The sequence below is a fragment of the Tessaracoccus luoxuelianae genome (assembly GCF_054483915.1).
Map to the genome: position 1 here is coordinate 343,534 of NZ_CM137013.1, position 57,671 is coordinate 401,204.

General features: G+C 69.9%; 48 protein-coding genes and 1 tRNA gene (2 of these 49 only partly in view). 24 read left to right on the forward strand and 25 right to left on the reverse strand.

The features are described from left to right. The 8 genes from ACX1D1_RS01290 to ACX1D1_RS01325 form a co-directional block, all read left to right on the forward strand. On the forward strand, positions 1-1,982 hold the 3' portion of the coding sequence (locus ACX1D1_RS01290; protein ID WP_459055606.1) for an AAA family ATPase. The gene continues 40 nt to the left of window position 1, outside the view; the window shows 1,982 of its 2,022 coding nt (coding positions 41-2,022); the start codon falls outside the window, past its left edge; its stop codon occupies positions 1,980-1,982. Further along, entirely contained in the window at positions 1,982-2,830 is an 849-nt protein-coding gene (locus ACX1D1_RS01295; RefSeq protein WP_182781179.1) for an HNH endonuclease family protein, read from the forward strand. Before ACX1D1_RS01290 ends, ACX1D1_RS01295 begins: the two co-directional genes overlap by 1 nt. Before the next feature lie 2 nt (positions 2,831-2,832). Then, a complete protein-coding gene (locus ACX1D1_RS01300; protein WP_459055607.1) occupies positions 2,833-4,716 on the forward strand; it encodes a hypothetical protein in 1,884 nt (627 codons plus the stop codon). Between the two features lie 274 nt (positions 4,717-4,990). Further along, positions 4,991-5,533 carry a hypothetical protein gene (locus tag ACX1D1_RS01305; RefSeq protein ID WP_459055608.1) on the forward strand — a complete coding sequence of 181 codons (543 nt, stop codon included), beginning with the start codon at positions 4,991-4,993 and terminating at the stop codon, positions 5,531-5,533. A 149-nt stretch (positions 5,534-5,682) separates the two neighbouring features. Beyond that, a complete protein-coding gene (locus ACX1D1_RS01310) occupies positions 5,683-6,816 on the forward strand; it encodes a lycopene cyclase family protein (RefSeq protein ID WP_459055609.1) in 1,134 nt (377 codons plus the stop codon). Between the two features lie 185 nt (positions 6,817-7,001). Next, complete coding sequence (locus ACX1D1_RS01315) at positions 7,002-7,949, forward strand: hypothetical protein (protein ID WP_459055610.1); 948 nt, start codon at positions 7,002-7,004, stop codon at positions 7,947-7,949. Positions 7,950-8,071: 122 nt separating this feature from the next. Then, a complete protein-coding gene (locus ACX1D1_RS01320; protein ID WP_459055611.1) occupies positions 8,072-9,940 on the forward strand; it encodes a dynamin family protein in 1,869 nt (622 codons plus the stop codon). Beyond that, on the forward strand, positions 9,937-11,499 hold the full coding sequence (locus tag ACX1D1_RS01325) for a dynamin family protein (protein ID WP_459055612.1): 1,563 nt from the start codon (positions 9,937-9,939) through the stop codon (positions 11,497-11,499). Before ACX1D1_RS01320 ends, ACX1D1_RS01325 begins: the two co-directional genes overlap by 4 nt. Here ACX1D1_RS01325 and ACX1D1_RS01330 read toward each other — a convergent pair. The 4 genes from ACX1D1_RS01330 to ACX1D1_RS01345 form a co-directional block, all read right to left on the reverse strand. Next, entirely contained in the window at positions 11,389-12,021 is a 633-nt protein-coding gene (locus ACX1D1_RS01330) for a hypothetical protein (protein WP_459055613.1), read from the reverse strand. The genes ACX1D1_RS01325 and ACX1D1_RS01330 overlap by 111 nt on opposite strands. Positions 12,022-12,044: 23 nt before the next feature. Next, positions 12,045-12,866 carry an IniB N-terminal domain-containing protein gene (locus tag ACX1D1_RS01335; protein WP_459055614.1) on the reverse strand — a complete coding sequence of 274 codons (822 nt, stop codon included), beginning with the start codon at positions 12,864-12,866 and terminating at the stop codon, positions 12,045-12,047. A 112-nt stretch (positions 12,867-12,978) separates the two neighbouring features. After that, a complete protein-coding gene (locus ACX1D1_RS01340) occupies positions 12,979-15,390 on the reverse strand; it encodes a LuxR C-terminal-related transcriptional regulator (RefSeq protein ID WP_459055615.1) in 2,412 nt (803 codons plus the stop codon). Beyond that, positions 15,387-17,294: an Hsp70 family protein gene (locus ACX1D1_RS01345; RefSeq protein ID WP_459055616.1), complete on the reverse strand. Its 1,908-nt coding sequence runs from the start codon at positions 17,292-17,294 to the stop codon at positions 15,387-15,389. The genes ACX1D1_RS01340 and ACX1D1_RS01345 overlap by 4 nt, the downstream gene beginning before the upstream one ends. Before the next feature lie 419 nt (positions 17,295-17,713). Here ACX1D1_RS01345 and ACX1D1_RS01350 point away from each other — a divergent pair, with 419 nt between their 5' ends. Further along, complete coding sequence (locus tag ACX1D1_RS01350; protein ID WP_182800289.1) at positions 17,714-17,956, forward strand: BRCT domain-containing protein; 243 nt, start codon at positions 17,714-17,716, stop codon at positions 17,954-17,956. Between the two features lie 20 nt (positions 17,957-17,976). Here the strand turns inward: ACX1D1_RS01350 and ACX1D1_RS01355 are convergent, their stop codons facing one another. After that, complete coding sequence (locus ACX1D1_RS01355; protein WP_459055617.1) at positions 17,977-18,648, reverse strand: LysR family transcriptional regulator substrate-binding protein; 672 nt, start codon at positions 18,646-18,648, stop codon at positions 17,977-17,979. Between the two features lie 35 nt (positions 18,649-18,683). Here ACX1D1_RS01355 and ACX1D1_RS01360 point away from each other — a divergent pair, with 35 nt between their 5' ends. Continuing rightward, the gene (locus ACX1D1_RS01360; RefSeq protein WP_459055618.1) at positions 18,684-19,088 is read left to right on the forward strand and encodes a DUF5997 family protein; all 405 of its coding nucleotides are present in this window, start codon (positions 18,684-18,686) and stop codon (positions 19,086-19,088) included. Positions 19,089-19,097: 9 nt separating this feature from the next. On the opposite strand, the gene ACX1D1_RS01365 is transcribed toward ACX1D1_RS01360, so the two are convergent. Continuing rightward, the gene (locus tag ACX1D1_RS01365) at positions 19,098-20,120 is read right to left on the reverse strand and encodes a DUF4349 domain-containing protein (protein WP_459055619.1); all 1,023 of its coding nucleotides are present in this window, start codon (positions 20,118-20,120) and stop codon (positions 19,098-19,100) included. Positions 20,121-20,457: 337 nt separating this feature from the next. On the opposite strand from ACX1D1_RS01365, the gene ACX1D1_RS01370 reads away from it, so the two are divergent. Beyond that, a complete protein-coding gene (locus ACX1D1_RS01370; RefSeq protein ID WP_459054709.1) occupies positions 20,458-21,768 on the forward strand; it encodes a DDE-type integrase/transposase/recombinase in 1,311 nt (436 codons plus the stop codon). 758 nt (positions 21,769-22,526) lie between these two features. Here the strand turns inward: ACX1D1_RS01370 and ACX1D1_RS01375 are convergent. Further along, a complete protein-coding gene (locus ACX1D1_RS01375) occupies positions 22,527-24,131 on the reverse strand; it encodes a peptide chain release factor 3 (RefSeq protein ID WP_459055620.1) in 1,605 nt (534 codons plus the stop codon). A 296-nt stretch (positions 24,132-24,427) separates the two neighbouring features. Here ACX1D1_RS01375 and ACX1D1_RS01380 point away from each other — a divergent pair, with 296 nt between their 5' ends. The 4 genes from ACX1D1_RS01380 to ACX1D1_RS01395 all read left to right on the forward strand — a co-directional run bounded on the left by ACX1D1_RS01380 (position 24,428) and on the right by ACX1D1_RS01395 (position 27,453). Beyond that, positions 24,428-25,480, forward strand: coding sequence for an ABC transporter substrate-binding protein (locus ACX1D1_RS01380; protein ID WP_459055621.1), 1,053 nt, complete (start codon positions 24,428-24,430; stop codon positions 25,478-25,480). Next, positions 25,477-26,265 (forward strand): ABC transporter ATP-binding protein, encoded by a 789-nt coding sequence (locus ACX1D1_RS01385; protein WP_182781161.1) that lies wholly within the window; start codon positions 25,477-25,479, stop codon positions 26,263-26,265. Before ACX1D1_RS01380 ends, ACX1D1_RS01385 begins: the two co-directional genes overlap by 4 nt. Continuing rightward, entirely contained in the window at positions 26,237-27,124 is an 888-nt protein-coding gene (locus ACX1D1_RS01390; protein WP_459055622.1) for an ABC transporter permease, read from the forward strand. The genes ACX1D1_RS01385 and ACX1D1_RS01390 overlap by 29 nt, the downstream gene beginning before the upstream one ends. 110 nt (positions 27,125-27,234) lie before the next feature. Beyond that, on the forward strand, positions 27,235-27,453 hold the full coding sequence (locus tag ACX1D1_RS01395; protein ID WP_182781159.1) for a YgaP family membrane protein: 219 nt from the start codon (positions 27,235-27,237) through the stop codon (positions 27,451-27,453). Positions 27,454-27,646: 193 nt separating this feature from the next. Here ACX1D1_RS01395 and ACX1D1_RS01400 read toward each other — a convergent pair whose 3' ends face one another. Then, entirely contained in the window at positions 27,647-28,093 is a 447-nt protein-coding gene (locus tag ACX1D1_RS01400) for a hypothetical protein (protein WP_459055623.1), read from the reverse strand. A 164-nt stretch (positions 28,094-28,257) separates the two neighbouring features. On the opposite strand from ACX1D1_RS01400, the gene ACX1D1_RS01405 reads away from it, so the two are divergent. Further along, a complete protein-coding gene (locus tag ACX1D1_RS01405; protein ID WP_459055624.1) occupies positions 28,258-28,971 on the forward strand; it encodes a response regulator transcription factor in 714 nt (237 codons plus the stop codon). Then, positions 28,968-29,963: a sensor histidine kinase gene (locus ACX1D1_RS01410; RefSeq protein WP_459055625.1), complete on the forward strand. Its 996-nt coding sequence runs from the start codon at positions 28,968-28,970 to the stop codon at positions 29,961-29,963. The genes ACX1D1_RS01405 and ACX1D1_RS01410 overlap by 4 nt, the downstream gene beginning before the upstream one ends. Position 29,964: 1 nt before the next feature. On the opposite strand, the gene ACX1D1_RS01415 is transcribed toward ACX1D1_RS01410, so the two are convergent. After that, positions 29,965-30,969, reverse strand: coding sequence for a sugar phosphate isomerase/epimerase family protein (locus ACX1D1_RS01415; protein ID WP_459055626.1), 1,005 nt, complete (start codon positions 30,967-30,969; stop codon positions 29,965-29,967). After that, positions 30,966-32,138, reverse strand: a complete 1,173-nt coding sequence (locus ACX1D1_RS01420) for a Gfo/Idh/MocA family protein (protein WP_459055627.1) — start codon at positions 32,136-32,138, stop codon at positions 30,966-30,968. Before ACX1D1_RS01420 ends, ACX1D1_RS01415 begins: the two co-directional genes overlap by 4 nt. Before the next feature lie 112 nt (positions 32,139-32,250). Here ACX1D1_RS01420 and ACX1D1_RS01425 point away from each other — a divergent pair, with 112 nt between their 5' ends. Then, positions 32,251-33,261, forward strand: coding sequence for a LacI family DNA-binding transcriptional regulator (locus tag ACX1D1_RS01425; protein ID WP_459055628.1), 1,011 nt, complete (start codon positions 32,251-32,253; stop codon positions 33,259-33,261). A 253-nt stretch (positions 33,262-33,514) separates the two neighbouring features. On the opposite strand, the gene ACX1D1_RS01430 is transcribed toward ACX1D1_RS01425, so the two are convergent. The 3 genes from ACX1D1_RS01430 to ACX1D1_RS01440 form a co-directional block, all read right to left on the reverse strand. Beyond that, on the reverse strand, positions 33,515-34,441 hold the full coding sequence (locus ACX1D1_RS01430) for an SGNH/GDSL hydrolase family protein (RefSeq protein ID WP_459055629.1): 927 nt from the start codon (positions 34,439-34,441) through the stop codon (positions 33,515-33,517). A 165-nt stretch (positions 34,442-34,606) separates the two neighbouring features. Then, positions 34,607-35,422, reverse strand: coding sequence for a maleylpyruvate isomerase family mycothiol-dependent enzyme (locus ACX1D1_RS01435; protein WP_459055630.1), 816 nt, complete (start codon positions 35,420-35,422; stop codon positions 34,607-34,609). Next, a complete protein-coding gene (locus ACX1D1_RS01440; protein ID WP_459055631.1) occupies positions 35,406-36,068 on the reverse strand; it encodes a TetR/AcrR family transcriptional regulator in 663 nt (220 codons plus the stop codon). Before ACX1D1_RS01440 ends, ACX1D1_RS01435 begins: the two co-directional genes overlap by 17 nt. Before the next feature lie 119 nt (positions 36,069-36,187). On the opposite strand from ACX1D1_RS01440, the gene ACX1D1_RS01445 reads away from it, so the two are divergent. Both ACX1D1_RS01445 and ACX1D1_RS01450 read left to right on the forward strand, forming a co-directional pair. Continuing rightward, complete coding sequence (locus ACX1D1_RS01445) at positions 36,188-37,228, forward strand: sodium:calcium antiporter (RefSeq protein WP_459055632.1); 1,041 nt, start codon at positions 36,188-36,190, stop codon at positions 37,226-37,228. A 188-nt stretch (positions 37,229-37,416) separates the two neighbouring features. After that, a complete protein-coding gene (locus ACX1D1_RS01450; RefSeq protein ID WP_459055633.1) occupies positions 37,417-38,430 on the forward strand; it encodes a serine hydrolase domain-containing protein in 1,014 nt (337 codons plus the stop codon). Positions 38,431-38,438: 8 nt separating this feature from the next. Here ACX1D1_RS01450 and ACX1D1_RS01455 read toward each other — a convergent pair whose 3' ends face one another. The 5 genes from ACX1D1_RS01455 to ACX1D1_RS01475 form a co-directional block, all read right to left on the reverse strand. Beyond that, complete coding sequence (locus ACX1D1_RS01455; RefSeq protein ID WP_459055634.1) at positions 38,439-39,119, reverse strand: HEAT repeat domain-containing protein; 681 nt, start codon at positions 39,117-39,119, stop codon at positions 38,439-38,441. 52 nt (positions 39,120-39,171) lie between these two features. Next, positions 39,172-39,248: transfer RNA gene (locus ACX1D1_RS01460), tRNA-Ile, on the reverse strand. 58 nt (positions 39,249-39,306) lie between these two features. After that, a complete protein-coding gene (locus tag ACX1D1_RS01465; protein ID WP_459055635.1) occupies positions 39,307-40,197 on the reverse strand; it encodes a phosphoribulokinase in 891 nt (296 codons plus the stop codon). Between the two features lie 12 nt (positions 40,198-40,209). Continuing rightward, on the reverse strand, positions 40,210-41,277 hold the full coding sequence (locus tag ACX1D1_RS01470; protein ID WP_459055636.1) for a class 1 fructose-bisphosphatase: 1,068 nt from the start codon (positions 41,275-41,277) through the stop codon (positions 40,210-40,212). 11 nt (positions 41,278-41,288) lie between these two features. Then, positions 41,289-42,692: a ribulose-bisphosphate carboxylase gene (locus ACX1D1_RS01475; protein WP_459055637.1), complete on the reverse strand. Its 1,404-nt coding sequence runs from the start codon at positions 42,690-42,692 to the stop codon at positions 41,289-41,291. Positions 42,693-42,940: 248 nt separating this feature from the next. Here ACX1D1_RS01475 and ACX1D1_RS01480 point away from each other — a divergent pair, with 248 nt between their 5' ends. Then, positions 42,941-45,130: a sensor histidine kinase gene (locus tag ACX1D1_RS01480; RefSeq protein ID WP_459055638.1), complete on the forward strand. Its 2,190-nt coding sequence runs from the start codon at positions 42,941-42,943 to the stop codon at positions 45,128-45,130. After that, a complete protein-coding gene (locus ACX1D1_RS01485) occupies positions 45,127-45,759 on the forward strand; it encodes a response regulator (protein ID WP_459055639.1) in 633 nt (210 codons plus the stop codon). Before ACX1D1_RS01480 ends, ACX1D1_RS01485 begins: the two co-directional genes overlap by 4 nt. A gap of 6 nt (positions 45,760-45,765) precedes the next feature. Here the strand turns inward: ACX1D1_RS01485 and ACX1D1_RS01490 are convergent, their stop codons facing one another. Genes ACX1D1_RS01490 through ACX1D1_RS01500 form a run of 3 tightly spaced genes read right to left on the reverse strand, consistent with a single transcriptional unit; the run spans position 45,766 to position 48,472 of the window. After that, positions 45,766-47,238, reverse strand: a complete 1,473-nt coding sequence (locus ACX1D1_RS01490; RefSeq protein WP_459055640.1) for a multicopper oxidase family protein — start codon at positions 47,236-47,238, stop codon at positions 45,766-45,768. Position 47,239: 1 nt separating this feature from the next. After that, complete coding sequence (locus tag ACX1D1_RS01495; RefSeq protein WP_459055641.1) at positions 47,240-47,722, reverse strand: hypothetical protein; 483 nt, start codon at positions 47,720-47,722, stop codon at positions 47,240-47,242. Positions 47,723-47,752: 30 nt separating this feature from the next. Then, complete coding sequence (locus ACX1D1_RS01500) at positions 47,753-48,472, reverse strand: hypothetical protein (RefSeq protein WP_459055642.1); 720 nt, start codon at positions 48,470-48,472, stop codon at positions 47,753-47,755. 204 nt (positions 48,473-48,676) lie between these two features. Between ACX1D1_RS01500 and ACX1D1_RS01505 the strand changes: the two genes are divergently transcribed. After that, a complete protein-coding gene (locus tag ACX1D1_RS01505) occupies positions 48,677-49,948 on the forward strand; it encodes a glycosyltransferase (RefSeq protein ID WP_459055643.1) in 1,272 nt (423 codons plus the stop codon). Positions 49,949-49,976: 28 nt separating this feature from the next. Here the strand turns inward: ACX1D1_RS01505 and ACX1D1_RS01510 are convergent, their stop codons facing one another. Genes ACX1D1_RS01510 through gyrB form a run of 3 tightly spaced genes read right to left on the reverse strand, consistent with a single transcriptional unit; the run spans position 49,977 to position 55,502 of the window. Beyond that, entirely contained in the window at positions 49,977-50,837 is an 861-nt protein-coding gene (locus ACX1D1_RS01510) for a DUF3566 domain-containing protein (protein ID WP_459055644.1), read from the reverse strand. After that, complete coding sequence (gene gyrA / locus ACX1D1_RS01515; protein ID WP_182781132.1) at positions 50,830-53,454, reverse strand: DNA gyrase subunit A; 2,625 nt, start codon at positions 53,452-53,454, stop codon at positions 50,830-50,832. The genes ACX1D1_RS01510 and gyrA overlap by 8 nt, the downstream gene beginning before the upstream one ends. 50 nt (positions 53,455-53,504) lie before the next feature. Next, positions 53,505-55,502, reverse strand: a complete 1,998-nt coding sequence (gene gyrB / locus ACX1D1_RS01520) for a DNA topoisomerase (ATP-hydrolyzing) subunit B (RefSeq protein WP_182781881.1) — start codon at positions 55,500-55,502, stop codon at positions 53,505-53,507. Between the two features lie 336 nt (positions 55,503-55,838). On the opposite strand from gyrB, the gene ACX1D1_RS01525 reads away from it, so the two are divergent. Continuing rightward, positions 55,839-56,588, forward strand: a complete 750-nt coding sequence (locus ACX1D1_RS01525; RefSeq protein ID WP_182781131.1) for a sulfite exporter TauE/SafE family protein — start codon at positions 55,839-55,841, stop codon at positions 56,586-56,588. A 7-nt stretch (positions 56,589-56,595) separates the two neighbouring features. Here the strand turns inward: ACX1D1_RS01525 and ACX1D1_RS01530 are convergent, their stop codons facing one another. Then, a protein-coding gene (locus ACX1D1_RS01530) for a M23 family metallopeptidase (protein WP_459055645.1) crosses the window boundary here: on the reverse strand, positions 56,596-57,671 show its 3' portion. 310 nt of this gene lie beyond the right edge of the window; 1,076 of the gene's 1,386 nt are visible here — the last part of the coding sequence; its start codon lies off the right edge, out of view — the gene reads right to left on this strand; its stop codon occupies positions 56,596-56,598.

The following is a 57,671-nucleotide window of genomic DNA, read 5'->3' on the forward strand; positions in this document are numbered from 1 at the left end:
AGGCCAAGGACCGGCTCACGGAGGAAACCGCGCACGCCTGGCGGCAGAAGAGGTCCCGCGGACCCGAGCCGGACCCGCTCCTCCACGACCCGGAGATCCTGAATTCGTTGCTCGGCATGACGAACGGCACCTGCGCCTACTGCGAGCGCGGCCTGGAGATGCAAGGCTCCGACGCCGCCGTCGTCACGCATCACCGCCCAACCTGGGGGGCCGTCGGCACCGACGGCGACGTCTCACTCCAGGCCTACTGGTGGCTCAGCTACGAGTGGGACAACCTTTACCCAGCCTGCGCCGACTGCATCCGCTCCCGCGGCACCCGTTTCCCGGTGGCGGGCGAGCGGGCGACCTCCCTCGACACCCTCGGACACGAGCAGCCCCTCCTCCTGGACCCCCTCCTCGACGACCCCGACGAGCACCTCCGCTACCAGCCCGACGGCACAGTCACCGCGCTGACGGACCGCGGCCGCGCCACCATCGACAATCTGGCCCTCAACCGTGACTTCCTGGTCAAGGCCCGGCTCGCCGCCCGCCACTCCGAGCCGGGCAACGCCTTCCCCACCCTCCACCGCCAGTTCGGCGGCTATGCCCAGTCCGCACCCCTGGAGGCCGCCGCTCCCCCGCCGCCCCCACCGCGACCCTCAGGCCCCGACCTCCCGCCCATGTCCGGCGCCGAGCCGGGGGCCCCGGCCTACGACCTCACCTCGAACATGGTGGGCGCCCAGCGCGGCAACTACTTCCAGGCCACCCAGTGGATCGAGCGCGTGGTCATCCGCAACTTCCGCCCCATCCGCGAGCTTGAGATCGACCTCGCGAAATCCACCAGCGAGCGCGGCCCCTGGACGGTCCTCCTCGGCGAGAACGGCTGCGGCAAGAGCTCAGTCCTGCACGCCATCGCGCTCACCATGATGGGCGGCGAGCAGCGCCGGGCGCTCGGCATCGACGCCCGTAAGTTCCTTCGCGACGGCGCCCGCAAGGGCCTCGTCGAGGTCTACCTTTCCGGGCGGCAGGAGCCTCTCCGGCTCGAGTGGGCCAAGGGCGAGCATGAGTTCTCCGGCCCGGAGCCGGTGGCCGCGCTGATGCTCGGCTACGGCGCCACCCGCCTGCTGCCACGCACCCCGTCGCCGCAGGACGACAACAGGGTGGTGCGCGTCGACAATCTCTTCGACCCCGTCGCCCCCCTCACCGACCCCACCTCCTGGCTGCTCTCCCTCGACGACGACACCTTCGACGACGTGGCCCGCGGCATCCACGAGATGCTCGCTCTGGACCAGGACGCCGAGCTCCTCCGCGACGACGACCAGGTGCTCCTCAAGCAGGGCCGCACCCGCTCCGACATCGTCACGCTGAGCGACGGCTACCAGTCGATGGTGGTGATGGCCTGCGACATCCTGCGCTCCACCATGCGGCTGTGGACGCAGTCGGCGCTGGCGGAGGGGATCGTGCTGATCGACGAGATCGGCGCCCACCTGCACCCGCGCTGGCGGTTGCGGATCGTCACCGCCATGCGCAACCTGATGCCGCGCATCCAGTTCATCGTCACCACCCACGACCCGCTGTGCCTGCGCGGGATCGTCGACGGCGAGGTGGTCGTGATGCGCCGCAACAGCGAGGGCGACGTCGTGTCGCTGTCGGACCTGCCTCCGGTGACCGGGATGCGGATCGACCAGTTGCTCACCTCCGAACACTTCGGCCTGGGCTCCACCGACGACCCGGAGGTCACCGAGCTGTGGGAGAACTACTACCGCCTCATGGGGCTCAAGAAGCCGAGCAAGGAGCAGACCGACCGCCTGGAGCGGGTCCGCGCCCGCCTCGACGAGCTGGAGCAGTTCGGCACCACCGAGCGCGAGCGGCTACTGCTCACCTCGGCCGCCGACTACATCGCGCAGCGCCGCGAGACCGGCGACGCCGTCGCCCCCAGCAGCAAGGAGATGACCGCCAAGCTGTCCGAGCTGTGGGGCAAGTACCTGCCGGGGAGCTCGTGATGCGACGGGTGCCGCGGCCCAAGGAACCGCCCAGCCTGGCGGGGGAGAAGACGCTGAAGGAGCGTCAGGCGGCCCTGGACTTCTATGCCGCGTGGGACGGCGCGGCCAAGTACGACGGCTACAAGGCCTACAAGAACCCCGACATCCGCACCGCGCTGGAGGAGGCGTTCGGCGGCAAGTGCGCCTACTGCGAGACCTTCTACGCCGCCACCCAGCCCGTTGCCATCGAGCATTACCGCCCCAAGGGCGAGGTGACCATCGACGGGAAGCGCGTGCCGCCGGGCTACTACTGGCTGGCCAGCGAATGGACCAACCTCCTGCCGTCGTGCACCGACTGCAACAGCCCCCGCAGGCAGGACCTCCCCAACGAGGAGGAGGCTAAGACCGCGGGCAAGGCCAACGCGTTCCCGCTCGCCCCCGGATCGCCCCGCGGCACCTCCCCGGGCGGGGAGAAGGGCGAGAAGAGACTCCTGCTGCACCCCTACCTCGACTTCCCGGAGAAGCACCTCGAGTTCGTGTGGGGCACCGGCACCGTCGACGACGGATGGGTGAAGCCCAAGCGCGGCAGCGCCAAGGGGGCCACCACCATCACGGTCTGCGCCCTCCAGCGTCGGGGCCTCCGCGCCGCGCGGCGGGACCGCCTGCTGGACCTCATCGCCCACCTGGAGTCGGTCGTCGAGGCGCAGAACAACGTCGTCCGGCACCCGGACGACCCGGACCTGCTGACCCAACTGGAGCGACGGCTGGGCGAGGTCAGCCGCTTCGTCGCCGACCACGCCCCCTACAGCGCCATGTGCCGCCAGGTGGTGGCGAGATACCACGCGAAACTCTTCGGACCCCAGGAGTGACCATGACCACAGCAGCATCCACCAGCCCCTACGCCTCGCCGTCGCTGCACTGCGACATCGTCATGAAGGGCGGCATCACCAGCGGCGTGATCTATCCCCGCGCGGTCTCGGAGCTGGCGAAGACCTACACGCTGAGCTCCGTCGGGGGCGCCTCCGCCGGGGCCATCGCGGCGGCTGCCGCTGCGGCAGCCGAGCTCGGCCGTCACTCCGGCGGATTCGAAGGGCTCGACGAGATGCCCGACGAACTGGCCGCCCTCGCGCCGGACGGCCAGTCCAAGCTGGCGTCGTTCTTCCAGCCGACGAGGACCGCGGCCCCGCTGTTCCGGCTGATGTTCTCGGTGGCCGGGAAGGAGGGCGGGAAGATCGGTGCCCTCGTGGGTGGCCTGCTGCGCAGCTTCTGGAAGGAGGCGCTCGTGGGAGCGCTGATCGGGCTTGTCCTGATCGTGCTGAGCGCGCTCGGCGAGGGCATCGCGTCCGTGGCGGGCGTCGTCGGGGGTCTGCTGCTGCTGGTGCTCGGGGCGGCTGTCGGGGTCCTGGTGGGCGCCCTGCGGACGTTCGGCCGCGTCGTCGAGGACGGCTTCGGTATGTGCACCGGCATGGAGGGCTACGGCGCGGGCGGGGCCAAACCGCTCACCCCCTGGCTCTACGAGAAGATCCAGACGCTGGCCGGGCGGGCCCCCGGCGCGCCGCCGCTGACGTTCGGCGACCTCCGCCGCGCCGACGTGACGCTGCGGGTGATGACCACCAACCTGACCCGCCACCAGCCCATGGCGATGCCGTGGAGCACCCGCGAGTTCTACTTCGACGCCGACGAGATGCGCGGCCTCTTCCCCGCCGACGTCGTCGACTGGATGGTGGCCCACCCGCCGGCCGGCGACGGCGGGGATCCCATTCAGACGCGCAGCGACCTGGGGCGCACTCTGCATCCCTGGCCCGCGGCCGACGACCTTCCGGTGATCGTCCCCACGCGGATGTCGCTCAGCTTCCCGGTCCTCATCTCCGCGGTCCGGCTCTACGCCGTGGACTACACCCGGCCCGAGAACCAAGGACCCGACGGCGCCGTCGGTCAGGCAGCGGCCACCGATGGGCCGACCTTCTCCAGCGTGTGGTTCACCGACGGCGGGCTCTGCGCCAACCTACCGGTGCACTTCTTCGACTCCCCGCTGCCCAAGCACCCCACGTTCGCTTTCAACCTCGGGCCGTTCCCGCCCGGGCGGGCGAAGTCCCAGGACCAGTCCGAGAACAGCTACCTGCCCACCACCAACCAGGCGGGCCTCCAGCGCCCGTGGTTCCCCCTGCCGACGAAGGGGCTCGGCGCCTGGGCGTCGTTCGGGCTGCTCATGGTGCACACCGCCCGCGAGTGGGTCGACGGCGCCCAGATGGTGATGCCCGGGTACCGGGACCGGATCGTCACCGTGCATCACGACCACGCCGAGGGCGGAATGAACCTGTCGATGCCACCCAAGGTGGTCACGGACCTCGCCGAACGCGGGAGGCTGGGGGCGGTCAAACTCGTCGACGCGTTCGCCGGGCCTCAGCCGGGCATCGTACCCACGTGGGGCTGGAACAACCACCGCTGGCTCCGGTTCCGCACCGCGACCTCCGGTCTCGCCGGATGGCTGCAGGGCTTCCGCGCCAGCTATGTGGACACGACCTCCGGCGGCATCCCCTACCCTGACCTGGCCGGCCCCGGCGCCGACGCTCCACTTCCCTCGTACCCGCTCTCCGGAGCCAAGCGCGAAGCGTTGAACGAGCGCGCAGATGGGCTGATCGGCCTGGCCGGATCCTGGGGCGGAGGAACAATCCCCCCGGCCCCCAAGCCCGCCCCGCGCCTGCGTCTGGTGCCCGACGACGGCACGGCCGCCGGCCTCGACCTCCAGGACTAGCTGGTCCTGGAGGTCGCGGTCTCAGACGCCGTTGGTGGGCTCAGTTGCCGGTCTTCGGCAGTCCCACCACGGCTTCTGGGCGGTCGGGCGGTGGTGCAGGTCCCAACGCCTGGCCGGCCGGCTGCGGGGTCTTCCCCTATATCAAATGCCCATCAGCTCAGGTAGTTTCTTTAGTTAGTGATGAGCCTTGGCCGGCCCGGAATTTCCGGGCATGGCACGGCCGCGGCGTGGGGGTCGCCGAGAGTCGTCGACCTGGATCAGGAGGTAGAGAGTCATGAAGAGCAGGACAGGAATAGCAGCCATATCGGCCGCGGGACTGATCGCGGCGCTGGGACTCTTGGGCGGGCTGACCGCCCAGGCCGACATCCCAGACGGGTCGGCTGCGAACCACCCGGAGGCGTGGGAACAGTATTTCGGCGTGGCAGGCATCGACTGCTACAAGGATGAGCCGGTCAAGATGCCCTTCACCGTCCCCAAGGCCGGCGAGGGCCGGGTGTGGTACGCCGTGATCTTGAAGGCGGGTTCAGAGAACTCCACCGACGAGCCCAGCGAGGTTTTCATGTCGGTGGCTGCCGGAACGAAGCTGCAACACTCCTCTGACAAGGACATTTCCCACGTCATCCTGTGTTCGGTGCCCAAGGTGACGACCAAACCCTCTCCGTCGGTGAGTCCCTCTCCGTCGTTGAGCCCGTCCCCGTCGATGAGCCCGTCCCCGTCGATGAGCCCGTCCCCCAAGCCGTCGCACAAGCCGACGACCTCCACCACCGCCCCGCCCACCAAGAAGCCCGTGGTGGGGCTGCCCAAGACCGGCAACTGACACCTGCACACGGGATCACGGCTGACGCTCCCGCCCTGCCTGCGGTTGTTGTTCCTCCAGATCAGGTCTCGAGCCCCCAGGGCATTCGAGCATCGGTCTGGAGGAACAGCAACCGCGGAGCCCTTCCGCGACATGGAACGATAGGACCCGTGACCGCCACCTCCTTCGACGTCGCCGTGGTCGGGCTCGGTCCCGCCGGGCGCTCCCTCGCGTCGCGGTGCGCGGCGCACGGGATGCGCGTTCTCGCCGTCGACCCCCGCCCCGAGGCGGTCTGGGGCCCCACCTACGGCATCTGGGGCGACGAACTGGGCGCGCTGCCGGAATCAGTGGTGCGGTCCCGTATCCTTCGCCCCGAGCTGAGGGCCCATGGCGCCTACCCCCTCCCCCGCGACTATCTCGTCCTCGACAACCCCGCCCTCCAGGCCGCCTTCCCTCTCGACGAGGTGGTGCTGCGCCGCGGCCGGCTGACCGACGACGAGGTCTCGGACCTGCGATCCGAAGCCCGCGTCGTCGTCGACGCGCGCGGCGCGAGGCCCGAAGGGATCATCCCCCGGGACCCCTCGCCGGCCCAGACTGCGTTCGGGATCGTCCTGCCTGCCGAGGTCGCGGCGCCGGCGCTGCAGGGTGCGACGGCGCTGCTGATGGACTGGCGCACCGACTGGTCCACGGATCCCCAGCCGCACGACACCCCCACCTTCCTCTACGCCATCCCCCTGGGGGGTGGCGAAGTGCTGCTCGAGGAGACCTGCCTCGCGGCCGCGCCCGGCCTACCCATCCCTGAGCTGAGGGCGAGGCTCCGGACGCGGTTGGTGTCGCGGGGGGTGGCCGAGTCCGCCGTCGAGCATCCGCTGAGCAGGGAAGTGGTGCGCATCCCGATGCGCGGGCGGGGCTGGAGCGCCGCCCCTGGGACGACGGCGGTCGGCACCGCCGGGCGCGGGGGGAACCTGGTGACGGGCTACTCCGTGGCCCATTCGCTGCTGCGGGCCGACGGCCTGGCCCGTGACCTGACGGCCGGTCGACCCATGACGGCCGACCCCCACACCCCCGCTGACCTGTTCCGCGAGATGGGCCTGCGTGCCCTGCTCCGCCTCGACGTCGACGGCACGCTGGCCCTGTTCGACGCCTTCGGTCGGCTCCCCGGCCAGGCTCAGCGCGACTTCATGTCGCGGGACTCCACCGCCACCGGGCTGGCCGCCGCCATGTGGGGGATGTTCGCCCGGATGCCGATGTCGGGCCGGGGGCAGCTGATCGCCGCGACGCTCGGCCCCGGGCGCCACGTCTGAGCCCGATCGGCGCGGGTTGTGAGGGCTTCGACTCCGGACCGATCCCCTAGCCAGTCGGGCATCCGCCGCGCGAATCCCCGTCAACCCCTATGGGGTTTGCGGGGTCACCCCCGATGCCCGGATCCGCAGTCGGATGAAGACTTACCTCAACACGCCAGATCGGCGGCCAGAGAAAGGTAAGGGTCATGCCCAACGACAACACCAACACAGCCGGCTTCCAGGCAGTTGCTGAAGAATCCTTCAACGACAACTCCACCAACACCAACCTCGACGCCGACCTCGAGGTCGAGATCGAAGACTCGCTGAACGACAACTCGGACAACTCCACCAACACCGAGATCGACACCGAGGTCGAGGTTGAGGACTCCTTCAACGAGACCGAGACGGACACCGAGATCGACGATTCCTACAACGTCGACAACTCCTTGGAGCACGAGGATTCCTACAACGACAACTCCGAGAACCTCGATGTTGAGGTGGAGATCGACGACTCCTTCAACCGCGATGAGTCGGTGAAGACGCAGGACTCGTTCAACATCACCAGCTCGTTCAACGAGCAGACGCTCAACGACAACTCCACCACGGTGGGCGTGCGCCAGTACCAGACCAACGTCGGCGACCTGAACCTCGGCGGCATGGGTGGGATGCTCGGCGGCAAGGCTGCCTACGGGCACGGCGGCGGCGCGGACCTCGAGCTGGACAACCGCTCGATGAACGTTGACCAGTCCGTCAACCAGATCATCAACGCCGGCGACGACGTGGATCAGGACTTCAGCCAGACGGCCAACGTGGCCTTCGGGGATCACTCGATGGCGGCCGGCGACGACATCGACATCGACAACTCCTCCATGAGCGTCGAGCTCGGCGACATCTCCATCGGCAACACCTGGATCGACACCCGCATCAACGACTCGTTCCAGGACAACTCGGTGGACAACGACTACGACTGGGAGATGGAGATCGACGACTCCTTCAACGACCAGTCCACGGACCTGGACGTGGAGGTCGACATCGAGGACTCCTTCACCAACGAGGTCACCGAACTCAACTCCTTCGAGTGGGAGAACGAGGGCAACGTCTTCAGCCCCGGCGCTGCCACCACCGGCGGCGAGGTCATCGACGTCGAGCTCTGATCCTGATCACACCCTCACACGGCGGTTGCCCGGTCACCTTCCACGGTGGCCGGGCAACTGGCGTGTGACCCGGGGAGGCCTACGATGAAGAAACCGACGATCGATCGCGGGAAGGAACCCGAATGAGTGATCCTGCTGGTGTCGTGGAGGGTGCAGTGGTGCTCCCCAATCAGAAGACGCTGATCGGGCTCGTGGAGGCGATGGGCACGATGGCCGCCAACGGCGGCCGCACCGATCTCTCCGAGCGCCTCGTGCAGACCAACGCCCGCCTCCGCGACCCCGAGGTGCGCGTGATCGTGGTCGGTGAGTTCAAGCAGGGCAAGAGCAAGCTGATCAACGCCCTGGTCAACGCGCCGGTCTGCCCCATTGACGACGACGTCGCCACCAGCGTCCCCACCGCCGTGGGCTACGGCGAACAGCCCGCCGCGACCATCCTGCTTCGCTCGGAGCCCCACGCCGGGAAGTCAGAGATCCAGCGGCAGCCGATCCGCTTCGAGGAGCTGGCCCAGTACGTCTCGGAGCTCGGGAATCCCGGCAACGAACGCCATCTCGTCTCAGCCGAGGTGGTGCTGCCGCGGGAGATCCTGCGGGGCGGCCTGCGCCTGGTGGACTCCCCCGGGATCGGGAGCCTGGACTCGTCCTCCGCGCTGACGACGCTGTCCGCGCTGTCCTCGGCCCACGCGGTGCTGATGGTCTCCGACGCGTCACAGGAGTACACCGAACCCGAGGTACAGCTGCTCAAGCACGCGATGCGCATCTCGCCCAACGTGGCGGCGGTACTCGCGAAGACAGACCTGTATCCGGACTGGCGCACCATCGAGGGCATCGACAAGGGACACCTCGAGGGGATCGGCGAGCTCCCGCTCTTCTCGGTCTCCAGCGACCTGCGGCTGCTCGCCGCCTCGGAGCAGGACCGCGAGCTCAACAACGAATCCGGCTTCCCGGACCTGGTCTCCCACCTGCGCCTCGACGTGCTGCGTCGCGCGGAGGTCATCAACACGCGCAGCGCAGTGCATGATCTTCTGTTCGTGGTGGACCAGATGACGATGGCCGCCCGCACCGAACTCACCGCCCTCCTCAACCCGGAGGACACCCCGCAGCTGATCCTTCAGCTGGAGGAGGCGAAGGCGCGCGCGGACGAGTTCCGCGGCCGGTCGTCGCGCTGGCAGGTGGCCCTCGGCGACGGTGTCGCGGACCTCATCTCGGACATGGAGCACGACCTGCGCGACCGCCTCCGCCGCGTTCAGCGCGAGGCGGAGGACGCCATCGATCAGGGCGACCCAGGGCCGATCTGGGAGCAGATCGCCGAATGGATCGACCAGCGCGTCGCCGCCGCCGTGTCGGAGACCTTCGTCTGGACCGACGAGCGGGGTAAGGCGCTCACCGAGGAGATCGCGGAGCTGTTCATCCAGGACGAGACGTCGCTGCCCGTCATCGCCGTCGGCGCCACGGACGGCGTGCTCGACGCGGTGGAGGAGATCCCTGACTATCACACCGGCCAGCTCGGCGCCGTGGAGAAGATCTACATCGGGGTCCGCGGCTCCTACGGCGGCGTCCTCATGGTGGGTCTCGCCACCGGCCTGATCGGGATGACTCTGATCAATCCGCTGTCGCTGCTCGCGGGCGTCCTCGTCGGCCGTAGGGCCTACCGCGAGGACATGAACTCCCGCCTCCTGCGCCGCCGGTTCGAGGCGAAGGGCATCGTGCGCCGCTACATCGACGAGGTGACATTCCAGGTGGGCAAGCAGCTGAAGGACCGCCTGCGGATCGTCCAGCGCACCGCCCGCGACCACTTCGGGGCCATCGCGGATCAGCTGCACCGCTCGCTCACGGAGGCTGTCATGTCGGCCAAGCAGTCGGCCGGCACCTACTCGGAGAAGCGCGACAAGCGCGTGCTCGAGCTTCAGGCCCAGCTCCGCCAGCTCGACAAGGTGCGCGCGCAGCTGCCGGAGCTGCCGCAGATGCGGGTCAAAGAGGTGCTCGGCCGGTGACATCGGGGGCATACGAGGATTCCGTCGCCCTCCTGGCGGCGGCGCGTCGCCTGCACGAGGGCGACCACGCGGCCGTCGAGACCATCGACGGGTTGAGCACGCGCCTGGCCGAGCCCCTCCGGGTTGCAGTCGCCGGGATCGTCAAGGCAGGCAAGTCCACGCTGCTCAACGCGATACTGGGCGAACAGATCGCGCCCACCGACGCCGGCGAGTGCACCCGGGTGGTCACCTGGTACCGGTACTCGGACACGCCGACGATCACCCTCCATCCGCGCTCCGGCGAGCCCCGCAGGCTGCCGATCGCCCGCGCCCACGGCAAGCTGGTCCTGGACCTGGGCGAGCTGCGCCCGGACGAGGTGGAACGCATCGACGTGGGCTGGCCCTCGCGGGTCCTGCGCTCGCTGATCCTCATCGACACCCCCGGCATCGAGTCCCTGTCCCACGACGTGTCGGCCCGGTCCGCGGCCTTCCTCACGCCGGACAACGCCCCTTCGTCCGCCGACGCGATCGTCTACCTGCTCCGCCACCTCCACCCGTCGGACCTCAAGTTCCTCGAGGCCTTCCGCGACACTGCTGCCGGCGCCTCGAAGACCGTCAACGCCGTGGCCGTACTGTCGCGGGCCGACGAGATCGGCTCCGGACGGATCGATTCCCTCCTCTCCGCCCGCAAGGTGGCCCGCCGCTACGAGAAGCACGGGGATCTGGCCTCGCTTGCTCTGGCGGTGCTACCCGTCGCCGGGCTGGTGGCCGAGGGTGCCCGCACCCTGAGGGAGGACGAGTTCGCCGCGTTCCGGGCGCTGGCCGATCTTGAGCGCGGGGAGCGGGAGAAGCTCCTGGTGTCGGCGGACCGGTTCGTGCGGCCCGAGCAGGTGGCCTCCCCCCACGATGACGTCAGGCGCCGCCTCCTCGGCCGCTTCGGCATCTTCGGCGTGCGGCTGGCCATCTCGATGATCAGGGCCGGCGCAGCCAACTCGGCAGAGCTCACCGAACGGCTCGTGGAGTACAGCGGACTCGACGAGCTCGGCAGCTTCATCAGCCTGCACTTCGGCGCCCGCGCCGAGGCCCTGAAGGTGCGCGCTGTCCTCGACGGCCTGGCCCAACTCCTGCGCGAGAACCCGCACGACGGCGCCTCCCCCATCCTCGGCGGGATCGAACGGATCCAGGCCACCGCGCACGGGCTACGCGAGCTCTCGCTGCTGTCCGAGGCCAGGGTGTCGGGCCTCCCGCTCTCCGCGGACGATGCAGCCGCGGCCGAGCGGATCGTCGGAGCCAACGGCACCACCACGACGGCGCGGCTCGGGGTGCCCGAGGACACGGACGGGCCCGCCCTGTCCGAGCGGCTGACGCAGGAACTGGACAGGTGGCGGGCCAAGAGTCACTCCCCGCTCACCGAGCGGGCCGGCGTCGAGGTGTGTCGGGTGGTGATCCGGAGCCTGGAGGCGGTGGCCTCAGACCTCGGCTCCCGGGGAGGCGACGACGCCCTTGCGGACGTCGTGCTTGCGGGCGGTCCAGCGCAGGGCTCCGGGGAAGGTGCTCACCAGAATGGCGAGCAGCACTAGCCCGCCCTGCACGGCGAACATCTGGCGCAGGATCTCTCCGTGCTCCCCCTCGGCGACCAGCTCGTTGGCCACCAGGTACAGCGCTGCCTGGCCCAGCACGGTGAAGAACATCCACCACCTCGCCCCGTCCTTGCGGTTCATGAACGACACCAGCAGTGTGACCTGAATGAGGAGCAGCGCGAGCAGGCCCCAGAAGGCCGACCAGTAGATGATGTCCGCCGCCGTGGCGTAGGTGCTGTCCGGACGTGAGCCGTCGACGCCGCGGACCGCCTCGATGATCAGTGGCAGCTGGTCCTCGCGGACCACGAAGTAGTAGACCACCGCGACGGAGCCGGCCACGAGGCCCAACACCCACAGCAGCTGGGTCACCCGGATCGAGAAGGGTGGAGGCTGCTTGACGATCACGGGGGCAGCATTGGCGTTGGCCAGGGCTGGGCGCTCGGGGCGCTTGCGCCCGGAATCAGCCTTTGGCCCGTCCGTTCCGGTGGGGAACGGGCGGGCCGTGGGGCGTTCGTCGGTCATGCGACTCAATTCTAGAACCCGTCTCAGATGTCGTCGTAGGCCGGTTCGAATTCCTCTTCATCAGGCGAGTAGTCCTCGTCGGTGGGCTGCTCCTCGTACTGCTCCTCCACGGCGGCGGCCGCCATGGGCTCGGGCTCGGGCTCGGGGGCCGCCATGGCCGCAGGTGCAGGAGCCTCGACCGAGGTGGTCGTGATCTCGGTCTCGACGACGGTGGTCTCCGTGTTCTGGAACGAATCGTCGACCTCCGTGGCCACCTCGACGTTGACGGGAGCCTCGTTGAACGAGTTTTCCGCCGACTGGTTGAGTGTCACGTCCGCGGTCATCGACTCGTCGTTGAACGACTCGTCGATCTCGACGTTGGTCTCCTCATTGCCGATGGAGACATCGCCGATGGTCGTGTCGTTGTGCGAGGAATCGACCGTGGCGTCGTTGCCGGCTGCCATCGACGCGTCGCCCACGGCGAGGACTGTCTCCTGGTCGAAGACCTGGAGCACGTCACCCTCCGCCCAGATGCTCTGGTTGACGGACTGGTCCACGATGGTGGACCGGTTGTCGACGTGGAAGTTGTTGGCCACCCGGGTGATCTCCTCCACCACTGTGGGCGGGCGCGGGTTGACGATGACGACGGGGGGCTCTGGGGGATGCGGCCGGGGCATGACGTCTGGGTGGTCCACGATGACGGGGACCACCTGCCTGACGTCCTCTCCGCAGATGTCGCCGAGACCACTCCTCTCGAGGGTCTCTTCGGGTGCTGCGGCGAACTCCGCAGCTGCGTTCGGGTCTCGCAGCAGACTGAGGATGAACTCAATCAGCGCGTCAGCGATGGTCACCAAAGGGGTTGTCATGGCTGTCTCCTCAAGGGTCGGATGGCGCTGGCTTTCAAACTACGGGGTGGGATGGTGGGAAGGCATCGGGGCTTTCCCCCACTCCCGGAGTAGGTCATTAGGGGGTGTGTGGTCATCGGTGCTCCGATCGGACCTGGTGCCGTGACGGGTCGATCACGACGCGCAGTTTGGCGATCAGATCTGAGCGGCTGGTGACCGAGAGGCGTCGCTTGATGTGCGACACATGGTGCTCGACGGTGCGCGGGGAGATGAAGATGGTCTGCCCGATCTCGGCGTAGGTCTTGCCCTGCATGACCAGCAGAGCCACGTCCAGCTCGCGGTCGCTGAGCGGCAATCCCTCGGCGGCACTCGGCGCGTCCTTGGGGTTCTGCGAGGCGGGCTCGGACCGCCGAGCCTCCTCCGCCGTCGGATGAAGCCGGCGGGCGACGGTGAGCAGCCGGGCCGAGACCCTGCGGTCCGTCGTGCGCCCGGCGCCATGGGCCGCGAGGCGGGCCCCGTCCCAGGCCAGCCCGATGGTGGACAGCGCCTTGGCCGCCTCCTCCACACTGTCCGGCTCCACGTTGCCCGACAGCACCGCTACCCAGATCCCGCCGGCATGGGCCATCACCTCTGCCACCCGGCAGCTCGACGACGCGGCCACCAGCGCCTTGGCGTGCGGTCCGAGCAGCTCCGGCCTGTCCAGGAGGATGCCCTGCTGGACCGCCGCCCACCTGAGCTGCAGCGACCACAGCGGTGGCGATCCGAGCCGACCGAGCAGCTCCAGGCCCTGCGTGAAGTGCGACGACAGGGTGGTGGCGTCACCCACGCGCGCCGCGGCGCACACCAGCGCGCCCAACGGGAGCAGCGTGTAGAGGTCCACGTCGATGTGGCGGACCCCCTCGTGTGCCTCCGACCAGGCGGCCTCGAGGGCGGCGAGGTCCTGGTAGCGCCGTGCCAGCGTCACCAGGATGGTCTGCCGCAGCAATTCGTCCCGCGGCGAGACAGGGGTGGGCAGCGCCATCGCCTCCTCGAGCGAGGCCCGCGCCTCCGACGGCCGCTCGCCCTGGAGCGCCACGAAGGCCTGCCACAGGAACAGCCTGCGCCTAGCCCACCGGCCACCCTGTCCGCCGGCGACGGCCGCGTCGATGACGTGCTGGGCAGTGGACAGTTCACCGGCCCCGAGCGCCACCGACGCCGCGATCACGGCCGGCAGCTCCGGGAGCGGATCGGTGGCGTGCGACGAGGTATACAGCTCAGAGGCCCGCACCAGGCGGGTCACGGCGGACGACGGTGGGGCGGGCTGCAGCGATGCCCGCAACCCTTCGTCGAGCAGTTGAAGTGCGATGTCGAGGGTGCACGGCGCGGAACGACGGGACTCCTGCCGGCCGGGCCCCGCCGTCGTCTCGGGTTCGGCCAGCTGATCGGAAGCGCCGGCGCCGACGTGTGCGATGGAGGCCCTCACCGCCGCGGACGGGCCGTCCGGCGGGAGGGCGGCGTAGACGCTGCTGCCGGTGGCCATCAGCCCCCTGGCTGCCCACACCGCGGCCGCGACATCCGCGGCCCCGGCCGGGACCGGGTCTTCGGCCAGCAGAGCGTCCAGGAGAGTGGACGCCTGGTCCAGTGCGCCCGCATGCCAGGCTGCCTGGGCCCGCCGCAGCACCATGTCCGGGCCCACCACGCCCTCGGTGTTTGGGCCGACGGCGCCCAGGGCCGCGACCCGGTAGGCCGGGAGCGCGCCCCGCACGGCCGAGCGCACCACCGGCACCGGGCTGCCGTTGCGCAGCAGCAGGCCCTCGGCGTATGCCTCGGCGATGCGGTCCTCCGCCGACACGTCGTCGCTGAAGAACCCATCACCGTAGTCCCCGACGCAGCTCAACTCGACCCACCGTCGGAGCGGCTCCTCCGCGGTGTCCAGGCGGTGCAGGATGCGGGACTCCAGGTCCCGGACCAGGTCCTGATGCTGCGGGTCCTTGCACGGTGCGGACTCATGGATGGCGAGGGCCTTGGACACCAGCCACCCCACGCCGCTGGTGAGGGTGAGGATGTGGTCCAGGCACTCCTGCTCGACGGACCGCCCTCGATCTCCCAGGTAGGCGATGACATCCGCGAGCGTCACCAGACCGAGCACGATGGGGGGCGCGCTGCGCTCCAGGTGGCGGGCGATGTCGGTGGCAAGGCTGGAGTGTCGCCACGGCCGGCTGGCCACCACGACGGACGCGTCGCGGGTGGCGCACCGCTCCAGGAGCGCCTCGGCGCGCTCGTCGTCGACGAGGTGGAGGTCGTCGACCAGCAGCACGTCCGTGGGCGGGAGTGCCGAGATGTCCGTGGTGGCGTCCAGCTGGGTGCTAGGCAACCCCCTGAGGGTGAGGAGCTCCTGGAGCTGGCTGAGCAGGGTGGACTTGCCGGAGCCGGCCGTCCCCACCACGAAGGCGCGTACCGGCCCCGACGGGTTGGCCAGCGCAGCCGTCTCACGCCAGGCATGTTGAGCGCCGGTGAAGTGCGTCACGGAGTCGATGGGCTCGCCCGGAGCCCCCGTCTGGATCACAGCGCTGTGGCTGGGTCAGGCGAGGCCGAGAGCGGGGACTCCGGCGAAGACGCGGGAGTGGGGTCCTCCGTGACCGGGACGGGTGCCGGGTCTTCAGTGGTAGGGACGGGATCCGGGGCCTGGGTCGTCGGATCCGGCGCCTGGGTGGTGGGGTCCGGCGCCTGGGTGGTGGGGTCCGGGGCCTGGGTCGTGGGCGCGGGTGCCTGGGTCGTGGGCGCCGGTGCCTGCGTTGTGGGCGCGGGCGCCTGCGTTGTGGGGGCAGGTGCCTGCGTGGTGGGGGTGGCCGTCGTCTTCGTCGGCGTCGGCATGGTGGGCGCCGGCCGCTGGGTGGTGGGCGCACCAGCAGGTGGGGGTGCGGTGACGGTGGTGAAGGTCTCGGTGGTGATGAACTTCTCCACCGTCTCGGTCTCTCGCTGGATGATCGGATCCTGTTGGGCGACTGGCTGTTGCTGCGGTTGCTGTTGATCCTGCGGGGCAGCGGGCGCGGGGGTTTGCCCCGCCACGGAGGTGGATGTCTCGGGCGCGGCCGAGCTTCCGCTGGGGCCCAGCGTCACTGGTGCCTGGAAGGCCGCGGCCTGCGGGGAGGACCCCTCCTCACCGGCCGTGAGCTCACTGAGCAGGGTGCCGCCGATCATCACGAGGCCGGTGACCGCCACCGCTGCCAGCGCCAGGCCGGACCACCATCGTGCCCGCGGAACGGGCTCCGCCGCGGCGGCCTCGTGGACGGCCACAATCGCGGTGTCGTCGTTCTCGTCATCCGCGATGCGGGCCACTTCGCCGTCGGGGCGTATGGCGAGCGCGGTCGACGGGTGGGCCAGCGCGACATGGCTGAACAGGGACCCCCTCGCGGCGCCCATCGCGGTGGAGGACTTCGGGTCCTGGTCCACGACGATGGGACGGTCGAACAGTTCGGAGAGCCGCTGCGCCACCCGGGGGATGCGGGAGGATCCGCCCACCAGCACGATGGCATCCACGTCCGAGATGTCCACGCCGGCGCCCTCGACGGCGTCGTCCAGCGCGCCGACGGTCCGCTCCAGGTGCTCGTCGATCATGGACTCGAACTCGGAGCGGGTCAGGCGGATCTTCGTGGAGACCTGGGGCAGCAGCACCGGGATGGTGACCTCGGTGTCGAACGAGAGCGCCTCCTTGCCGTCCACGCACTCGCGCCTCAGCTGGATCAGCGCGTCTCGAGTCTCAGAGCTGCTCAGATCCATCCCCTCGGCCCCGGCGCCGCGGAGGACGTGACGGAAGACGAGGTCGTCGAAATCCGCACCGCCCAGGTTGTCCAGGCCGAGGGGCTGGCCCACGAGCGAGAGCGAGCCGTCCCTGCCCTTCCGGGTGACGGCGGTGTGGAAGGTGGTGCCTCCGAGGTCGTAGACCACGACGGATCGGCCCGGCTCCAGCGGATGCGTGGCCTCGAAGTTGCGGGCCGCCGCCTCCGCCTCGGACATCAACGCCACATCCCGGAGACCGACCTCGCTGAGGGCCGAGCGAATCAGGCCGGTGCGGTGCGGGCCCCAGGAGGAGGGGTAGGTGACGGTCACGCCGGCGGGCTCCGTGCCCTCGGACTCCGTGGCCGTCGAGACGACGGAGGCCACTGTCTGGGCGAGTAGATGGGGGGCATCTACGCTGTGACCGCCCACTGACAGTGGCACGTCGTCGCCGACGTTGCGGGTGAACTCGCGCACGAGGTGTTCGGGCTCGGCGACGCCGCGGCGCTCGGCGGTGTCGCCGAAGAGCAGGCCGCCGTGGGAGGTGACGAACACCACGGCGGGCGCGTTGTCGTTGCGGTGGCCCAGGGGCACATGGGAGACGACCACGCTGCCGTCGTGGGTGGGCCGCGCTGTTGCGGCAGCGACGCGGGCCGTGCCCACGTCGATCCCCAGATAGTACGACTCGGCCATGAGTTGGTCCCCCCCGGGTGATGAAACGCGACCTTCGGTTCGGGTCCCGGCCACGACAGGAACCCGATTTCGACGCTAACAGGGGAGGGGCCACTTCTGAAGATCAACTATCGGCCAGACAATCGAGGGCCACGTGGAACCCGCGCTCCTGCCTGGGTCAGCGGGATGGCTACAGCCCTCTGACTAGGGGGTTCGTGGCGTACGCGTCCCCATTGATGGTCTTCTCGCCGCGGCCCGCCGGGACCCTCTGGACACGTCCCGAGGCCCCTCTTTGTTGCGCGGAGACGCGATCTGCCCCCTGCGCCAGGGCCCTCGGCGGCGTTCATCGATGGACACCGCGACCGTCTCGCCGGAGGTGCCGACGCGCCCAGTTCGGGGCGCTGGCCCCTCGATCCAAAGCTCTGGTCGACAATGTGGACATGAATATCGAAGAGTGGTGGCCCAAGCTGCGGCGCGAGACGCGCGATTACCTGATCGCCAACAACGGCGACGTGGTGCCAGCCGCCCTCGTGGCCGAGATCACGCGGGCCGGCGGCGACAGCGACTCCGACGCGTGGCGGGCCGGTGACAGCGGCGCGGACGGGTTCTATCTGACCGACGAGGCGATCGACTGGATCGACGAGGTCGCCAACGGGGAGACCCCGCCGCCGCGTCGCCGCTGACCCCCTGGTGCCGGTCGAGGTCAGCGACGGCGGGGCCTGCCGCCCCTCCCCGTCGGGCGTCCCGCTCTGCCCGCGACCCCGCTCTTCCGCGGCTGCGCCACCTTCTCGGCAGGTTTCTGCTCGTCACCGCGCTCCTTGGCGCTGCGCGAGCTGTTCGGGGTCCGGCCGCGGACGATGCCGATGAACTCGTCGATCCACTCGTTCCCGCTGTCGGTCCGCCAGGCCAGGGCCACCGTCGTGGATGGGGCATCGACGAGGGGCCGGTAGACCAGATCACGGCGGCTGTGTGACCGGGCGATCGACATCGGCAGGTGAAACACGGCCGCCGAGTAGGTGGCCAGCTCGACGCTGGCGGGCTCAGCGTCGGCGATCACCCGCACGTCGACCAGATCCGTCGCCGTCACCTCGTCGAGCAGCGACAGCTCGTGGTCCTTCGACATCCACACCACCGGCAGCTCGTCGTACAGCGGGATGACGTGCAGGCCTTCGCCGTCGATCGGTTGCCTGACGAAACACATGTCGACGGTGTCGCCCAGCAGTGCGCGTCGCTGGTCCGCCTCGGCCACCTCGACCACGCTGAGCGGTGTCCGCGGGAACCGCTCTTCCCAGATCCGGCGCCACTTGGTGACGGTGACCCCCGCCACGTTGCCCACGCGCAGTGCTGCGGGGCCGGGGTCGCGGGGAGTGGTCACGGGCGCAGGGTACCCCACCCGGATAGGCTGCGGGCATGAGCCAAACCATGAAGCCGGCCACCGCGGCCGCCAAGCTCGGCATCTACCTGCCGGCCGCGCCTGAGGAGTTCCAGAACACTCCGATCACCCGGGACGACCTGGACGCCCTCCGCGAGGACCCGCCGGCCTGGCTCGTCGAGCTCCGCCGCAACGGCCCGTTCCCGCGCGACGTGGTGGCCCAGAAGCTGGGCATCTCCCGCTCCGGCCTGGCCCGCGCGGGCGTCAGCGACGCGATGACCTCCGACGAGATCGGCGAGCTGATCGCCGATCCGCCCGGGTGGCTCGTCGAGGAGCGGGAGACGCACAAGAAGGTGTTGAAGGAGCAGGCCAGCGAGCCGCAGCCCGCCCCCGCCAAGAAGCCGCGGACGACCGCGCCGAAACAGCGTGGCCGCTGGCGCTGACCCCGTGGGTCAGACCTCGGGGCCGCCCTCTCGAGGGGCTGGCGGGGTAGAGACGCCGTCGACCGCAGGCTCGGGTGTCGCGGTGGACGCCGGCTCGGGTGTCGCGGGGGTTGCCGGCTCGGGTGTCGCGGGGGTTGCCCGACGCCGGCGAAGCATCGCCCGGACCGGGAAGAACAGGATCAGCGCGGCCAGCCAGAGCGGCGACGTCGCGATGAGCACGGTCAGCGTCACCGTGACCACCTGGGCCGCTCCCCTGATGCCGCTGGTGACGGCCTCGACGAAGCCCCACGACTCACCGTCGGGCCGCACCACGGCGCTGGGCTCGGTGAGCTCCACCGAGACGGTCGCCATCGCGGCCTGCCGCTCGAGGTAGGTGACCTGGGCATCGAGGGACTCGATCTCCCCGCGCACCCGTCCCAGCTCGGTCTCGATGGCCAGCATCTCCTCGACCTTCACGGCCGCCTCGAAGAACTCGCGCAGGCGCACCTCCTGGGCGCGCATGTTCTCGAGGCGGGCGGACAGGTCGACGTGTTCCTGGGTCACGTCGTCGGTGGCCTCGGACTGGTATTTCACCACTCCGAGTTCGGCGACGGCGGCGACGAAGTCCTCGTAGGAGTCGGTGGGCACGCGCACGGTGATCCAGCCCCGCAGCGCCGCCCCGTCGCCGAGGAGTGTGCCCCTCTCGTCGTAGTGGTACAGCCACTCGTCGCCGGTGGCCACCTGCATGTTCGAGACGGTGCCCTCGTGGGTGCGGGCCAGGTCGCGGACCTCGGTGATGGCGTCCTCGGTGCTGTCCACCTCAAGACGCAGCGTCTTGGACCGGATGACGAGACGGTCGCCGTCGCCCGAGGTGTCCTCCTCGCCGTCCTTCTGGGGGAGGGCCCCGCTGTCCCCGCCGACGGCGGGTGCGGGCTCGACCCCGGGCATCTCCTCAGTGCTTGACCCGGATCCCGAACAGCCGGCGATCAGCACTGCCATGAGGACCGCGGCGAACACCGCCAGACCTCTCCGCAGCCACGCGTTCAGCATCATCGTGCCTCCTTGCAGGACGTGAGCCTGACGAGGGGGCCGGATGCCGCAGTTGTGCGGTGGACACCGGCCTCGCCGTCGGTGCATCGAGCCTACACCGGGGCCATCACCGCTCGGTCCGAGGAACTGAGGACCTGAGGGGGCGAGCTCGGCCCTCTAAATGTCATGCTCAGAGTCGAGTACGACCCTGCGAAGTCTCATACCTTCGTAGACGGTGCTGTCTCAGTGCTTCGTTGACAGATGTGTCTCAACCTTCGTGGACGGTGGGTGTTGACGGTTCTGTCTCACGCCTTCGTGGACGATCGCCCTGGCGCGGTGGTCGGCGGCGAGGGTCATCGGCATGGCTGCCCGTATCGACGTTCGTGTTCGTCACCTGATCATCAATTTCCCTGACCAGCCTCGTCGGGGTGAGGTCACTCGGTTCTGTCGTGAGCACGGGATTTCGAGGGCCGAGTTCTACAAGGTGAGGTCGCGGGCGCAGACCGAGGGCAAGCTTGCCGCGGTCACTGCCCGGCAGCCGGTGGCCAGGTCGGTGACGCGACGCACCAGCGACGAGCTGGAAGTGCTGGCTTTGCAGGTCCGGGCCGATCTGAAGCGGGCTGGCTGGGATCATGGACCGTTGTCGGTGGCGGCAGTGATGCGCCGGCAAGGTGTGACGCCGCCGTCACGGGCCACGCTGGCGAGGATCTTCACCCGTCACGGGGTGGTCACGCCCGAGCCGGCGAAACGCCCCAGGGCGTCCTACCGCCGGTTCCGGTACCCCGATCCCAATGGCTGCTGGCAACTCGACGGGTTCGAGTACCGCCTCGATGACGAGGCCGGGTCGAAGCGGTGCGTGCTGCAGGTCGAGGACGACCACTCGCGGTTCATCCTGGCCTCCCTCGTGGCGCGGTCGGAGACCAGCGAGGCGGCGATCACCGTGGTCGCCGCCGCCATCGGCCGTCATGGCGCACCCGCGAGGTTCCTGACCGACAACGGCACGGCGTTCAACCAGGCCCGACGCGGCGGAACCTCACAGCTGGAGGTCTACCTGCGCCATCAAGGCGTCGCACCGATCACCGGCCGTCCCGGCAAACCCACCACCCAGGGCAAGAATGAGCGGCTGCACCGAACCATCCAGAAGTTCCTCGACGCCCACCGCCCGATCCGCACCGCGCAGCGGCTCGCTGAGCTCGTTGACGAGTTCGACGAGTACTACAACACCCAGCGGGCGCATCAGGCACTCGACCCGGATCAGACCCCAGCCGAGGCCTACCAGGCCAAAGCGAAAGCCGTGCCCGGCCCACCCACGCCGGAGGTGGCGCCGCCGGTCGTGGCCCCGACCCGCGACCCCGGCCGGAGAACTGTCCGTTCCGGTGCCGCTCGCCGCATGATGGGCGAACGCACCCCCACCGACCCCTCCGACACGGCCCGATGGGCCGACCGGCGCGTCGCAACCGACGGCCGTATCCACATCTGTCGCGCCAAGATCTACGTCAGCAAACGGCTCGCCGGCCAAACCCTGCACGTCATGTTCGACGCCACCACCATCGAGATCTTCGACCCCGACGGCGTGTTCCTCGGTCACGTGTCCCACCCCGGCACCGTCCCCCCCGGCACCGTTAAACTGCTCACAATCCGACCCTGGCGACCCGACACCAGTGAGACATAACCGTCAACGACCCGGTGAGACAGGACTGTCTACGAAGGCCTGAGACATGACAGAGTCGAGTACGACCCTCAGCATGACATTTAGTTGTAAGACAGTGGTGTCCCCCCGCTGCTCAACTCAGGGAGCGGGAGTTCGGTCCCTGAGCGTCCCGCGTCGCGAAGCGACCGCGGGAGTCTCGAAGGGTCGAGAACTCGGACCTGCCAGCGAGGGTGGGGGACGTCAGGGCGGCACTGCGCAGCGGTGCCCAACCCGACGATCACCAACTGGCATCCCGCTCGAGCTGACCTGACCCCCACGCCGCCCTGCCGGCCCGCACCCGAACCCAGCGACGCCACAGACATGGCGAGTGCGGGGAGACGGGAGACGGTGCCCGGGCGGCCTCCACGACCCAGCCACCGACCCCGGCCGCGACGACCTCCGGAGCCTGGACAACGGCCGCCCGGGCATCGACTCACGGTTCACCGCACCCGACCACCAGATTCAAGTGAAGGTGGTAGTCACGACCCTTCGAGACGGCACCCGCGCCTTCGGCGGCGCGCCTCCTCAGGGAACGATGGGGCCAAGCCCGGGCATCGACTCACGGCTCACCGCACCCGACTACAGGATCTGCGTGAAGGTGGTAGTCACGACCCTTCGAGACGGCACCCGCGCCTTCGGCGGCGCGCCTCCTCAGGGAACGAAAATGGACCCACGGCGTTACGCGGGCGGCCCTCCTCAGGGAGCGATGTAGACCGGCCTCCTCAGGGAGCGATGGGCCGCTACGCGGACGGGAGCGTGTCCTCCACGTCGGTGCTGATCGACTCCAAAACCACGTGGGGATGGAGGCGACGGAACGTGGACACCTGCCACTTCCCCGTCAACAGGGCGAGCGACGCCCCATCCTGGCGACGCTCCACGCCCTCCACTCCGGTCACCGAGTTGATGTCTCGGAGGTCGTCCGCCTTGGCGCGAAGCGCAAGCGTGTAGGGGAGCTGATCGAAGCGCACCGGCGCGTTGAACTCGTGCTCCATCCGGTGGCTGGCCACCTCGAACTGCATCGGTCCCACCGCGGCCAGGATCGGCGTCTGCCGCGACCTCGACTCCGAGTCCAGCACCTGCACCACGCCCTCCTGGTCCAGCTGCTCGATCCCCTTCTGGAACTGCTTGTGCTTCGACGGGTCGGCGGCGCGCACCACCCGGAAATGCTCGGGCGCGAACGACGGGATGGGCGGGTACTCGACGGGGTCCTCGCCGTACAGGGTGTCCCCGGCCCGCAGGGTGCCGGCGTTGACGAGGCCGATGATGTCGCCCGGGAACGCCTCCTCCATCGTCTCCCGGTCCCGCCCGAAGACGCTGCTGACGTATTTCGTCGTGAAGGACCTGCCCGTCGCGGCGTGCGTGATCACGTCGCCGCGATAGAACACCCCAGAGCACACCCGCGCGAACGCGAGCCTGTCGCGGTGGGCGCGGTCCATGCCGGCCTGCACCTTGAACACCTGGGCGCTGAACGACGCCTCGACGGCGCGCGGCTGGCCCTCCACGTCGCGCCTGGCGGTGGGCGACGGCGCCATGTCGGCCACGACGTCGAGCAGGTGCCCGACGCCGAAGTTGGAGACGGCGGCCGTGAACAGCACGGGGGTGGTGGCCTGCGCCAGGAACAACTCCTCGTCGTGGACGTAGCCGTCGGCGGCGAGCAGGTCCAGCTCCTCGCGGGCGGCGTCGAAGTCCGCCCTGTCCCGTTCCCCCACCTCGTCGGCTTTGAACCGCTCCTCGATGGCCTTGGTGCTCCCACCGGGGGTACGCGTGAATCGGACGAACTCGTCGCTCCACTGCTCGATCACGCCGTGGAAGTCCCCCGCGACACCCACCGGCCAGGTCCACGGCGTGGGCACCATGCCGGTGCGCTTCTCGATCTCGTCGAGGAGCGCGAGCGCCTCGTGGCCGGGGCGGTCCCACTTGTTGATCACGGTGATGATCGGGATGCGGCGCGAGCGGCACACCTCGAAGAGCTTCATGGTCTGGGTCTCCATGCCCTTCGCCGCGTCGAGCAGCATGATCGCGCTGTCGACGGCGGTGAGGACGCGGTAGGTGTCCTCGGAGAAGTCGGCGTGGCCGGGGGTGTCGACCAGGTTGATGATGTAGTCGCGGTAGGGGAACTGCAGCGCCGACGAGCTGATCGAGATGCCGCGGTCCTTCTCCATGTCCATCCAGTCGGACACAGTGCCCTGGCGGCCGGCCTTGCCGTGCACGGCGCCGGCCTGCCCGATCGCCCGGGCGTGGAGGAGAAGTGCCTCCGTGAGCGTGGACTTGCCCGCGTCCGGGTGGCTGATGACGGCGATCGTGCGACGGCGGGCCGCCTGCGCGGACACCTCCGCCGGGCTCACCACGGGGCACCTCCGCGGCTCATTCGCGGGGCGAGGCGGGGCAGGCGGGCGCGCGCGGGGGCGCTCAGGGTGGAAAACATCTCGGTCGAGGGTACCCGGCGCCGACGGCGGGGCCGACATCGGCGGCGTCGGAGCGGACCGCCCGAGCGTGGGCCACAGCCAGATATTCCCGTGTTCAGCAGTCAGCGAAAGACCGTGCTCCCCCACGCTCAGGGCCCGTCTCACCAAGGGCGGGCGCGTTGACTGCGCCTGTGGGGGCGCTTAGCTTCCTTGTATCCCGCTCACCAGGAGACCCCATGGCCCACCGCAGCACCCGGCTGTCGCGGCGGACGGCTGCCGCCGTCGGCCTGGTGACCGCGTGCGGGCTGCTGACCGGCTGCGCCTCCACCGACTACGCCGACGACACCGTCACCATCGGATACTTCGCCAACGTCACCCACGCGCCCGCCCTCATCGCCGACGGCGCGGGCCTGTTCGACGCACGGCTGGCGGAGGCCGGGGCCACTGCATCAACGCAGTCGTTCCGGGCCGGGCCTGAGGCGCTCCAGGCGGTGCTCGCCGGCTCTGTCGACGTGGCCTACCTGGGCCCCAACCCCACCGTCACGGCCTACCTGCAGTCGCGCGGCGAGGCCGTGCGGGTCATCGCCGGCTCCACCTCCGGCGGTGCGTCGCTGGTGGTCCGGCCGGGCATCGAGTCACCGGAGGACCTCCGCGGGAAGCGGCTGGCCACCCCGCAGCTCGGCAACACCCAGGACATCGCGCTCAGGCACTGGCTCGGCACCCAGGGCCTCACGGCCACCGACGACGGCGGGGGCGACGTGAGTGTGCTCCCCCAGCCCAATTCCGCAGCTGTGCAGGCCTTCACCGCCGGTGGGATCGACGGCGGCTGGCTGCCCGAGCCCTTCGCCACCCGGCTCGTCGAGGCCGGCGGCGTGGTGCTCGTCGACGAGCGGGACCTCTGGCCCGACGGGCTCTTCGCCTCCACCACCGTGATCGCCAACCCGCGGTTCGTCGAGGAGCGCCCGGACCTGCTGCGCGCCTTCCTGGACGCCCACCTCGATGCCCTCGCACTGATCGACGAGGACCCGGTCGCCGCCCGCGACGCCGCCGCCTCCCAGATCACGGCCCTGACCGGGCAGGTGATGGACCCCGGGACTCTCCGCGCCTCCTGGGAGACGCTCGAGTTCACCGTCGAGCCGCTCGCCGACACCCTCCGGGCCGCCGCCGCCCACGCCGACGCCGTGGGCCTGCTGCCGGACAAGCCCAACGACGACTTCGCCCGCCTGTGGGACCTGGCCGTGCTGAACGAGGCGCTGGACGCCCGCGGCCTGGCCGAGGTGGCCTCGTGAGCGCCGCGACGGCACCGGCGGCGCCCGCCGGGGGCCTCCGGCTCAGGGGCGTGACCAAATCGTTCGGGCAGGGCGAGCAGCGGGTCACCGCCCTCGGCGGCCTGGACCTCGATGTGGAACCAGGCGAGTTCGTCGCCCTCGTCGGCGGCTCAGGTTGCGGGAAGTCGACGATGCTCACGCTGGCCGCGGGGCTCGAGACCCCCACGTCGGGCACCATCGACGCCGGCGGCAAGGTGGCCCTGATGTTCCAGGAGTCCACGCTGCTGCCGTGGCTCACCGCTGCCGGCAACGTCGAGCTCGCGCTCCAGCTGCGCGGCGTTGACAAGGGCGAACGCGCCGCCCTCGCCCGTCAGCTGCTGGGCAAGGTCCGGCTGGGTCGCCACCTGGACAAGCGCCCGCACGAGATGAGCGGCGGAATGAGGCAGCGCGTGGCGCTGGCGCGGGTGCTGGCGCAGGACGCCGCCGTCGTGCTGATGGACGAGCCGCTCGGTGCGCTCGACGCCATGACCCGCGACCAGATGCACGACCTCATCGAGGACGTGTGGCTCGACGCCGGCTTCAGCGTGGTGTTCGTCACGCACAACGTGCGCGAGGCGGTCCGGCTGTCGGACCGCACCATCCTGATGGGGTCGCGGCCGGGGCGGATCATCCACGAACAGCGCATCCAGCTCCCCCGGCCCCGGGCCATGGAGTCCGCGGCGTGCGTCGCGTTGGCCGCGGACCTCACCCAACGACTCCGCGAGGAGGTGGCACGCCATGACGAGGCCGACTACTTCGAGATCTGACTCCCCTGCCACGGATCCGCTCGAGCCCATCGACGACGCCGCGGCCGACGCCACCGTCGAGCGGAAGCCGCTGCCTCGCTGGCGGCGTGCGCTCCCCATCCTGCTGGCCACCCTGTTCTTCCTCGCGGTGTGGCAGGTGGTGGTGTGGACCGGCTGGAAGCCTGACTACCTCCTTCCCGGGCCCGTCGTCGTCCTCGGGGAACTCGCGCGGCTGGCCGCCGACCCGGAGTTCTGGCAGGCGCTCGGCCGCACCCTCACCCGCGCGGTGCTGGGCTTCGCGCTGGCGCTGGCCATCGGCACCGCCATCGGGCTGGCGACGGCGAGGTCGCGGCTGCTGCGCTCGGCCATCGGGTCGCTGGTCACCGGCCTGCAGACGATGCCGTCGGTGGTCTGGTTCCCGCTGGCGATCCTGCTGCTGGGTCTGGGCGAGCAGGCGATCATGTTCGTCGTCGTGCTCGGCGCGGCACCCAGCATCGCCAACGGCGTCCTCACCGGCGTGGACCAGGTGCCGCCCGCCTACCACAAGCTCGGCGACGTGCTCGGCGCGCACGGCTGGACGCTCTACCGGCACATCATCATCCCGGCGGCGCTGCCGTCGTATGTCGCGGGGCTCAGCCAGGGCTGGGCGTTTGCCTGGCGGTCCCTGATGGCTGGTGAGCTGCTCGTGGTCATCCCGGGCTCGCTCGCCCTGGGCAACCGGCTGTCGTCGGCGCAGGAGTTCGGTGACGCCACCGGGCTGATGGCGTACATGATCGTCATCCTGATCGTCGGGATGCTCGCGGACACGGCCTTCACAGCAATGTCGCGGCGGATCCGACGGCGCCGCGGCCTCGCCACCCCGTCGGAATCGCGCCCCTGAACGCACCCCGCGGTCAGTGGCAGCGGCGCTGCCCCCAGGCGGTGGTTGGGCCTCGACCCGCGATACCCGGGGGGGTATATGCTGGAGATTCCGAACGAAGGAGCCTTCACATGATCGAGTTCTTGTCCTCAACCGCAGGCCGCATCACCCGCGCTGCCATCGGTGTCGTGCTGCTGGTCGCGGGGTTCATCGTCGGCGGGGTGTGGGCGTGGGTGCTCGGCATCCTGGGCGCGGTGTTCGTGACTGTGGGCGTGGCGGACGTGTGCCTGCTCTCACCGCTGTTCGGCAAGCCCTTCAAGGGCGCCGACGTCCGCGCCTCCCTGCGATAATCCCCTCCCGCGGGCGCCCGATCGATCCCCTGAGGAGGCCGACGTCGCGAAGCGACCGTCGGCCGTCTCGAAGGGTCGTATCCCCCACCTTCCAGCAGTCGATGCAACATGTCGCGACACAACCCTTCGAGACGATCCCCGGCGCTCCGCGCGGCGATCTCCTCAGGGATCGGCAGGGGACGGGCCCTGCCGCTCAGCGACTCGCGGGGACCTTGATGACGGGGCAGACGAAGTACTTCACGACGCCCTCGTCGACGGCGTCACCGGCCATCAACGCCATGTCCACCTCGGCCGCGCTGTCGATCACCCCGTCGCCGTCGAGGTCAGAGGACGCGATCACCGCGTCGTACCCGTTCGGGAACCTGAGGGCGTGGACCATCCAGCGTCCCCCGTTGTAGCCGGGGTCGCCGGGGGCCGCCGTCGCCACGCTGGGCTGCGCCGAGTCGAAGCTGTAGATGGTGTCCCAGGCGTGGGCCGGGGCGCCGGTCCCCGAGAGGTCGGTCGGGGTGCCGACGGTTCGGTACATCACACCGTCGACGTAGAAGGCCGGGCCGGTCACCCCGGCATGGGAGGTGAGCGGGACGGCGGCGGCGGCGCCGGCGAGGAGGGCGGCTCCGGCGAGGCGGGTGAAGGTGCTCATGGCTGGACCTTTCGGTTGGTCTCCGGCGTGGTTGCCGGGTGCCTCGAAGTCAACTCCTGCGCGTCCTGGGACTCCATGACACGGCGCTTACCTCGTCCTTACGGGGTTGTAACGCCCTGGCCGCTGCCTCCGGCGGCCGGTCCGGGTCGCCCTACGATGGCGACATGACGGACGTGCTCGTGGTCGAGGACGACCCCACCGTGGCCGAGGTGCTCGGGCTCTACCTGGGGCGGGCCGGGTTGCGCGTCAGGCACACGACGTCAGGCGAGGCGGCCCTGGCCATGGCCGCCGAGGCGCCACCCGCCCTCGCGATCCTCGACCTCATGCTTCCGGGGATGGACGGCCTGGAGCTGTGCCGACGGCTCCGGCTCGCCCGCGCGGACCTGCCGATCATCATGCTGACCGCCCGCGGCGACGAGGAGGACCGCATCCTCGGCCTTCAGGTCGGTGCGGACGATTACGTCAGCAAGCCCTTCAGCCCCCGTGAACTCGTGCTGCGTGCGCAATCGCTGATGCGCCGCGCCGCGCCCGGATCCGTACCGAGGCCTTCGGCCCCCGACACGCTCGCGGACGGCGACATCGTCGTGGATCGGTCTGCCCACCGCGCCCTGTGCGGAGGACGCGCCTTGTCCCTGACGTCGCGCGAGTTCGAACTGCTGGCCTGGTTCCTGGCGCATCCTGGGCGTGCGGCCGGCCGGGAGGAACTCATGCGCGAGGTCTGGGACTGGGAGTTCGGCGATGCTTCGACGGTGACCGTCCACGTCCGCAGGCTTCGGGAGAAGATCGAGGCAGATCCCGGGAACCCCGTCCGGCTGGTCACGGTGTTCGGGGTCGGCTACCGCTGGGAGCCGGGCATGGGCGGGGATGAGCCTCGATGAACCCCGTCCTGATCTCCGCCCTCGTCGCCGCAGCGGTGGGGGTGCTCGGCACCGCCGTCGTGATGCTGATCGCGCGCCGATCGATCCGGCTGGCCGCGGTGGCTGCCCCGATCGTGGTGGTGGTCTCGCTGGCGGCCGGCGTGGCCGCGAGCGTGCAGACGATGGCCATCAGCGACTCGGCCGCGGCGACCATCCAGCTCGTCCTGGCGGGCGCGGCGCCGATGGCCCTCGTCGTCGGCCTGGTGCTGTCGCGGCAGCTCGGCTCCCGGGACCGGTCCATCACCCTGCGCGAGGCGGCGCTCGAGCGCGACCGTCAGGTCGAGTTGAGGCGGCGGGAGCTGGTGTCGTGGATGTCCCACGACCTTCGGACGCCGCTCGCCGGGATGACCGCGATCACTGAGGCCCTGCAGGACGGGGTGGCCCCTGATCCCGCGGCGTACCTCGCGCGGCTGCACGGCGAGGCCATGCGCCTGGACGCCATGGTCGATGACCTGATCGCCCTGTCCCGGCTGCAGAGCCCGGTCGGCCGGCTGCGCCGGGAGGACGTCTCCCTCCGCGATCTGGTCTCCGGGGTGCTGGAGCAGGCCAGGCCGGTCGCCGACCGGTCCGGGGTCAGGTTGACCGGGGAGGCCGAGCAGTCCGCGCCCGTGAGCGCCGACGCCAGGGAGGTGTCGCGGGCCGTGTCCAACCTCGTCGCCAACGGGATCCGGCACACCCCGTCGGGAGGCGAGGTGGCCGTGACCGTGCGCGAGGCCGACGGGTGGGCGTCGGTCCAGGTGGCCGACGGGTGCGGCGGCATCCCCGTCGACCACCTGCCGCACCTGTTCGAGCCGGGGTGGAGAGGCAGCCAGGACCGCGGCCCCGGAGATGGAGCGGGCGCCGGTCTCGGCCTCGCCATCGCGCGGGGCGTGGCCGAGGCCCACGGCGGGACGGCGACCGCGAGAAACGCCGGGCCTGGCTGCGTCTTCGAGTTGCGGCTCCCGTCCGCCTGAATCAGACCCCGAGCTCCAGGGCGGCCCAGGCGTCGGTGAGGACCTTGGCGGCCACCTCTAGGCCCTCGATCCGGCCCAGCTCGGTGTCCTCGTGCTCGATGTTCAGGCACATGCCGGGGTCCACCTCGTGCAGCGCGCGGATGAACTCGGTCCAGTAGGCGGTGTCGTGACCCTTGCCCAGGGCGACGAAGTCCCAGGAGGAGTCCTTCGGCCACTCGTTGGCCCACTCGTCGCCGCCGAGGTTGACGCGTGCCTCGTCCGCACCCATGCGGCGGAAGCCGTTGTCGAGGACCCCGTTGAGCCGCGCGTTCGGGTTGATCCGCACGTCCTTGGCCGCGGCATGGAAGATCAGCGGTCCCAGCTCCCGGACGACGGCGATCGGATCGGCCTGCTGCCAGAACAGGTGCGACGCGTCCATCTCGACGCCGATGTGGGTAGCTCCGGTCAGCTCGATCAGCTTCTTGACGTCGCGGGCGTTGAAAACAAGGTTCTGGGGGTGCAGTTCGAGGGCCACCTTCACCCCGTGGTCCTTGGCGAACTGGTCCATCTCGCTCCAGAACGGCGCGGCGATCTCCCACTGGTAGTCGAGGACGTCGAGCGCCGCGGAGTTCCAGGCGTTGACGATCCAGTTGGGGTACTTGGTGCCGGGCTCGCCGCCGGGCAGGCCGGACATGGTGACGACGCGGGTCTGGCCGAGCGCCGCGGCCGCACGGATCGAGAGGCGGATGTCCTGGGCGTGCTTCTCGGCGATCTCCGCGTTCGGATGCAGCGGGTTCCCGTTGCAGTTGAGGCCCGCGATCTCCACGCCGGTGCCCTCAAACTTCTTCAGGTACTCCGTGGCCGCCGCGGGGCTGGTGGCGATCTCGTCGATGTTGGGAATGTGGACCGGGGGCAGAAAGCCGCCGGAGTTGATCTCGATGCCGGTGAGGCCGAGACCTCCGATCACCGCGAGCGCATCCTCGAGGGGGCGGTCGTGCAGGACTGCGTTGTAGACACCGAGCTTCACAGGGTCACCGTCTTTCCGTTGTTGGCAGCCGACTCAGCGACGGCGGCAAGAATTTCCATGTTGTGGACGCCTTCGTCAAACGAGGCGTTGCGGGGAAGGGAGTCGGCCTCGGGGATGCCGGCGACCTCTTCCAGGAAGGCTCGGGCCTGGAACGCGAAGCCCTCGTTCTGGCCGAAGCCGACACCCGCCACGTCGATAGCCATGCCACCGGCGACGTAGGGATGGTCGGCGCCTAGGTTGACGGTCCGGTAGCCGTTGGTGCCCGGCTGGTCGTCGTGGCGGTAGAGCCGCACCTGCGACGGGGTGTCCTGGTGGAAGCTCGCCGCGCCGTTCTCGCAGAAGACCTCGAAGTTCAGGCCGTTGGGGTAGCCGGCGGCGACGCGCGAGGCCTCCAGGCTCGCCGTCGTCTCGCCGAACTTCGCCGTGAACGTGGCGTAGTCGTCGTTCTCCACCGGCTCGGTCTCGCTCGACACCTCGACCCGGCCGTGCCCGACGACGGCGCCCAGCGGGAGCGGACGCTCCGTGATGGCGGTGGTGAAGGCGGCGCCGGAGACGGCGGTCATGCCGCCGCAGAGGAACTCCGACAGGTAGGTGAGGTGGCTGCCGACGTCGGCGAGCGCGCCCGACCCCATGGGGCCCTTGTAGCGCCAGCTCATCTGCCCCTTCGGGTTGCACGCGTAGTCGCACCAGTACCGCGCCGAGAGGTGCAGCACCTCGCCCAGCGTCCCGTCCTGGATCCAGTCGCGGATGGCGGCGATGCCGGGCTGCCGGACATACGTGAGCCCGATGCGGGCGATCGACGACGCCTCGCGGGCCAGCCGCGCCATCTCGCGGGCGGACTCGAGTGTGTCGGCCAGCGGCTTCTCGCACAGGACGTGCTTGCCGGCCTCGAGGAGTCCGCGGACCACCTCGAGGTGCAGGCTGTTGGCGATGACGACGCTGACGACGTGGATGTCGGGGTCGGCGGCGATGGCTCGCCAGTCGGTGTCGCTGCGTTCGTAGCCATAGCGGCGGGCGGTGGCCTCGCCGACCTCGGCGTTGACGTCACAGATGGAGACGTAGCGCAGGTCGGGCAGCGTGGGCCGATACAGGGTTGGCGCGACACGGTAGGCGGCGGCGTGCGACTTCCCCGCCATGCCGGCTCCGATGACGGCGATGCCGATGGTCATTCATCCTCCTCGATATGTACTTGGAGCGGTCCAAGTGGCTTTACAATAGATCGACAGCACTTGTCCTGTCAATGGCTGCGTTACCCTCGGTCATCGTGGAAGGAGGTGCGCCATGTCACCTCGTCGACGGCCCTCCCGGCCGACCATCTACGACGTCGCCCGCGAGGCTGGCGTGTCCAAGTCGCTGGTGTCGCTCGTGCTCAACGATTCGCCCCTGGTGGCCGAGGCCAAGCGGCACGCGGTCCAGGAGGCCATCGCCAAGCTCGGGTACCGCCGGAGCCAGGCCGCCTCCGCGCTCGCGGCGGACCGGACGCGCACCGTCGGCCTCGTCATCGACGACTTCCAGAACCCCTCGTTCGTCGAGCTGCTGCGGGGCCTCCGCGCCGCGGTGGGACCGCAGGGGTTCCACGTGGCCATCCGGGAGCACTACCGTGAAGGCGACGATTTCGTCTCGGCTATCGATGGCTTCCTCGACAGCCAGGTGGACGCGCTGGTGATCGCGGCCGAACCGGGGCGCGACCTTCCCGCGCTCGGCGTCCCGACGGTCCTCGAGGGCACGCGACTGCACCGCGTCGACGGGGCCGACATCGTCGAGAGCGACCAGCGCCTCGGCGTCCAGCAACTCATGGGGCACCTGCGCTCGGTGGGACATCGTCGGATCGGCCACGTGACCGGCGCCGGTGGCGCGGCGGCGGTCCGTCTGGAGGCGTACCTGGAAGCGATGGCTGAGGTGGGTGAGGCGCCCCGGTTCGCCGGCCGGTCCAACGAGACGAACGAGGACGGCGGGTACGCGGGGGCGGTGGAGCTGGTCCGCCGTCATCCGGACGTGACGGCCGTCTTCGCCGCAAACGACACTATGGCCCTCGGTGCCAGGGCCGCACTGAGGGAGGCGGGGCGTGAGGTGCCCCGCGACGTCGCACTGATCGGTTACGACAACTCACATCTGGCGCGGAGCCGGTTCCTCGACCTCACCACGGTGGACAGCCACGCCTACGACGCCGGCGTCGCATGCGGGGAGGCGATCCTCAGGCGACTCGCGGAGCCTGACCTGCCCCCCGCGGCGGTGGTGGTCCCGAGCACCCTCGTGGTTCGTTCCTCGTCGGTCACGGTCCCCCGTTCCTGAAACCTCAGGTGGGCCTTGACCCCGGAAATCCCAGTGGCACTTCTGGTATCGACTACGCGACCAGATCCGCCGCCTTTGACTGGCAAGACTCGCGTCGGCAACGTGGAGCGCTCCGTGCCGGATGCGACGGCCGGACGCCGCTCCGGAATCGACGCGCCCGAACCCGTCCTGCGGTGGAGGGCAGGTAGGACGACGACGCCCCGGCCAGCCAGCGGTGAGCTGGCGGGCCGGGGCGGTGGTTGATCGGTGTGGGTCAGTCCTTCTGGGACTTCGGGATCTTCACGTTGCCGCGCGTGGTGTCACTCGAGGTCAATCCGCCGGTGGTCACGGTGATGGTGGTCCCGGTGGAGGTGCCGCCCAACTCAGCAACAACACCCGGCTTGTACCCCTCCAGGTAGCCGGATGCGTTCGGGTGGAAGGACTGATACGAGCTCAACAGTGAGGCGTTGTGGATCCACGCGGGACTATCGCATACAGCGTGGCCCACGAAAGCCGTGCTCACGTCCGAGTACTCGATGGCCGCCGTCGCTGCGGCCCGCTCGATAACACCAGCCAAACTGACAGCTCCAGCGTTCAAGGCGGTCACCTCCCCGGCCGTGAAGTTGGTGAAAGGGTAGCAGTTCGGTGTGGCAGGGCTCAGGAGCTGCGGATAGGAGGTCGCAACGATAGTGGCGTTTGGAGCCTTCTTCTTCGCCGCAGCGAACACTGCACTCAGCTTGGCCGGCAGCTCGTTCTCCGCCTTCGACACAGCACCCTGGACTGCGGTCTGACAAGCCGATTCACTTGTCCCCAGGCACGTACTCACAACCGAGGAGAAGCCGACGTCGTTGCCGCCAACCGTGATCGTCACGTACTTGGTGGTGCTGTTGAGCTTCTTGCTGGGGATCTGGAGGCTGATGACATCGGCCGTAGTGGCTCCTGAGCACGCTTGGAGATCCAGCGCATAACCCTTCTCGGCCGCGATCAGCCCGGGGTATCCCTTGAGGGACCGGTAGCACGTACCGGAAAGATAGCTGCCTGCACCGACCCCGGCCGCGTAGCTGTCGCCGAGAGCTACATACACGGGCTGAGTGGTGGTGGGCGGCCGCTTGGGTGCGGCATCGGCCGTAACGGTGAATGAAAGTGAGACGACCAGCGTCGCCAGCGCGGCCAGAATGCTACGGATCCCCCTGCGGTTCATGGCGTCAAGCTATACCCGCCACACCGTCGCGGCAACGGATATCTCATGGAGCGCTTCCCGTGGTCGCGCCAGGATTTTCACGAAACGCCGTCCCACCGCCACCTCAACGCCCACGGGGACGTCGAGGGCCGGATCCGACGGCGTGTCGTGCCCGGAAGAGGGCGGTCAGAAGGGGACCCGGGCAGCCTCGAGGGCTGGGCGGACGGCGTCGGGCACGCCGTCGAACAGCCCAGCCGCGACACTCCTGCCAGACAGGTGCCGCATGAACTCCACCGCAGGCAAGACCGCCTCCGCGCCGCCCGGGGAACCCAGCGTCCAGACCCCACCCTCCGGGCCGGTGAGCCGCAATTCCACGCCGGGCCCGGTCCAGCCGAGGCCGAGGTCGCGGATGACCTGCTCCACCACCTCCGCGTCCGTGGGGTCCGACACCGGCTCCTTCCCCACCGCCCGGCCGATGTCGTGGCGGTGCAGCCAGGTGCTGCGGGTGAGGATGGTGTCGACGAACGATCCGATCGTGGTGTGCGACGGCAGTGCGGCGTCGTTCGTCAGCCGACGGCGCATCCAGCCGGGGGTGTCGCGGCCCGACATGGCCCGCCGTCGAAGCAGCTCCAGCAGCTCAGCTGTGGAGAGGGAGTGGTGCCTGTCGATGCCCACCTCGTTGGCGGCGTCCAGGGAGCTGCGACCGCGGTAGCGGAACCGCCCGATCTGAGCGTCGACGAGGAACAGCAGCGGGTTGCCCGGGAACCGTGCCGCTGAGGCGACGTGGCCAACCATGTCGCGCACCGTCCAGGCGGGGCACTCGGTGACGGTGTCCCACTGCTCCGGGGTGAGGTCGCGCACCTCGTCGATCAGGCGCAGATGCTGGGCCCGGCCCACGCGAAGGCCGTCGCCGGGGCCGGGGAGCGGGATGTCGATGGCACGCATGGTCTGATCCTTCGTCGAGGGGTGGCCGGAGGCGGTGGTGCTAGTGGTGGCTCGCATGGCAGGTCCTATCGGGGAGATGGGCGGTGATCAGCGCCCGCACGAGCGCTGGGAAGTGCCGGGAGGCGGTGCCGTCCTCGTAGGCGACGCCGGGCTCGTTGGACAGCTGACGGACGATCACCCCCGTGGCGGCGTTGGCCAGGTTCTGGGACAGCTCGTCGAGGTCGACGGTGGGGTTGAGCAGGCCGAGGTCGCGGAAGCCGCGCAGGTCGTCGCCGAGCATCGTGAACAGAGCCACCGACGGCGCATACGCCTCGGGGCTCGGCTCCCAGGCGGGGACGGGGCGGGTCATCATGAGATGGCTGAGCTCGGCGTTCTCCAGGGCCCAGCGGACGAAGGTCCCCTCCAACTCGATGGCGCGGCTGACCGGGTCGGTCTCGGTGGTCGCGGGCCCGAGCCTGTCGCGGTGGCTGGCGACGGTGTCGTGGCACGCCTGCCATCCCCGGCGGAAGAGCTCGTCGTAGAGGGCGTTTTTGGAGTCAAAGTAGGTGTAGAGCGACGGGGTGCGCACGCCGAGTCGTCGGGCCACTTCCCCCAGCGACAGCCCCCCGACCCCATGTTCGCCCATCAGCCGGACGGCGATCGCGACGATCTCGTCGCGGGTCTCGCCGTGCCGCCGTTGCCGACGCTCCGTGCTCGTATCCATGAATCCTCCTTATGCCAAAAGGTATCCCTAATAGGATTAGGACACAAGAGGGCTCATTCTTCCGGACGCTGCGGCGCTCTGGGAGTAGCGTCAACCCCACACAGAGACGTGGGTGCACCGTGTCCGACCTTGTCGCCGTTCTGGCCTTCGTGGCCTGTGCCGCCGCGATCTTCTTCGCCGGCGGACGGCTGTCGCGCTACGGCGAGCGCATCGCCCAGCTGAGCGGCTGGGGCAGCGCGTGGGTGGGCCTGATCCTCATGGCATCGGTCACGTCCCTGCCCGAGCTCGTCGTCGGCGTCAGCTCGTCGGCCCTGGTCGGGTCGGCCGACCTGGCCGTAGGCGACGTTCTCGGCAGCTGCGCCATCAACCTCCTCATCCTGGCCAGCCTGGACGCCTTCGTGCCGGCCCGCCGGAGGCTCTTCGCCCTCGCCTCCCCGTCGCATGTCATGGCGGCCGCTCTCGGGATCGTGCTCCTCGCCACCGTCGGCGTCGGACTGCTGGTCGACGACTCGCTGCCGCTCACACCCTGGATCGGGCTCTCATCGCTGGTGTTCCTCTTCCTGTACCTGGGTTCGGTGCGGCTCATCTTCCGCAACGGGCGAGGCCTCCCCCCGGACCCCAGCGTTCAGCCACCGCTCGACGAGAACCTCTCCCCCGGCGACGCCGTCACGGCAGGGCTCGGACTACGTCAGGTCGCCGCCCGCTACTCACTCCATGCCGGGATCGTCGTCGTGGCAGCCATCCTGCTGCCGCCCGCGGCCGAAGCGATCGCCCGGATGTCGGGATTGGAGGAGTCCTTCGTCGGAACCGTCTTCGTGGCGCTGTCGACGTCGCTGCCAGAGCTGGCCGTCTCCCTGGCAGCGATTCGGATGGGCGCAATCGACCTGGCGGTCGGCAACATCCTCGGCTCGAACCTGTTCAACATCCTCATCCTGGCGATCGACGACGTGGCCTACACCGACGGGCTCCTACTCGCCGACGCTTCACCGAGCCACCTCTTCACGGTGTTGACCACCATCGCGATGTCGGCGATCGCAATCATCGGGCTGACCTACCCGTCGGCACGCGGCAAGCGGTTCCTGCTGGCGGGCGACGCGGCGCTGATGCTCGTCGTCTACGCCGGAAATGCCGCAATACTGCTGACCATCTCCCCGCACTAGTGGTCAGCACAGTTGCCCATGACCCGGTCAAGGATGCCGCCGGCGCCCGGCCCCACCACCGCGGGGCAGGGCTCGGCGCCGGCACCGTGACGTTCGTGTCTCCTCGCGGGCGATCGGCTCGATCACCCCCGGCGGCGCGTTACCTGGCGGACAATCGATACTCACACCGCACTCCCCAGGGGGCAGACATGCAGGTCGATCCACACGCCCTCGACGACGCCGTCGCCAAGAATGCGTTCACTGGGGTCATCACCATAGACGTGGCAGGCCGGCGCGTCCTCGAGCGCTGCGAAGGGTTCATGCACCGCGCCTTCAGCGTGCCGATGGTGCCCCAGGCCAGAATCGCCGTCGCCAGCGGCAGCAAGACGTTCACCGCGCTGGCGGTGATGCGCCTCGTCGAGGACGGCGCGCTCCGGCTCGACCAGCCGGTTCGAGAGATCCTGGGCGAGGACCTTCCGCTCATCGACGACGCCGTCACGGTCGAGCACCTCCTCACCCACACATCGGGGATCGGTGACTACCTGGACGAGGACGGGGACTGGGAGGTCGACGATTTCATCCTCACCCTCCCTGTCCACACGCTCACCACAGCCGAGGCGTTCCTGCCGATGCTTGAGGGCCACCCGACGAAGTTTGCTCCCGGAGAGCGGTTCGCCTACTGCAACGGCGGCTACATGGTGCTCGCGATCCTGCTGGAACGAGTCACGGGAGAGGTGTACCACGACGTGGTGAGCCGGCTGGTCTACGAGCCGGCCGGTCTGCAAGCCACCGGGTCTCTCCCCCTCAACGCACTCCCCGCCGACGCCGCGCTCGGCTACCTCGCCAACGACGGAGACCTCGTCAACACGCTCCACCTGCCCATCCTCGGCAACGGCGACGGCGGAGCGTTCACCACCGCCGACGACCTGCACCGCTTCTGGCTGGCCCTGCTGGAGGGTCGCATCGTCTCGCGCGACACCGTCGAGCAGATGATCCGGCCCCGCCACGACGTGCCGGACGAGGGCATGCGCTACGGCATGGGGTTCTGGCTGCACCGGACAGGTCCGGCGCTGGTGATGGAGGGCTACGACGCCGGCGCCTCGTTCCGCTCGACCCACATCCCCGCCAGCCGGACGACGGTGACCGTGCTGGGCAACAGCTCCGAGGGGGCTTGGCCGGTGATCTCAGCGCTCGCCGCCGCGATCGACGGCGAGCTCTCCTGAGCGAGCTGTCAGGCAAGGGCCTTGGCCTTCAGCTGGTCGAACTCGGCGGGGATCTGCACCCGACCGGAGTTCCCCCGCGACAACGTCAGCACCCGCTCGACGGCTCCCTCGGTGAGCAACGCATCGCCGAGGTGGACCAGCAGCGTGGCGATGCCGCCCGTATCGCCCTGCCCGGCTTGGAGGGTGCCGTCGATGTCGGCGTGGAGGTAGAGCTGGGCGACGGTGAGGCCGCGCCGCTCGGCGCCGGGCCTCGGTTCGTCGACATCCTCGGGATCGTCAGGCGTCAGGCCCCACGCCTCGAGGGTGAGCTCGGCGAGGGTGCCGGTGAAACCGCCGACGGCGGCCATGGCCTCGAGCGCGGGCACGGCCTCGGGTATCCGAGGCGCACAGGACAAGGCCCAGGCGGCGTGCTCACGCAGGTGCGGCGATGGGGAGGAGAGGAGCGGCACCAGCAGGCCTGCGGCCGTGGCCGCCCCTGCAGCGGCGGCGGCGTGCACCGCGGCGATGGCGGTGAGGTCGTCACCAGCGGCCCCGATGGCATCCCGGAGAGGCTCGGCCGCTGCGGACCCGTCGAGGCGGGCGGCTGCGGTGAGGGCATCCATCAGGTCCAGCGCTGCGAGCAGCGTGGGAGCGCGACGGACTGCCTCAAGGATTTCCAGGGTGCTGCCCGCGGGGGGACTTATGCGCACACGCTAGCGGGTGCCGCGTCCTCGGGACCAGCGTGGTGAACGCTTCTCCATTTGGTGGGCCTAACTGGACTTGAACCAGTGACCTCTGCCTTATCAGGGCAGCGCTCTAACCGTCTGAGCTATAGGCCCGTTCACCGACGCGTAACTCTAGCGCACCGCTCGCCGGGGCAGCAAACAGACCCCCGGCTCAGCCGACGGCGCGGGCCCTCGCCTTCCTGCTCGCCTCGACCAGCCGCCAGATCAGCGGCGTGAAGATCAGCTGCATGGCCAGGTGCATCTTCCCGCCGGGCACGACGATGCTGTTGGCCCGCGACATGAACGAGCCGTCGATCATCGACAGCAGGTAGGGGAAGTCGATGCCGCGCGGGTCCGCGAAGCGGATCACCACCATCGACTCGTCCAGCGTCGGGATCCACCCGGCGATGAACGGGTTGGACGTGTCCACCACCGGCACCCGCTGGAAGTTGATGTGGGTGTTGGAGAACTGCGGGCAGATGTAGTGCACGTAGTCGGGCATCCGGTTGAGGATGGTGTCGGTGACCGCCTCCGTCGAGTAGCCGCGGGTGTTCCGGTCGCGGTGCAGCTTCTGGATCCACTCGAGGTTGATGATCGGCACCACCCCGATCCGCAGGTCGACGTGCCGGGCGACGTCGACGGTGTCGGTGCGCACCGCGCCGTGCAGGCCCTCGTAGTACAGGAGGTCGGTGCCGCCCGGGAGGTCCTCCCAGGGGGTGAAGGTGCCTGGGGGTCGCCCGTAGATCCGGGCCTCCTCGTCGTCGTGCACGTACTGGCGCACCCGTCCGGTGCCTGTGCGGCCGTACTCCGCGAACAGCTGCTCGAGTTCGAGGAAGAGGTTCGCCTCCGGCCCGAAGTGGCTGGGCGCGATCTCGCCGGTCTCGAGGGCAGCGGCGTAGACCGCCTTCATCTCCGCCCGGTCGTAGCGGTGGAACGAGTCGCCGTGGATCACCGACGACGTAATGGACTCCCGGGCGAAGATCTGCGCGAACGTGTCGGTGACGGTGGTGGTGCCCGCCCCCGAGGAGCCGGTGATGGCGACGACTGGATGCTGATCGGACATGGCTTCCGTCTCCTAAGGCTCGATGAACAGGGTGCGGCTGTGGAACAGCGGGTACGACGAGCCTTCGTCGAGCCCCTGCTCGTGTTCCCGGTAGTACCGCTCGACTCGCGCCACCTCGTCGGCGGCGCCGAAGTAGATGGGCCCGCGCTGGGTGAGGGAGGTGGGCACCACGTCGAGGACCCGCTGGGCGCCGGTGGTTGCCGCGCCGCCCGCCTGCTCCGCCAGGAGCGCCAGCGGGGCCGCGTTGTGCATCAGCGGCACCCCCCAGAGGGCGCCACGGCGGCCGGTGTCGGGCGCCATGAACATCCCGCCGTGGACGAGGATGCGGAACGCCCCGATCACGGCGGACGCGTTCCAGCGCATCTTGAAGTCACGCCCGCGCGGCCCCTCGGCCCCGCGGAGGCACTCGTCGACGTACCGCTTCGTGTGCGCCGGCCAGTGCATGGCCTCTGAGGGGTTGATGGCGAAGCTGTCCGACCGGCTCGGGATGGTCATGCCCCGGTCGGTCAGCACGAAGTTGCCGACGTCGCGGTCCAGGGTGAAGCCGTCCACCCCTCGCCCCGTCGTGAGCACCAGCAGCGTGCTGGGCCCGTACAGCCCGAGCCCGGCTGCCACCTGCCTGGAGCCCGGCTGCAGGAAGTCGGCCTCGGTGCAGGGCGCGTCGACCTCTGCGCGCTCCAGGATGGAGAACGCCAGCCCCGCCGTCTGGTTCTCGCACAGGTTGATCGACCCGTGCAGGGCCTCGAAGACCAGGAGGTACCGGGCGCGCGGCGAGCTGGAGATCGGGTGAATGCTCGGGTCCCCCGCCACCGACACGGCGGCCAGCTGCTCGATTCCGGCGGCCTGCTCGAGCAGGATCCGGGTGGCGAGCCGGCGCAGCCCCCGATGGAGTTGGGCGTGATCCCCCTGGCCATCGTCAGCGACGGCGCCCAGCGACAGCTGGCCACGGCTCACCATGGCCGCGGTGAGCTTCACCGACACCGCCACGGCGCTCAGGATGTGGGCATAATCGTGGGCCGGGGCATCGTCGCGCTCGTCGTGGAGGTCCAGGAGGTACTGGGTCAAGGTCCGCGGCGCCATGACAGTCCCCCTCAGGGGGTGGCGACGGAGGGGGCGGGTCCACTCGCGACGCCCAGAGCCTGGCGCCATCCGGGGCAGAGGAGGTCCGCGTCGGCCGGGAACGACTCGAAGGCCCGCGCGAACTCGCGATGCTCCTTGGCCCACTCGACGGGGTCGGCGCCGGCCCCCCAGCACTCGTGCGCCTGCCGGAGCGACCTGCCGCCCGCGGCGGCGCCGTCGAGGTGGCCGTACGCGCCGCCGCCCGCGGTGTTGATGACGTTGGCGTGGCCGAGGTTGGCGAAGAAGCCCGGCAGCCGCAGCGCGTTCATGCCCCCGGAGACGATCGGGGTGGTGGGGCGCATCCCGTGCCACTCCTGGAAGTACGCGGGGCCCTGGTACTCGTCGCGTTCGCAGATGTAGGCGATGGCGCGGTCGTCGCGGGCGCCCTCCATCTTCCCGTAGCCCATGGTGCCGACGTGGATGCCAGACGCGCCCTGGAGCCTGGCCATCTTGGCCAGCACGTAGGCGGTGTATCCGCGCTTGGAGCTGGGCGAGGTGACGGCGCCGTGACCGGCGCGGTGGTAGTGGAGGTACTGGCGGGAGAAGTACCGGCGCGCGGTCGTCACGGCGCTCGGGCCGCCCACGTAGCCGTCGACGAGGAAGGCGACCTTGTCCGCGTCAGGCCCGAAGGCCTCGAGGATGAACTCCCCGCGGGCGATCATCTCGGAGTGGTCGTCGGCCGTGATGTTGGCGCTGAACAGCTTGGCCTCGCCGGTCTCGTCCATCGCCCGCTTCATCGCGTCGTAGACCAGCGGGATGGTCTTCCGCATGGGCGAGAACACCTGGTTGCCCTGCGGCTCGTCGTTCTTGATGAAGTCCCCGCCCAGCCAGAACTCGTAGGCGGCCTGGGCGAAGGGCTCGGGGCGCAGCCCCAGCTTCGGCTTGATGATGGTGCCGGCGATGTAGCCGCCGTCGGTGACCGGCCGGCCGAGGATCCGCCACAGGTCAGCGATGCCCATGGCCGGCCCGTCGAACAGGTTGATCGCGGCGCGCGGCACGTAGAAGTCGTACATCTTCGCGTAGGCGATGTCGCCCATCCCCTGGTTGTTGCCGATCGTCAGGGTGAGGAACGAGACCATCATCATCCGGCCGTCGATGATGTTGCGGTCGAAGAGGTCCAGCGGATACGCGATCCGCATCTCCTCGCTCGCCTCGTCGACGTGATAGACGATCGCGTCGAAGCTCTTGGTGAAGTCGTCGGTGGTGGACACCTCGACGTTGGTGCCCGTCGAGGACTCGGCGGCGAAGTGCGCGGCGGCCTCGAGGTAGGAGCCGGACTTCGGCTTCATGGTGTAGGCGCACAGGATGTGCTGGCCTCCGGCGATGAGGTCTTCCTCGCGAAGGCTGAGATCGGCGTAACGGGCAGTTTGGTCCACGATGACTCCTCGAAGGAACGGGTCGAGCTTCGGTGCTTCCGCCTGCGGTGTGCTTCACGGTAAGCCCCTACATCACGTAGTACGTCGGTGGCGACGCGTAGGTGCGTGTTCTCCCCTGCACGCGTGCACAGATGGGCAGAGCGCCCGGGGGTCCGGGCCGCGACCGCCGCCGGGGAGCTGTGCTCGCCGGGCCTCTGGTCACGGGGTGGGCGTTCTGGGACGATGACCTGAACGGGGAGGAGACTCCGGTGTCGCCGCCAGCCCAAGGCCCGCAGTGGGACGCCCTAGTGGGCGCGCTTCTGGCCTGCCTCGCTGCCGTGGCGTTCGTGGGTTTCCGGCTGGTGATCCCCGCGGAGTGCGCCTGGCTCACCCCGCAGGTGAACGCGTTCAGCCCCGAAGGCGTCCTCCCCCAGGTGCACCTGGGATGCCCGCTCCCGGAGGGAAGCCTGGTCAGCGATGTGCAGGTTGTCGACGGCCGCGCCGACGTCACGGTGGAGCCGGGGCTGCGGAGCGTGCCGCTCGACCTCGCGGCCCAGGCGGGTTCGCTCGCGCTCCAGGGCTGGCGCGCGGGCGGGACCTTGCTGTTCGTGACCACCCTGTTCGCCCTGAGCGGGCTCGCCATCAGCCGGAGACCGCTGGACCCGGCGGCCGGGTCCAGCCTGGTCTTCGCAGCAGCCCTCTTCGGGAGCACCGTCGTCACGGTGGCGGGACTGCCGCCGTCGTGGGCCTTCACGGGGATGCTGCGCTGGCTGTTCGTGCTCAACGTCGGGTTCTTCTACACCCTCGCGTGGAGCGGGATGGTGGCCTGGGCGCTGCAGTTTCCGGCGCCCTTGGCCCCCTGGCTACAGGGGGTCCAGGCGCGGGTACTGATCACCTGGGCGCCGCCCCTGTTATGGGCGTCCCTCGCCGCCGTCGTCGGAGCCGGGACCTCGTTCCCCGGCTGGATGGCGGGCGCCATTGCCCTGCAGACCGCCTTCACCGTCGTCGGGCTGTCCCTGTCGCTGGGCGTGCTCACGCTGCGGCTGCTGCGCGCCCGGGTCCCGGGCGGGGACCCGGTCCAACGTCAACAGCTGCTGTGGTTGGGCGGGTCGGCGATCGTCTCGGGGCTGCTGGCGCTGGCGTTCTGGATCGTCCCGTCGCTCCTCACCGGCCGGTCGCTGCTGCCCGACGAGCTGATCGGCCTCCCCGGCCTGTTCTACGTCGCGGGGATGAGCATCGCGATGCTGCGCTACCGCCTCTTCGATCTGGACGTCGTCCTCGGACGGACCCTGGTCTACGCCGCGCTCACAGTTGTCGCGGTGAGCGTGTACCTCCTCACCGTCGCCGTGCTGACCTCCCTGGTCGCCGACCAGCCCACCGGCGTGGCCGTGGCGGGCGCGGTGGCCGTGGCGATCCTGGTCAATCCCGTGCGGGTGTGGTTGGAGCGCTGGGTGAGCAGGGGCCTCTACGGCGATCGGGACGATCCCTACGTGGCGCTGGCCCGGCTGGCGGGCCTGCTCGGTGCGCGCGAGGTGTCGTGGCGCGAGGTCGCCGCCGACCTCCGCCGGGCGTTGCGGGTGCCCTACGTGTCGGTGCTGGCGGAGCAGGGCGCGCTGGCCGAGGCCGGCATCTGCCCGGACGACGAGGCCCGGCTTCGCGTCACACCGCTGGTGCACGCCGACGTCACGCTGGGCAGCCTCGTCGTGGCCACGCGTGGTCGCGGGGGCGGCTTCGCACCGGCCGAGCGCCGGCTGCTCCAGGACCTCGGCAATCAGGTGGCCTCGGCGCTGCACGAGGAGGGGCTCGACCGGGAGGTCCGAGCCTCCAGGCAGCGTCTGATCCTGGCCCGCGAGGACGAGCGGCGGATGCTCCGGCGGACCCTGCACGACGATGTCGGCCCGACCATCGCGTCCATCCCCCTGCGCGCCGAAACAGTCCGGCGTCTGATGGCGCCCCAGGCGACCGAGGCGGTGGAGGAGCTCCTCGACCGGATCGGGCGCGACGCCACCCGTGCAGCCGACGCGGTGCGCCACCTCGCCTACGACCTCCGCCCGCCCGCACTCGACGACCTGGGACTGGCCTCGGCCCTCGAGGAGCTGGCCGCCGGCCTGGCGCCGCTGGCGGTGCACCTCGACACCGGCGGCATCGGCTCGCCGGGCGCGTCGCTGCCACCCGCCGTCGAGGTCGCGACCTACCGGATCGTGTCCTCGGCGTTGGCCAACGCCGCCCGCCACGCCCGGGCTCAGGCGTGCTGGGTGACACTCCGCCGCGTCGATGGGGCGCTCGAGATCGAGGTGGCCGACGACGGCGTCGGCCCCCCTGCCGACCTCCACGCCGGGGTCGGGATCACCGGGATGCGCGAGCGGGCCGCCGAGCTCGGTGGAGCATGCACCGTCGAGCCGCGCCCCGACGGTGGCACGCTGCTGCGCGCCGTCCTGCCCATGGCGGGGCAGCCATGACGGCCCACTCCTTCAACGTCCTCGTCGTGGACGACCATCCGCTCTACCGTGAGGGGCTGGTCGGCCTGCTGGCGACGACGGACGACCTGGTGGTCGTCGGCCAGGCCGCCGACGGGCTGGAGGCCGTCCGGCTGGCAGCCGAGCTCTCGCCGGACGTCGTGGTGATGGACATCACCATGCCCGGACTCGACGGGATCGAGGCGACGCGGCAGATCGTCTCGAGGGCACCCCAGGTGCGCGTGCTGATCCTGAGCATGCTGGACGACGCCAGCGTCGCCGACGCCGTCGCGGCGGGCGCGCGCGGCTACGTGGTGAAGTCCGCCACCCCCGACGCGACCCTGGCCGCGATCCGCTCGGTCGCCCAGGGCGACATCATCTTCTCGGCCGCGCTGGCGACGCGCCTCACGGCGATGGTCACGGGGGGCCGGGCGCCGTTCGTCGAGCTGACGACGCGGGAGCGGGAGGCGCTTGCGCTGGTCGCCAAGGGCTGGGACAACCCCCGTATCGCCCGGCAGCTGGGAATCGCCGACAAGACGGTCCGCAATCTTGTCTCCATCGTCCTGGTCAAGCTGCAGGTGGCCGATCGCGCGTCGGCGATCGAGAAGGCGAAGCGCGCAGGGTTGGGCTGAGCCTGCCTACTCGGGGTGGTTCCCGTGGTCTCCGCCCACCACGTAGGGGCTCCGGTATCCCTCGTAGGCGAGGTGGGTCATGAGTCCCTCCCGCGCGTGCGGGAGGTTGTGGCAGTGGTCCATCCAGATGCCCGGGTTGTCCGCCACCATTGCGAGTTCGTACGTCTCACCAGGCTCGACGTTCAGGGAGTCGACCAGCCAGGGCGAACCGGTGGCCCGGACGCCGTCGCGCGCGACCACGAGGAGGTGGTGGCCGTGCAGGTGCATGGGATGCACCTCGCCGCTTTCGTTCGACACCAGGAACCGGACGCGCTCGCCGGTGCGCACGATGAACATCGGCACGTCCGGGTAGAGGCCGCCGTTGATCGTCCACCACGAGCCCGGCCGGCCGTCGAGGAGCCCGAACCGGCGGCCGATCCGGTACTCGAACGTGCGGTCCGGCTGCCCCAGGTCCTGGACGGTTGGGTCGGGTGAGCCGTAGCTGAGTAGATCCACTAGCGCTCGAGGGGCCGGCGAGTGTGGCGCCGCGGTGTCGCCGAGCGAGACGGAGGCGCCGGCGAACTCCACCCGGGCGCCGCCCGTCGGCACCACGACCTGGAGGTCGGCGCGGCCCCCTGCGGTGACCACCAGCGACTCCCCCGTCACGGGATCCGGACGATTCACTGTGCGGCCGTCGATGGCAACGATGCGGTAGGAGGCCCCTGACACCCAGACCGGCATCGGGCCCGCATCCGTGTTGATCACCCGGACCCTGGCGGTGTCGCCGGGGCGCGCAGGGTGCGCGAACCCGCCCGGCCTCCCGTTGACGGTGCGCGTCCCGGCGTAGGCGTGCACCAGCGCGGTGACATCCACCACGGTCGGATCCGCCGTCGCGGCGTCCACCACGAGCGCCCCGAGCAACCCGCCGCTGACCTGCGGGTGGGACACCTGGTGCGAGTGGTACCAGTAGGTCCCCTCCTGGGCGACGAAGCGGTAGACGAACCGCTGCCCTGGTGCGATCGCGTCCTGGGTGACGCCGGCGACGCCGTCCATCGCGTTGGGCAGGTCGACGCCGTGCCAGTGCAGCGTCATCCCGTCGGCCACGTTCCCGTTCGTGGCATGGACCTCGACCAGTTCACCGGCCCGGGCCCGGATGGCGGGGCCCGGCGTCGTCCCGTTCAGGGTGAACCCGTCGAAGGGCTGAAGTCCTGGCAGCGTGACCCGCTCGGCCGTCGCGACCAGGTCGACGCGCACGTCCGCGGTACGATCCGGGTCTGGAACGAGAGTGCCGATGTCCACTCCGTCATGGGCGTGGCCGTGCGAGCTCGCCCCGGCCGGCTGCGGGCCGCCGCCGTAGTCCGGGTATCCCATCGAGGTCATGGAGTAGGTGTCCGGGAGCAGGCTGGCGGCCCACACCCAGGCGGAGGATCCGAGCACCAGCACCAGGACCCCGGCGCCGACAACCCGCCGCGACACCCGGGACGCCCTGGTGGTACTCACGTCACACCGCCACCGATCCCCTGGCGGTCGTCGGCGCGGCGACGCCAGGTGCCGCGACCGGCCTCCGCGCGTTACGCATGGCGGTCACCGCCGCCAGGAGCAGCAGCAGGGCGTTCAGGCCGTGGAAGATCGCCAACACTGCCATACCGTGCGCTGCGTACCCGAGGGTCATCTGAAGCGCGACGAGTCCGAGAACGATCGCGGCCCACGTGATGGCACGCGGGACCCTGGTGAAGAAGGACACCACCAGCAGCGCCAGGGCGATCGCCGGGATGACGATGCCGCCGTTCAGCCCGTGGATCATGAAGCCGATGGCCTCCGGGAACGGGAGCGGCCCTCCCGTGTCCTCCATCATCGACTTGTCCACGACCGCGCCGCCCATGATGTAGGCGCCGAGACCGGCGGAGACCCAGGCGTGTGAGGCGGCCTGCACGCCCACCAGGGCGGCGATGGTGCCCGCAAGAATGCGGTACGCGGTGATCATCTTCGGTCTTCCTTCCGTTACGCGGACGCCTCATGCGTCCGGCTGGTCATGGGTGGAGGTGCCCGTGCCGATGGCGCGGTGCAGGTGGCGGCCGAGGAGCACGAACCACAGGGGCCAGGCCAGCCAGACCGCGCCTCCGATGGCGAGTCCGGGGTACAGCAGAGCCTTGGCGGCAATCGAGCCCCCCGGGAGGAGGAACGAGGCGCCCGTTAGGGCAAGTCCAGCGATCAACCCGTACCCCACGGCGGCGCCTGTCATCCAGACGGAGCGCGGCATCCCGGGATCGCGCGACCAGGACGTGTTCAGCCAGGCCATCCAGGCCATCTGCAGAGCGATGGCCCCAATGGAGATGGCGGTGGACGGCTCGAAGGGCAGCACCCGGGCGACCAGGAGCACGCCGGAGGCCGCCGCCACCAGGCAGGCGCCCGTGATCAGTGTCACGAAGCCGCGCTGGCCGCGGGTCCTGGCGGCGCGCCGGCTGAGCCGTGGCACCAGCACGGCCAGCAGCACGTTGCCCGCCGCGCTCAGGAGGTCGTTGATCGGTCCCCAGGGCGCCGCGCTGCCGCCACGGGCGAGCGAGACGAACATGATGATGAGGAACGCCCCGGACGTCAGCATCACCACGCCAAGCGCCACGAGCCGTGCCGCGTCGCTCTGGTTGGGCTCAGGCGCCACGAACACGACAGTGACCTTCGGCTCGGTGCCGAGCCGGTCATCCTGCCCGGTGGCAGGTGCGGGTGTGCTGGACATCGACTGCTCCTTGTCTGACGGTGCTCCGGAGATCCCATTCTTCGGCGGGGATGTCCCGGGCGTCACGGGACAACCGTCCCGACCCGTCGGGATTCCTGCGGCGCGACGGCACCGTCCGCCAGCGCGGCCCGGATCGCCGTCGCGCGCTCCCGTCAGGTACCGTCGTGCCGCACGCCGCACGCCGCGGAACCCAGGAGGAACCCAGTGACCCGACCAAGCCGGAGGCTCGTCCTTGTTGTGCGAGCCGACCCCGTGATCTGTGGTCACGCCGGCGAGGCGCGCAACCTCGCCGAGGCGGCGCTCGACCACGGCTTCGACGATGTGCGCATCGTCAGCTGGCCGCTTGACCGGCTGATCGAGTCCGAGCTGCCGCTGAAGCCGCTGGACTCGATCTCCCCCTACCGGGAGGGGATCACGGTCGAGCGGCCCGAGCCGGTCGGCAACTACAAGATCCTCGACGGCCGCTACCTCGCAGGCCTGACCGGCCGGCTCTTCGAGCTCTTCACCGACGGCGTCCCCACCGTCTGCATGTCGCTGTACCTCACCCCCCATGCCGTGGCGGTCGACGATGCCCTGCGCGCGGCGCATCGCTCGGGGCTCCCGGTCCGGGTGGTCACGATCGCCGAGGCCGTCGGGTCGGACATCACCAACGTGGTCCGCAACTGCATCGAGTCCGGGCGCTACGGCGCGGCCGCTCACCTGCTCACGACCTACCTCGCCAACGACCTGTGCGTCGCCGTCTCGGCGTACACGCGCGACCTGATCGTCAGCGAGGCAGCCCTGTTGGACGCCGACCACGGCACCGACTTCGCCGAGCAGTGCCGCCGCAGGGTGGCGATCTCGTATCCGGCCATCAACGCCCGCCAATTCACCGACCTGGACCCGCACGGCACGGACGCCGCCCTCGCGGCCCGCGGCCTGTCGCGTGGGGGGTACGTCCTCTTCCTTTCGCGGCTCAGCCTGGCGAAGGGCGTCGACGATCTCATCGAGGGCTTCGGGCGCAGCGCCGCCAGCGAACGGGTCAGTCTCGTCATCGCCGGCAACGGCCCGGAGGCGCCACGGCTCCGCGAGCTGGCCGACCGGTCGCCGGTGGCCGGCCGGATCCTGTTCCTGAACGACGTCGACGACGACGAGAGGTCCCACCTGATGGCCGGGAGCGCGGCGTTCGTGCTGCCCAGCAAGCCCATCCCCGAGTTCGTCGAGACGTTCGGGATCGCGCTGGTGGAGAGCATGCTCGCCGGAGGCGGGCCCGTCATCACCACCACCACGGGTGGGATCGGCGAGGCGGTGGGCGACTGCGCCCTCTTCATCGGCGTGGAGGATCCCGACGGCATCGCGGCGGCCCTCGACCACGCGGTCCTGGTGATGACCGACGCCGAGCGCGCCGACCTGGCCGACCGTGCCCTCCGGCACGCGCTGCAGTTCGACCGCACCACCGTCTACGAGCGGCTGATCGCCCGCATCCCCGCCCCCTGACCATCACGAGCCAGGGGTGGGAGCGGGATCAGTCCTCGGCGAGCGTGATCTCCAGGCCGCCCATCACCGTGGCGGCAAGGTTGTACAGAAACGCGAACAGCGTGGCCACGGCCGTGATGATCACGACGTCGACCGCCGCCACCACCGTCGCGAACCCCAGCACGCGCGAGGCGCTGAGGAAGTCCCCAATGTTGAACGCCGTGTCCTGATCCCCGATGAGGGTGTTGATGAACGTGTTGGCGGACTCCAGGGCCCCGGACCCTGCGAGCACCGACCACAGCATGAACGCGGCCACCACCATCATCACGCCGAAGGCGATCGAGAACAGGAACGTGGTCTTCATCACGGACCACGGGTCGATCCGCGACAGCCTCAGCCGCGCCTTCCGGGTCCGACGGCTCGGGTGCGCGGTCCGCGCCTCGGCCTCAGCGGGGAGAGTGCTCGCCACGGGTACGAAGGTGGCGGCGCGCGACGGGGTGGTCACCGCGCCAGGGGACCCACCGGGTACACCAGGCCCCTCGCCCGGGGCCGCCGCGGGCTTGGGCGTCACCGCGACCTTCGCCTTCGCCGCCCACTCCTGGGCGACACGGGCCGCACGCCCGGCCACTGCCGGAATGGTGCGGGTCTGGTCTGCAGCCTCCGCCTGCGGGGCGGCCGAGGCCGGCTCCGAAGGGGCATTCACGGGGGCGGGCGAGAACGAAGGCCCGGACGTCGGGGACGCCGGCGTGCCCGACGACGGGGCGCTGGACGCATGCGTCGGCCCGTCACCGTTGATCACCGGCACCGCCGGGCTGGCGGGCGCGGGTGCGTCCGACGGCGCTCGGTGCGGAGAGAAGTCGAGGCCGGAGGCCCCGGAGGCGGATGGCCAGCGCGGCGAGTTCTCACTCATCGGCGCCCTCCTCGCTGTTCGGCTCCTGCTCCGCCTGGCTGGCGGTGCTGACATCTACCGTACTCTCTGCAGCGTCCTCGGCACCCTCGTCCAACTCCGCGTCCTGGTCTGCCGGGGCGTCCTCCAGCTCAACCTCGGACTCGGGGTAGAGCGCGATGGCCCCCACCGAGTCGTCGCCCTTGACGCCGACGAACTTCACACCCATGGTGTCTCTGCCCTTGACAGGGACATCGGCCACCGCCGAGCGGGTCACCTGGCCGGAGACCTTGATCGCCAGCACCTCGTCGGCCTCGCCCACGATGAGGCCGCCCACGAGCGAGCCGCGATCCTCGTTGAGGCGCATCGCCTTGATGCCCAGCCCGCCGCGACCCTGCTGCCGGTACGAGTCCACCGGGGTGCGCTTGGCGAACCCGCCGTCGGTCACCGTGAACACGAACTGGCCCTCAAGGTCGTCATCTGCCCGGAGCACCGCCATGGACAGCAGCTCGTCGCCGGAGCGGAACTTCATGCCCGTCACGCCGGAGGTGGCCCGGCCCATCGGCCGCAGCTGCGAATCGTCGGCCTGGAAGCGGATCGCCTGACCCTTGCGCGAGATCAGCAGCACGTCGTCGCTGGCGCTCACCAGGGAGGCGCCGATCAGCTCGTCGGTCTCCTCACGGAAGTTGATGGCGATCACGCCGGCCTGCCGCGGCGAGTCATAGGTCTTGAGGTCGGTCTTCTTCACCAGCCCGTGCTTGGTGGCCAGCAGCAGGTACTCGGCGTCCTCGTAGCCGCGGATGGCCAGCACCTGCGCGATCTTCTCCTCGGGCAGGAAGCTGAGCAGGCCGGCCACGTGCCCGCCCTTCGCGTCTCGGCCCGCCTCTGGCAGCTGCCACGCCTTGGCGCGGTAGACGCGCCCGAAGTTGGTGAAGAACAGCAGCCACTGGTGGTTGGTGGTCATGAAGAGGTGCTGCACCTCGTCGTCGGCCCGGAGGGTGGCGCCGCGCACGCCCTTGCCGCCGCGCTTCTGCACCCGGTACTGGTCCGCACGGGTGCGCTTGGCGTAGCCGCCGTGGGTGATGGTGACCACCACGTCCTCGTCGGGGATGAAGTCCTCGTCGGAGAAGTCACCGTCCGCCGCGACGATCCGGGTGCGGCGATCGTCGCCGTACTTGTCGACGATCTCCTGCAGCTCGGTGGCGATGATGGCGCGCTGGCGCTCCTCGTTGGCGAGGATGTCCTTGAGGTCCTGGATCTTGGCCTCCAGCACCAGCAGGTGGTCGATGATCTTCTGCCGCTCGAGCGCGGCCAGACGGCGCAGCTGCATGTCCAGGATGGCGGTGGCCTGCAGCTGGTCGATGTCCAGCAGGTCCATCAGGCCCTCGCGGGCCTCCTCGGTGTTCGGGGAGCGACGGATGAGCGCGATCACCTCGTCGAGGGCGTCGAGTGCCTTGACCAGGCCGCGGTAGATGTGGGCCTGCTTCTCGGCGTCGTCGAGCTGGTACTGCGTACGGCGACGGATGACCTCGAGCTGGTGCTTGATCCACAGCGAGATGAACTGGTCCAGGCGCAGGGTGCGGGGCACCTCGTCGACGATGGCCAGCATGTTGCAGCCGAACGTGTCCTGCAGCGACGTGTGCTTGTACAGGTTGTTCATCACGACGCGCGGCTGGGCGTCGCGCTTGAGCACGATGACGAGGCGCTGGCCGGTGCGGGCGGAGGTGTCGTCGCGGATGTCCGCGATGCCGGTGAGCTTGCCGGCGTTGACCAGGTCCGCGATCCGCTGGGCGAGCGCGTCGGGGTTGCACATGTAGGGCAGCTCGTTGATGACGAGCAGCTGGCGACCCTTCGGGTCCTCCTCCATGTTGATCACCGCGCGCATGGTGACCGACCCGCGACCGGTGCGGTACGCCTCTTCGATCCCGCTGCGGCCGACGATGAGGGCGCCGCCCGGGAAGTCGGGGCCCTGAATGCGGTGCATGGCCGCGTCGAGGAGTTCCTCGCGGGTGGCCTGCGGGTGCGACAGCGCCCACTGCACGGCGTCGTTGACCTCGCGCAGGTTGTGGCTGGGGATGTTGGTGGCCATGCCGACGGCGATGCCGGTGGACCCGTTGACCAGCAGGTTCGGGAACCGGGCCGGCAGGACCACCGGCTCCTGCTCACGGTTGTCGTAGTTGGGGCGGAAATCGACGGTGTTCTGCTCGATCTCGCGCACCATCTCGGCCGCGGGGTTGGCCAGCTTGCACTCGGTGTACCGCATGGCCGCGGCCTTGTCGTTGCCCTGGGAGCCGAAGTTGCCCTGCCCTGTGACCAGCGGCAGGCGCATCGCCCACGGCTGCGCGAGGCGCACGAGGGTGTCGTAGATGGCCGTGTCACCGTGGGGGTGATACAGGCCCATGACCTCGCCGACCACGCGGGAACACTTGTTCCAGCCGCGATCCGGGCGGTAGCCGCCGTCCCACATCGCGTACAGGACGCGCCGGTGGACCGGCTTCAGCCCGTCGCGCACATCCGGCAGGGCGCGCCCGACGATGACGCTCATCGCGTAGTCCAGGTAGGAGCGCTGGATCTCCACCTGCAGGTCGATGGGGTCCACCCGGCCGAATGCCGGGGGGGTCAGGGTGCCGTCGTCAGCCATCAGTTCTCAAACCTTCCGAAAATCCACAAACTCTGGGGGGGTGGCGCTGCTCAGATATCGAGGAAGCGCACGTCGCGCGCGTTGCGCTGGATGAACGTGCGGCGCTGCTCGACGTCCTCGCCCATCAGGATCGAGAACATCTGATCCGCCATGGCCGCGTCCTCGATGGTGACCTGCAGCAGGATCCGCTTCTCCGGATCCATCGTGGTGTCCCACAGATCATCTGCGTTCATCTCACCCAGGCCCTTGTAGCGCTGGATGGGGTTGACCTGGGGGAGTTTCTTGCCCTCGGCCAGACCCTTCTCCCGGAGTCCGTCGCGTTCGGTGTCGCCGTAGGCCAGTTCGTGCGCGGCGTTGGTCCACCGCAGCCTGAACAGCGGCGGCTGGGCCAGGTACACGTGGCCGGCCTCGATGAGGGGCCGCATGAACCGGAACAGCAGCGTGAGCAGCAGGGTGCGGATGTGGGCGCCGTCGACGTCCGCGTCCGCCATCAGGACGAGCTTGTGGTAGCGCAGCTTGTCCAGGTTGAAGTCCTCCTGCATGCCGGCGCCGAGGGCGTTGATGATCGCCTCGACCTCCTTGTTGGCGAGGATGCGGTCGATGCGGGCCTTCTCCACGTTGAGGATCTTGCCGCGGATGGGGAGGATGGCCTGGGTGCGGGGGTCGCGGCCGCCTCGGGCCGAACCGCCGGCCGAGTCGCCCTCGACGATGAACAGCTCGCACTCGCTGGGGTCCGTGGACTGGCAGTCCACCAGCTTGCCCGGCAGACCCGAGCCGCCGAGCAGCCCCTTGCGGGAGCGGGCCATGTCACGCGCCTTGCGGGCGGCGATGCGGGCCGCGGCCGCGGACTGCGACTTGCGGACGATGTCCTTGCCCTCGGCCGGGTTGCGCTCGAACCAGTCACCCAGGCGGTCGTTGAGGACGCGCTGCACGAACGACTTGGCCTCGGTGTTGCCCAGCTTGGTTTTGGTCTGACCCTCGAACTGCGGCTCGGACACCTTGATCGAGACGATGGCGGTGAGGCCCTCGCGGATGTCGTCGCCGGCCACGCGGTCCTCGCGCTTCTTGATCAACCCCCAGGATTCGCCCCAGCGGTTGACCGTGTTGGTCAACGCCGCACGGAAGCCCTCCTCGTGGGTGCCGCCCTCGTGCGTGTTGATGGTGTTGGCGAACGTGTAGACGCTGCTGGTGTAGGACGTGTTCCACTGCATCGCGATCTCCACACCCATGCCCTGGTCCGGGGCGTGCGCCTCGACGGCGATCACGGTGGGGTGGATGGCGTCTTTGCCGGAGGACAGGTACTTGACGTAGTCGGTGAGGCCGTCGGCGTACTGGAATTCGTCGTAAGGGGTGTCGGTCTCCCCCTCGTCGCCGGTGGCCACCTGCCGGTCCGCGCGCAGGTCGATCAGTGAGATGCGCAGGCCCTTGTTGAGGAAGGCCATCTCGCGGAAGCGGGTGGCGAGCGTGTCGTAGTTGTAGCGGGTGGTCTCGAAGATCTCGTTCGAGGCATAGAACGTGATGGTGGTGCCGGTCTCGGCCGACTCCTCCAGGCGCTCCAACTCGGTCACCGGGACACCGAGATGGAAGGTCTGCTGCCAGCGGTAGCCGTCTCGGGTGACCTCGACGATCAGCTTGTCCGACAGCGCGTTGACGACGGAGGAGCCCACGCCGTGAAGGCCGCCGGAGACCTTGTAGCCGCCCTCGCCGAACTTGCCGCCGGCGTGCAGCACCGTCAGCACCAGCGTGACGGTGGGGATCTTCTCGATCGGGTGCTCCTTGACGGGAATACCGCGGCCGTTGTCCTTGACCCGGACCCCGCCGTCGTCCAGGAGCTCGACGTCGATGGAATCGCAGTAGCCCGCGAGGGCCTCGTCCACAGAGTTGTCCACAATCTCGTAGACAAGGTGGTGCAGCCCGCGCTCGCCGGTGGAGCCGATGTACATGCCCGGGCGCTTGCGGACCGCCTCGAGGCCCTCCAGGACCGAGATCTGATCCGCGTCGTAGAGCCCGGTGACCGTGTTGTCCGCTGAGTCCTGCAAGCCCTCCATGCGCTCACTCAGATTGAAGTCCTCGTCCACCTGCACGTCGTCCGTCACAAAAGCTCCTGTCCACACAAACGGGCGCCGGGCTGGCCGGCGCCGTTGATCGTGCCAATTCTACCGTGTCCGGGCACAAAACCGGACATCGACGGGGGGTCAATGCCGCCTGAAACGGGCCCAGGGCACGATTGGCGCCGATCATGGGGGCAGACGCAAGGTCCCCTATCCATCCGGAGCCGGTAGCGCGGCAAATCGCCGGGAATGGGGCGGGTGGTCGGAGGGTCGATGCATTGGGACGACGGCGGGGCGGTGGAGTAGCCTTCCCGCGACAGAGGGAGTCCCAGCATGGAGTGGACGTGGATCGCGGCGGCAGCGGCTGCCCTCATCATCGGCATCGCCAAAACCAGCTTCGGCGGCCTCGGCTCCCTCGCCGTCGCGCTGCTCGCTCTGGCGCTGCCCACCAAGGAGTCCACCGCCGCCGCACTGCTGCTCCTCATCACCGGCGACATCATCGGCGTGCTGCGCTACCGCCGCTCCGCCGACTGGTCGCTGCTCAAGGCACTCCTGCCCTCGGTCGTGCCCGGAATCCTGCTCGGCGCCCTGTTCATCCAGTTCGTCGACGACCTGGTGCTGCGCCGATCGATCGGCGCCATCCTGCTCGTCTCGGTGCTGCTCCAACTCGTCTTGTCGACCCTGGCCCGACGGCGCGCCCCGGACCCCACCGTCGACGACGGGCCTCCGCATCGGGCGCTGACGATGGGCGCGGGTGTCGCGGCGGGGTTCACGACGATGGCCGCCAACGCCGCTGGACCGGTGATGGCGGTCTACCTCCAGCTGGCGAAGGTGGAGAAGATGCGCTTCCTCGGCACCTCAGCGTGGTTCTACTTCATCGTCAACGTGGCGAAGACGCCCTTGACCGCATCACTCGGATTGTTCACGCCGCAGGTGATGCTCACCGTCGCGTGGGGAATCCCGGTGGTCCTCTTCGGCACGGTGATCGGGGTGGCGCTGATCCACCGCGTGCCACAGAGGACGTTCGACGTGGTGACGCTGCTCACCTCGATCATCGCGGCCGGAGCGCTGCTGATCATCTGACCGGGCGTCACGGCGTAGCTGAGGCGTCCTCGCTGGGCGGGGGCGGTGCATCCGTGGTGGGTTCAGGATCTGCCGGGGGCGGCGGAGGTGGCTCCGGTTCAGGCTCCGGTTCTGGTTCGGGCTCAGGCGCCGGCGGCGGTGGCGGCGGTGGCGGTGGCGGCGGTGGCGGCGGTGACTCCGTCGTGGGGTCCGGCTCTGGAGCCTGGGTGGTGGGCTCGGGAGCTGGGGCCTCGGACGAGGGATCCGGCGCCGTGGACGACGGAGGCGGCGTGCTCTCCGACTCGGTGGCCGAGGGGAGGGGCGAGGTGTCGCTGGGCGATGGTTCGCTTGTGCTGGGGGTGGACGACTCGCTCGCACTCGGAGAATCGCTCGCACTAGGCGAATCGCTGGGGCTGATCGACGGGCTGGGGCTCGCCGACGCCCACGGGCTGAGGCTCGTCGACGGGCTCACGCTCGGGGACGGGCTCGGCTCCCCGGTCAGGCTCGCGATGAGGCTGTCCCACACGCTCTGGGTGGGAACCTCGCTGGCCTCGGCGCTGGGCGACAGGCCCAGGACGAGGCTGGGCGTGGTGGAGGAGCCGTCAACGTCGAGGAAGGCGATGTCCCTCAGGTCCACCCGTGTGGGCTGGCCGTTCAGCCACGGCTCCGGGTCCGTGAACCGGCCGTTGACGATCACCTCGAAATGCAGGTGACAACCGGTGGAGTAGCCGGTGTTGCCCACGCGGCCCACGCCGTCGAGGGCGTCGACCTGCTGCCCCACCCTCACACCGATGGCGGAGAGATGGTTGTAGGTGGTGACCACGCGGTAGCCGGCGAGCATGCCGTGGTCGATCTTGACCTGGACGCCGTTCCCGCCGGCCCAGCCTGCTGAGACAACGCGCCCGGCCGCGGCCGCGCCGACGGGGGTGCCGCACGGGGCTGCGAAGTCCAGGCCGGTGTGCAGCTTCCAGACGCGAAGGATGGGGTGGTAGCGCATCCCGAACACCGACGTCCGGCGCCCGTTGACGGGCATCGAGAGGAGGTCGCCGCCTGCCTTCTCGCCCACGGACCCGAGGGCCGTCTCCTCCGGGATGGTCTCCGGCT

Excerpts from the sequence above, each read along its gene's own strand:
- ACX1D1_RS01345 (WP_459055616.1), bottom strand. The coding sequence starts at position 17,294 with ATGGCCGAGTCGTACTATCTGGGGATCGACGTGGGCACGGCCCGCGTC.
- ACX1D1_RS01330 (WP_459055613.1), bottom strand. The coding sequence starts at position 12,021 with ATGACCGACGAACGCCCCACGGCCCGCCCGTTCCCCACCGGAACGGAC.
- ACX1D1_RS01365 (WP_459055619.1), bottom strand. The coding sequence starts at position 20,120 with ATGATGCTGAACGCGTGGCTGCGGAGAGGTCTGGCGGTGTTCGCCGCG.
- ACX1D1_RS01305 (WP_459055608.1), top strand. The coding sequence starts at position 4,991 with ATGAAGAGCAGGACAGGAATAGCAGCCATATCGGCCGCGGGACTGATC.
- ACX1D1_RS01395 (WP_182781159.1), top strand. The coding sequence starts at position 27,235 with ATGATCGAGTTCTTGTCCTCAACCGCAGGCCGCATCACCCGCGCTGCC.
- ACX1D1_RS01430 (WP_459055629.1), bottom strand. The coding sequence starts at position 34,441 with ATGAACCGCAGGGGGATCCGTAGCATTCTGGCCGCGCTGGCGACGCTG.
- ACX1D1_RS01320 (WP_459055611.1), top strand. The coding sequence starts at position 8,072 with ATGAGTGATCCTGCTGGTGTCGTGGAGGGTGCAGTGGTGCTCCCCAAT.
- ACX1D1_RS01510 (WP_459055644.1), bottom strand. The coding sequence starts at position 50,837 with ATGAGTGAGAACTCGCCGCGCTGGCCATCCGCCTCCGGGGCCTCCGGC.
- ACX1D1_RS01400 (WP_459055623.1), bottom strand. The coding sequence starts at position 28,093 with ATGAGCACCTTCACCCGCCTCGCCGGAGCCGCCCTCCTCGCCGGCGCC.
- ACX1D1_RS01410 (WP_459055625.1), top strand. The coding sequence starts at position 28,968 with ATGAACCCCGTCCTGATCTCCGCCCTCGTCGCCGCAGCGGTGGGGGTG.
- ACX1D1_RS01485 (WP_459055639.1), top strand. The coding sequence starts at position 45,127 with ATGACGGCCCACTCCTTCAACGTCCTCGTCGTGGACGACCATCCGCTC.
- ACX1D1_RS01440 (WP_459055631.1), bottom strand. The coding sequence starts at position 36,068 with ATGGATACGAGCACGGAGCGTCGGCAACGGCGGCACGGCGAGACCCGC.
- ACX1D1_RS01370 (WP_459054709.1), top strand. The coding sequence starts at position 20,458 with ATGGCTGCCCGTATCGACGTTCGTGTTCGTCACCTGATCATCAATTTC.
- ACX1D1_RS01335 (WP_459055614.1), bottom strand. The coding sequence starts at position 12,866 with ATGACAACCCCTTTGGTGACCATCGCTGACGCGCTGATTGAGTTCATC.
- ACX1D1_RS01390 (WP_459055622.1), top strand. The coding sequence starts at position 26,237 with ATGACGAGGCCGACTACTTCGAGATCTGACTCCCCTGCCACGGATCCG.
- ACX1D1_RS01450 (WP_459055633.1), top strand. The coding sequence starts at position 37,417 with ATGCAGGTCGATCCACACGCCCTCGACGACGCCGTCGCCAAGAATGCG.
- ACX1D1_RS01470 (WP_459055636.1), bottom strand. The coding sequence starts at position 41,277 with ATGGCGCCGCGGACCTTGACCCAGTACCTCCTGGACCTCCACGACGAG.
- gyrB (WP_182781881.1), bottom strand. The coding sequence starts at position 55,502 with ATGGAGGGCTTGCAGGACTCAGCGGACAACACGGTCACCGGGCTCTAC.
- ACX1D1_RS01380 (WP_459055621.1), top strand. The coding sequence starts at position 24,428 with ATGGCCCACCGCAGCACCCGGCTGTCGCGGCGGACGGCTGCCGCCGTC.
- ACX1D1_RS01500 (WP_459055642.1), bottom strand. The coding sequence starts at position 48,472 with ATGTCCAGCACACCCGCACCTGCCACCGGGCAGGATGACCGGCTCGGC.
- ACX1D1_RS01295 (WP_182781179.1), top strand. The coding sequence starts at position 1,982 with ATGCGACGGGTGCCGCGGCCCAAGGAACCGCCCAGCCTGGCGGGGGAG.
- ACX1D1_RS01420 (WP_459055627.1), bottom strand. The coding sequence starts at position 32,138 with ATGACCATCGGCATCGCCGTCATCGGAGCCGGCATGGCGGGGAAGTCG.
- ACX1D1_RS01425 (WP_459055628.1), top strand. The coding sequence starts at position 32,251 with ATGTCACCTCGTCGACGGCCCTCCCGGCCGACCATCTACGACGTCGCC.
- ACX1D1_RS01405 (WP_459055624.1), top strand. The coding sequence starts at position 28,258 with ATGACGGACGTGCTCGTGGTCGAGGACGACCCCACCGTGGCCGAGGTG.
- ACX1D1_RS01495 (WP_459055641.1), bottom strand. The coding sequence starts at position 47,722 with ATGATCACCGCGTACCGCATTCTTGCGGGCACCATCGCCGCCCTGGTG.
- ACX1D1_RS01465 (WP_459055635.1), bottom strand. The coding sequence starts at position 40,197 with ATGTCCGATCAGCATCCAGTCGTCGCCATCACCGGCTCCTCGGGGGCG.
- ACX1D1_RS01300 (WP_459055607.1), top strand. The coding sequence starts at position 2,833 with ATGACCACAGCAGCATCCACCAGCCCCTACGCCTCGCCGTCGCTGCAC.
- ACX1D1_RS01435 (WP_459055630.1), bottom strand. The coding sequence starts at position 35,422 with ATGCGAGCCACCACTAGCACCACCGCCTCCGGCCACCCCTCGACGAAG.
- ACX1D1_RS01525 (WP_182781131.1), top strand. The coding sequence starts at position 55,839 with ATGGAGTGGACGTGGATCGCGGCGGCAGCGGCTGCCCTCATCATCGGC.
- ACX1D1_RS01315 (WP_459055610.1), top strand. The coding sequence starts at position 7,002 with ATGCCCAACGACAACACCAACACAGCCGGCTTCCAGGCAGTTGCTGAA.
- ACX1D1_RS01360 (WP_459055618.1), top strand. The coding sequence starts at position 18,684 with ATGAGCCAAACCATGAAGCCGGCCACCGCGGCCGCCAAGCTCGGCATC.
- gyrA (WP_182781132.1), bottom strand. The coding sequence starts at position 53,454 with ATGGCTGACGACGGCACCCTGACCCCCCCGGCATTCGGCCGGGTGGAC.
- ACX1D1_RS01350 (WP_182800289.1), top strand. The coding sequence starts at position 17,714 with ATGAATATCGAAGAGTGGTGGCCCAAGCTGCGGCGCGAGACGCGCGAT.